Origin of the sequence: Eubacterium ramulus (assembly GCF_045002895.1) — a bacterium.
GTDB lineage: Bacteria > Bacillota > Clostridia > Lachnospirales > Lachnospiraceae > Eubacterium_I > Eubacterium_I ramulus.
In genome coordinates this window covers 2,857,501-2,915,171 of the sequence record NZ_CP173382.1, presented here as the reverse complement: position 1 = coordinate 2,915,171, position 57,671 = coordinate 2,857,501, and the positions used below count along the sequence as shown (strand labels likewise).

The 57,671-nt window shown below is 43.2% G+C and carries 50 protein-coding genes, 1 tRNA gene and 1 riboswitch (2 of these 52 only partly in view); of the genes, 44 read left to right on the top strand and 7 right to left on the bottom strand.

Features of this window, described 5'->3' with window-relative positions:
• The 7 genes from ACIRUQ_RS13540 to ACIRUQ_RS13510 form a co-directional block, all read left to right on the top strand.
• Positions 1–158 carry the 3' end of a transposase gene (locus tag ACIRUQ_RS13540; protein ID WP_055290736.1) on the top strand. It extends 928 nt beyond the left edge of the window, so 158 of the gene's 1,086 nt are visible here — the last part of the coding sequence; its start codon lies beyond the left edge, outside the window; the stop codon is at positions 156–158.
• A 183-nt stretch (positions 159–341) separates the two neighbouring features.
• Positions 342–1,226: a LysR family transcriptional regulator gene (locus tag ACIRUQ_RS13535; protein ID WP_022035290.1), complete on the top strand. Its 885-nt coding sequence runs from the start codon at positions 342–344 to the stop codon at positions 1,224–1,226.
• A complete protein-coding gene (locus ACIRUQ_RS13530; RefSeq protein WP_021737783.1) occupies positions 1,223–2,803 on the top strand; it encodes a CdaR family transcriptional regulator in 1,581 nt (526 codons plus the stop codon). Before ACIRUQ_RS13535 ends, ACIRUQ_RS13530 begins: the two co-directional genes overlap by 4 nt.
• Before the next feature lie 223 nt (positions 2,804–3,026).
• Positions 3,027–4,556 (top strand): FAD-dependent oxidoreductase, encoded by a 1,530-nt coding sequence (locus ACIRUQ_RS13525; protein WP_022035292.1) that lies wholly within the window; start codon positions 3,027–3,029, stop codon positions 4,554–4,556.
• Between the two features lie 133 nt (positions 4,557–4,689).
• Positions 4,690–4,881, top strand: a complete 192-nt coding sequence (locus ACIRUQ_RS13520; protein ID WP_021737781.1) for a ferredoxin — start codon at positions 4,690–4,692, stop codon at positions 4,879–4,881.
• A 306-nt stretch (positions 4,882–5,187) separates the two neighbouring features.
• Positions 5,188–5,370: a hypothetical protein gene (locus ACIRUQ_RS13515; protein WP_055290738.1), complete on the top strand. Its 183-nt coding sequence runs from the start codon at positions 5,188–5,190 to the stop codon at positions 5,368–5,370.
• Positions 5,367–5,654, top strand: coding sequence for a helix-turn-helix domain-containing protein (locus ACIRUQ_RS13510; RefSeq protein ID WP_021737778.1), 288 nt, complete (start codon positions 5,367–5,369; stop codon positions 5,652–5,654). Before ACIRUQ_RS13515 ends, ACIRUQ_RS13510 begins: the two co-directional genes overlap by 4 nt.
• A gap of 223 nt (positions 5,655–5,877) precedes the next feature.
• Here the strand turns inward: ACIRUQ_RS13510 and ACIRUQ_RS13505 are convergent, their stop codons facing one another.
• Positions 5,878–7,233 (bottom strand): SLC13 family permease, encoded by a 1,356-nt coding sequence (locus ACIRUQ_RS13505; RefSeq protein WP_055290740.1) that lies wholly within the window; start codon positions 7,231–7,233, stop codon positions 5,878–5,880.
• A gap of 602 nt (positions 7,234–7,835) precedes the next feature.
• Between ACIRUQ_RS13505 and ACIRUQ_RS13500 the strand changes: the two genes are divergently transcribed.
• From ACIRUQ_RS13500 to ACIRUQ_RS13455, 10 genes are all read left to right on the top strand, one after another.
• The gene (locus tag ACIRUQ_RS13500) at positions 7,836–8,543 is read left to right on the top strand and encodes a F0F1 ATP synthase subunit A (RefSeq protein WP_022035295.1); all 708 of its coding nucleotides are present in this window, start codon (positions 7,836–7,838) and stop codon (positions 8,541–8,543) included.
• Positions 8,544–8,575: 32 nt separating this feature from the next.
• Positions 8,576–8,794, top strand: coding sequence for an ATP synthase F0 subunit C (gene atpE, locus ACIRUQ_RS13495; RefSeq protein ID WP_021737773.1), 219 nt, complete (start codon positions 8,576–8,578; stop codon positions 8,792–8,794).
• Positions 8,795–8,837: 43 nt separating this feature from the next.
• Positions 8,838–9,338: a F0F1 ATP synthase subunit B gene (atpF, locus tag ACIRUQ_RS13490; RefSeq protein WP_022035296.1), complete on the top strand. Its 501-nt coding sequence runs from the start codon at positions 8,838–8,840 to the stop codon at positions 9,336–9,338.
• A complete protein-coding gene (gene atpH / locus ACIRUQ_RS13485) occupies positions 9,319–9,843 on the top strand; it encodes an ATP synthase F1 subunit delta (RefSeq protein ID WP_022035297.1) in 525 nt (174 codons plus the stop codon). Before atpF ends, atpH begins: the two co-directional genes overlap by 20 nt.
• A gap of 46 nt (positions 9,844–9,889) precedes the next feature.
• A complete protein-coding gene (atpA, locus tag ACIRUQ_RS13480; RefSeq protein WP_021737770.1) occupies positions 9,890–11,389 on the top strand; it encodes a F0F1 ATP synthase subunit alpha in 1,500 nt (499 codons plus the stop codon).
• A 10-nt stretch (positions 11,390–11,399) separates the two neighbouring features.
• Positions 11,400–12,281 (top strand): ATP synthase F1 subunit gamma, encoded by an 882-nt coding sequence (gene atpG, locus ACIRUQ_RS13475; protein ID WP_055290742.1) that lies wholly within the window; start codon positions 11,400–11,402, stop codon positions 12,279–12,281.
• Positions 12,282–12,296: 15 nt separating this feature from the next.
• The gene (gene atpD / locus ACIRUQ_RS13470; RefSeq protein ID WP_021737768.1) at positions 12,297–13,688 is read left to right on the top strand and encodes a F0F1 ATP synthase subunit beta; all 1,392 of its coding nucleotides are present in this window, start codon (positions 12,297–12,299) and stop codon (positions 13,686–13,688) included.
• Positions 13,689–13,700: 12 nt separating this feature from the next.
• On the top strand, positions 13,701–14,114 hold the full coding sequence (atpC, locus tag ACIRUQ_RS13465; protein WP_055290744.1) for an ATP synthase F1 subunit epsilon: 414 nt from the start codon (positions 13,701–13,703) through the stop codon (positions 14,112–14,114).
• Between the two features lie 197 nt (positions 14,115–14,311).
• The gene (locus tag ACIRUQ_RS13460) at positions 14,312–15,664 is read left to right on the top strand and encodes an MATE family efflux transporter (RefSeq protein WP_055290746.1); all 1,353 of its coding nucleotides are present in this window, start codon (positions 14,312–14,314) and stop codon (positions 15,662–15,664) included.
• A 250-nt stretch (positions 15,665–15,914) separates the two neighbouring features.
• On the top strand, positions 15,915–17,504 hold the full coding sequence (locus ACIRUQ_RS13455) for a DEAD/DEAH box helicase (RefSeq protein WP_055290749.1): 1,590 nt from the start codon (positions 15,915–15,917) through the stop codon (positions 17,502–17,504).
• A gap of 250 nt (positions 17,505–17,754) precedes the next feature.
• Here ACIRUQ_RS13455 and ACIRUQ_RS13450 read toward each other — a convergent pair whose 3' ends face one another.
• A complete protein-coding gene (locus ACIRUQ_RS13450) occupies positions 17,755–19,131 on the bottom strand; it encodes an alanine/glycine:cation symporter family protein (protein WP_341438291.1) in 1,377 nt (458 codons plus the stop codon).
• A gap of 281 nt (positions 19,132–19,412) precedes the next feature.
• Positions 19,413–20,441, bottom strand: a complete 1,029-nt coding sequence (locus ACIRUQ_RS13445; protein WP_055290751.1) for an aldo/keto reductase — start codon at positions 20,439–20,441, stop codon at positions 19,413–19,415.
• A 268-nt stretch (positions 20,442–20,709) separates the two neighbouring features.
• A riboswitch (glycine riboswitch) is annotated at positions 20,710–20,853 on the top strand.
• Positions 20,854–20,928: 75 nt separating this feature from the next.
• Here ACIRUQ_RS13445 and ACIRUQ_RS13440 point away from each other — a divergent pair.
• Positions 20,929–22,341, top strand: coding sequence for a sodium:alanine symporter family protein (locus tag ACIRUQ_RS13440; protein WP_055290754.1), 1,413 nt, complete (start codon positions 20,929–20,931; stop codon positions 22,339–22,341).
• Between the two features lie 114 nt (positions 22,342–22,455).
• On the opposite strand, the gene ACIRUQ_RS13435 is transcribed toward ACIRUQ_RS13440, so the two are convergent.
• The gene (locus tag ACIRUQ_RS13435) at positions 22,456–23,955 is read right to left on the bottom strand and encodes a sigma-54-dependent Fis family transcriptional regulator (protein ID WP_055290756.1); all 1,500 of its coding nucleotides are present in this window, start codon (positions 23,953–23,955) and stop codon (positions 22,456–22,458) included.
• Positions 23,956–24,368: 413 nt separating this feature from the next.
• On the opposite strand from ACIRUQ_RS13435, the gene ACIRUQ_RS13430 reads away from it, so the two are divergent.
• The 3 genes from ACIRUQ_RS13430 to ACIRUQ_RS13420 are packed head-to-tail and all read left to right on the top strand — an operon-like array spanning position 24,369 to position 27,421.
• Positions 24,369–25,535, top strand: a complete 1,167-nt coding sequence (locus tag ACIRUQ_RS13430) for an acyl-CoA dehydrogenase (RefSeq protein WP_055290758.1) — start codon at positions 24,369–24,371, stop codon at positions 25,533–25,535.
• A gap of 14 nt (positions 25,536–25,549) precedes the next feature.
• A complete protein-coding gene (locus tag ACIRUQ_RS13425; RefSeq protein WP_021739573.1) occupies positions 25,550–26,341 on the top strand; it encodes an electron transfer flavoprotein subunit beta/FixA family protein in 792 nt (263 codons plus the stop codon).
• Between the two features lie 18 nt (positions 26,342–26,359).
• Complete coding sequence (locus ACIRUQ_RS13420; protein ID WP_022036463.1) at positions 26,360–27,421, top strand: electron transfer flavoprotein subunit alpha/FixB family protein; 1,062 nt, start codon at positions 26,360–26,362, stop codon at positions 27,419–27,421.
• A 108-nt stretch (positions 27,422–27,529) separates the two neighbouring features.
• Here ACIRUQ_RS13420 and ACIRUQ_RS13415 read toward each other — a convergent pair whose 3' ends face one another.
• Positions 27,530–28,141 (bottom strand): LysE/ArgO family amino acid transporter, encoded by a 612-nt coding sequence (locus ACIRUQ_RS13415; RefSeq protein ID WP_055290760.1) that lies wholly within the window; start codon positions 28,139–28,141, stop codon positions 27,530–27,532.
• Between the two features lie 105 nt (positions 28,142–28,246).
• Here ACIRUQ_RS13415 and ACIRUQ_RS13410 point away from each other — a divergent pair, with 105 nt between their 5' ends.
• Entirely contained in the window at positions 28,247–29,716 is a 1,470-nt protein-coding gene (locus ACIRUQ_RS13410) for a PLP-dependent aminotransferase family protein (protein WP_055290763.1), read from the top strand.
• Between the two features lie 333 nt (positions 29,717–30,049).
• Here ACIRUQ_RS13410 and ACIRUQ_RS13405 read toward each other — a convergent pair whose 3' ends face one another.
• Complete coding sequence (locus ACIRUQ_RS13405) at positions 30,050–30,616, bottom strand: TetR/AcrR family transcriptional regulator (protein ID WP_055290765.1); 567 nt, start codon at positions 30,614–30,616, stop codon at positions 30,050–30,052.
• Between the two features lie 204 nt (positions 30,617–30,820).
• On the opposite strand from ACIRUQ_RS13405, the gene ACIRUQ_RS13400 reads away from it, so the two are divergent.
• The 15 genes from ACIRUQ_RS13400 to ACIRUQ_RS13330 all read left to right on the top strand — a co-directional run bounded on the left by ACIRUQ_RS13400 (position 30,821) and on the right by ACIRUQ_RS13330 (position 49,397).
• Complete coding sequence (locus tag ACIRUQ_RS13400) at positions 30,821–32,041, top strand: hypothetical protein (RefSeq protein ID WP_055290767.1); 1,221 nt, start codon at positions 30,821–30,823, stop codon at positions 32,039–32,041.
• A gap of 1 nt (position 32,042) precedes the next feature.
• On the top strand, positions 32,043–33,452 hold the full coding sequence (locus ACIRUQ_RS13395) for an acetate--CoA ligase family protein (protein WP_055173244.1): 1,410 nt from the start codon (positions 32,043–32,045) through the stop codon (positions 33,450–33,452).
• Positions 33,453–33,613: 161 nt separating this feature from the next.
• Positions 33,614–35,167 (top strand): transposase, encoded by a 1,554-nt coding sequence (locus ACIRUQ_RS13390; protein WP_156330999.1) that lies wholly within the window; start codon positions 33,614–33,616, stop codon positions 35,165–35,167.
• A 379-nt stretch (positions 35,168–35,546) separates the two neighbouring features.
• Entirely contained in the window at positions 35,547–37,133 is a 1,587-nt protein-coding gene (locus tag ACIRUQ_RS13385) for an ABC transporter substrate-binding protein (RefSeq protein WP_082432877.1), read from the top strand.
• Positions 37,134–37,144: 11 nt separating this feature from the next.
• Positions 37,145–39,022 (top strand): ABC transporter ATP-binding protein, encoded by a 1,878-nt coding sequence (locus tag ACIRUQ_RS13380; protein WP_172679907.1) that lies wholly within the window; start codon positions 37,145–37,147, stop codon positions 39,020–39,022.
• A complete protein-coding gene (locus tag ACIRUQ_RS13375) occupies positions 39,022–40,077 on the top strand; it encodes an ABC transporter permease (protein WP_341438308.1) in 1,056 nt (351 codons plus the stop codon). The genes ACIRUQ_RS13380 and ACIRUQ_RS13375 overlap by 1 nt, the downstream gene beginning before the upstream one ends.
• A 2-nt stretch (positions 40,078–40,079) precedes the next feature.
• Positions 40,080–40,925, top strand: coding sequence for an ABC transporter permease (locus ACIRUQ_RS13370; protein ID WP_082432879.1), 846 nt, complete (start codon positions 40,080–40,082; stop codon positions 40,923–40,925).
• A 446-nt stretch (positions 40,926–41,371) separates the two neighbouring features.
• A complete protein-coding gene (gene larB, locus ACIRUQ_RS13365; RefSeq protein WP_055290770.1) occupies positions 41,372–42,121 on the top strand; it encodes a nickel pincer cofactor biosynthesis protein LarB in 750 nt (249 codons plus the stop codon).
• 139 nt (positions 42,122–42,260) lie between these two features.
• Entirely contained in the window at positions 42,261–42,566 is a 306-nt protein-coding gene (locus tag ACIRUQ_RS13360) for a metal-sensing transcriptional repressor (RefSeq protein WP_242831174.1), read from the top strand.
• Between the two features lie 22 nt (positions 42,567–42,588).
• A complete protein-coding gene (locus tag ACIRUQ_RS13355; RefSeq protein WP_055290772.1) occupies positions 42,589–43,518 on the top strand; it encodes a LarC family nickel insertion protein in 930 nt (309 codons plus the stop codon).
• A 340-nt stretch (positions 43,519–43,858) separates the two neighbouring features.
• Entirely contained in the window at positions 43,859–45,235 is a 1,377-nt protein-coding gene (rpoN, locus tag ACIRUQ_RS13350; protein ID WP_022035947.1) for an RNA polymerase factor sigma-54, read from the top strand.
• 352 nt (positions 45,236–45,587) lie between these two features.
• Positions 45,588–46,331 (top strand): ATP-dependent sacrificial sulfur transferase LarE, encoded by a 744-nt coding sequence (larE, locus tag ACIRUQ_RS13345; protein ID WP_021737847.1) that lies wholly within the window; start codon positions 45,588–45,590, stop codon positions 46,329–46,331.
• 432 nt (positions 46,332–46,763) lie between these two features.
• A complete protein-coding gene (locus tag ACIRUQ_RS13340; protein WP_055290775.1) occupies positions 46,764–47,768 on the top strand; it encodes a helix-turn-helix domain-containing protein in 1,005 nt (334 codons plus the stop codon).
• A gap of 320 nt (positions 47,769–48,088) precedes the next feature.
• Positions 48,089–48,787, top strand: coding sequence for a DUF3990 domain-containing protein (locus ACIRUQ_RS13335; RefSeq protein WP_044962571.1), 699 nt, complete (start codon positions 48,089–48,091; stop codon positions 48,785–48,787).
• Positions 48,753–49,397 carry a helix-turn-helix domain-containing protein gene (locus ACIRUQ_RS13330; protein ID WP_055290779.1) on the top strand — a complete coding sequence of 215 codons (645 nt, stop codon included), beginning with the start codon at positions 48,753–48,755 and terminating at the stop codon, positions 49,395–49,397. The genes ACIRUQ_RS13335 and ACIRUQ_RS13330 overlap by 35 nt, the downstream gene beginning before the upstream one ends.
• A gap of 51 nt (positions 49,398–49,448) precedes the next feature.
• On the opposite strand, the gene ACIRUQ_RS13325 is transcribed toward ACIRUQ_RS13330, so the two are convergent.
• A tRNA-Ser gene (locus ACIRUQ_RS13325) sits at positions 49,449–49,536 on the bottom strand.
• Between the two features lie 242 nt (positions 49,537–49,778).
• Between ACIRUQ_RS13325 and ACIRUQ_RS13320 the strand changes: the two genes are divergently transcribed.
• From ACIRUQ_RS13320 to ACIRUQ_RS13290, 7 genes are all read left to right on the top strand, one after another.
• Positions 49,779–50,852, top strand: coding sequence for a 6-phosphofructokinase (locus ACIRUQ_RS13320; RefSeq protein ID WP_021737843.1), 1,074 nt, complete (start codon positions 49,779–49,781; stop codon positions 50,850–50,852).
• A gap of 169 nt (positions 50,853–51,021) precedes the next feature.
• Positions 51,022–52,599, top strand: coding sequence for a DNA polymerase III subunit gamma/tau (dnaX, locus tag ACIRUQ_RS13315; RefSeq protein WP_055290781.1), 1,578 nt, complete (start codon positions 51,022–51,024; stop codon positions 52,597–52,599).
• Between the two features lie 35 nt (positions 52,600–52,634).
• Entirely contained in the window at positions 52,635–52,985 is a 351-nt protein-coding gene (locus ACIRUQ_RS13310; protein ID WP_021737841.1) for a YbaB/EbfC family nucleoid-associated protein, read from the top strand.
• Entirely contained in the window at positions 52,985–53,581 is a 597-nt protein-coding gene (gene recR, locus ACIRUQ_RS13305; RefSeq protein ID WP_021737840.1) for a recombination mediator RecR, read from the top strand. The genes ACIRUQ_RS13310 and recR overlap by 1 nt, the downstream gene beginning before the upstream one ends.
• 95 nt (positions 53,582–53,676) lie before the next feature.
• Positions 53,677–54,513: a transketolase gene (locus ACIRUQ_RS13300; protein WP_021737839.1), complete on the top strand. Its 837-nt coding sequence runs from the start codon at positions 53,677–53,679 to the stop codon at positions 54,511–54,513.
• Entirely contained in the window at positions 54,501–55,442 is a 942-nt protein-coding gene (locus ACIRUQ_RS13295) for a transketolase family protein (protein ID WP_055290783.1), read from the top strand. Before ACIRUQ_RS13300 ends, ACIRUQ_RS13295 begins: the two co-directional genes overlap by 13 nt.
• A gap of 753 nt (positions 55,443–56,195) precedes the next feature.
• Positions 56,196–57,671: the 5' portion of a LysM peptidoglycan-binding domain-containing protein gene (locus ACIRUQ_RS13290; protein WP_055290785.1), read on the top strand. The gene runs 33 nt beyond the window's last position; only the first 1,476 of its 1,509 coding nucleotides appear in the window; its start codon is at positions 56,196–56,198; its stop codon lies beyond the right edge, outside the window.

Here is a 57,671-nt window from a genome sequence, read left to right as displayed (position 1 = left end):
CACATTTCATGTGTGCAGTGGGTACTGGTAGGTTCTGTTCGTTTGAAACTGGATATCACGAAATCTGTGATACCATTCAGCTGGAAAAGTATCGTTATCTTTTTCAATGCGCAAAGGAAAGCAATGATTTTGATTCATTTATGAAATTCGCAGTGTAGTTTTGTGCAATTTTTCAAATTTGCTCATTTATAGATATATTATAATTTATAAACACCACTTTTAGGTAAAATTAATGTAAAAAGCTTGTTTGGGTTATTGCTTTATACAATTTTACAGAGACTTCCTAAATGTTCCCCAAGTATGGTATATATAGTAGTAACAGGGAACAAAAGGAGAAGAATATGACCACAAAATCATTAGAATACTTTCTGGTAGTTGTAAAACATTTAAATATTTCAAAGGCAGCAAAGGAGCTTTTTATCAGTCAGCCGGCCTTGAGTAAACAGATCAGTCAGTTGGAAGCAGAACTTGGTGTTAGCCTGTTTGATCGTACAAAACATTCTTTGAAATTGACACATGCGGGGGAAGTGCTGTTGTCCGAGACAAATGAACTGTTTAAAAAGCAGGATGAACTGCGGCAGCGGGTGCGGGCAGCAGGTAACGTATCGGAAGATGCGCTGCGCTTGTGTCATATGCCGGGAGCGTTGAATTATCATGTGGCTGATATCTTGGCACAGTTTCAGGAGAAGTATCCGGAAATCAGGCTAAATCTGATCGGAAGCCTTCCAAGTCAGATTTTTTCAAATTTACTGAATGGAAAAATCGATGCAGGATTTATTCTGGCAACGACGACTACATGTCCGGAGCCTTTGAAAATGCAGACATTACATGAAGCTCAGCTGTCCTTGGCAGTTCCAAAGGGCCATAAATATGAGGATTACCGTGAGATTTCATTCCATGATATATCGGATGAGACACTTTTGTATCTCAGTGAGCAGGAAGCACCGGTGCAGCATGCCTTACTACCGTTTTTCCTGCATGGAAATCACAGGGATTATAATAACAGGATTGAGTATCTGCCAAATATGGAGACGGTAGTTTCTCTGGTGCGGGCGAACCGGGGAGTGGCTTTTATCGCGCGGGATTATTGTGCAGCATCGCTGGAAAATATCACACTGATTCCAATCACGGATGCAATGCCGATTTCGTTAAATCTGGTATATAACCCAAAACATATATCTGAGCAGTTGAAAAAATTGCAGAAAATGATGGGGGAATTGTCATGACGATTACAAAAGATCTTTTATTATATTTTATCAGAGACAGGAAATTGGATGAGCAGTCGGAAATCACGCAGAAACAGGAGTTTTCCGGAATTCAGCACTGGATAGCAGATGTCCGGAAATTAAAAAGAGAGTATCTGTATCTCTGTGATGGCAACCGTGTGCCGGATATAGAAGAAAAATTAGATAAAGATATCTGTCTGCTTGTTATTTTTCCAAATGATCAGGATACGGAAATCCGTCAGAACATGATTCGGAAATGGAAAGCTTTTCACGAAAATCTGATTTTTATGCAGACAGAAAAAACGGTACCGGAAGTGATGAATGACCTGGTGGAAATTTTTTGTCGTCTGGTGGAATGGGATAAAAACATGCATATCGCGGCATTGGAGGGAAAAGATGTGCAGGATCTGATCGATATCAGCGAAGAAATTCTGGAACATCCAATGATTGCCTTTGATGCAAGTTTTGATGTGTTGGCTTACACAAGGCACAGTTCTTCTCATTACAAGATTTTTCAGGAAACAGTGGCGCAGGGATATACGGATGCGCATACCATGGAACAACTGAAAAAGAAGCAGATTTTTTCCCAGATCAAAGAAGGAGAACTTCTGATTGCACCGGCAGCAGATGAAAAATCCGGAACAAATATTTACCTGCAGTTTTTCAGTGGACAGACGTTACTTGGATATACGTCCATTTTCTGTGGAGAAGAAACACCGGAAAGCGGATATTTGGATCTGATTCATATGTTTATGAAAAATATGTCTTTCTGTCTGCAGCGCAATTATGAAAATCGAAGGCACGGGCGTATGATGTATGAAACATTTCTGGCAAACCTGCTTGGAAGCGCTGAAATTCCGGAAGACCGGATTACGGAGCAGGTAAATATGATTGACGGACTGGAAAAGACGGGATATCTGGTACTGGGAATTCTTGATTTTGCCAATCAGGAGCATGTGCCGCTGAAATTTCTGGCGCGTCTGTTGGAGCGGCAGTCATGGAAAATGAAACCGTTTTTATATGAAAATCATATCTGCCTGTTGAAGTATAGTAAAACAGCGATACATCAGAATTTGTCATTTGATGAAAAGGAACTGCATATTTTAGAGCAGTTGTTAGAACAATATGAGTATCGGATTGGAGTCAGCAATATTTTTACGGAGCTGAAACGAATGAAAGATGCTTATGCACAGGCAGTGTTTACGTTACAGTGGAATCAGAAAACGGAGCAGAATACAGAGGTATTGTGTCAGTACAAAGATGTGGTGATGTATCATTTGTTTTCCAGAATGGAGTCAGAGATGGAACCGGTTTCGATGCAGTCGGAATTTTACAGGGAACTGGCCGTATATGACAGAGAGCATCACACTTCGTATGGCAGGACAGTACTTTGTTACCTGAAAAATGACTGCAGTGCAACGCGCACAGCAGCAGAGCTTGGAATTCATCGAAATACCGTGCGAAATATAATTTCGATGGTGGAAGAACGGTATGCGGTTTCGCTGGATGATTCCGAAGAAAAAATGCGTTATATTTTATCGGAACAGATTCAGGAGTATATAAGGTGTATAGAATAATGTTGATTCCAAAGTTAATGTAGAAAAACGAATCAGAGAAGTCTGCGGTGTTTTGAAATTTTGATAAATACAATCGTAAGTCAAAGTGCATTCTGCACAATTATATGCAGTAAAATACATGCGATTTAGGCCAGATGAAAGGTTAAAGTACATAGAAATATTGATAAAATCTCCTCAACAGGTGTTTGAAAAAGAGCAACAGGTGAAGGAGGTTTTATTTTTTATGAAGTTAAAAACAGATCTGGTAATTATGGGAAGTGGCATGGCAGGTATTTCGGCGGCAGATGCAGCACTTGCCCGTGGAAAGAAAGTCATCGTATTTGAAAAGAAACCATATCAGGGCGGAGCAGTTTCCAACTGCCCGATCGCATATGTCAGCATTCGAAAAGACAGGGCATTTCAGAACGCAGCATTTCATTTGTTATATGAGTATTCGAATTACAATGCAAATCCGTCTGTAATTCGTCAGTATGTAAACAATTCCTGGAGAACAAAAGAATATATTGAGCGTCTTGGCATTAAAATGATTCCGACACAGCAGTTGGAGCTGGAGGATATCGGAGATCCGAAATATGCGGATGGATTTCCCCCTGCAGTAATGGCACATGGAGATTTTTATCTGGTTCCGGGACGAGGCAAAGGCCATGGCGGTGCACTGATCTGTCTGAATGCCATGAAGGATATTATCAAACGTGGTGGACAGTATATGCTGAATACACCGATCACAGATATTCTGGTGGACGAAAATGGAAAAGTAACCGGTGTAAAAGCTGTCAACAATGAAACAAAAGAAGAAATCGAAGTGGAATGTGAAGCAGTGATCATTGCCAGCGGCGGTATTATGGAAGATCGTGAAATGATGAAAAAATATACCGGCTTTACTTTTACGGATTATAATTGTTCCGGAGACGGAAACGTACTGTTTAACTGTTATCCGAATTCCGATCAGACCGGAGATGGACAGAAACTGGCATGGAAGCTTGGCGGTGCCCAGAGTGCCATTGCAGTATCTGGTCACAATCTGGTTCCGGGACCGGGAATCGTGGCAAGTTCTCCGTGGATTGTATACAACGAGACACGTACCATTCAGGAGCAGCCATATCTGTGGGTAAACAAAAATGGTGAGCGTTTTATTGACGAGAGCATTTCCAATAACCATATGGCAATCAGCACAGGTATCGCAAATCAGCCAAATGGGGAAAGTTATATCGTATTCGATGAAGATACTAGACGCCATTTGGAAGAAGAGGGTGTGGATTACATGTACTTTATCTTCCCGGTGGAGAAACTGACAGATATTCCGGGACAGTTCAGGACACTGATTGAGGAAAAAGGAAACAAACATGTATTTATGAAAGATACCATTGAAGAGCTGTGCGCACAGTCCGGAATTGATCAGGCAGGTTTGGAGGAAACACTGGATCGTTACAATGGATATTGCGATAATGGTGAGGACGAAGAGTTTGGAAAAAATGCAAAATATCTCCGTCCTGTGCGAAAAGGACCATTTTATGCAATGCGTGTATTCTGTGCCGGTTATGATACTATCGGTGGTATCAAAGTTAATGGAAAAATGCAGGTCGTGAAAGAAGATGGAAAAGCAATTCCGGGACTTTATGCAGCCGGGGATAATATGATGAGCGAGTTTTATGGAAATCCTCCGACAGGCGGCAGCGCCGGTGCTTATTTTGCGATGCCGTTTGGGTTTGCAGCAGGAGACAGTGCGTGTGATTATATGGAGAAACATGCATAACTGATGTTTGCGAAATAAAAATGAAGGTAAGATATACCCATATACCGTAAATCTGGTTTACAGATGGTGAAATTGTTAAAAAACACACATCTGATTTGGATGAGGTTTATTCGAAAACAGGAGGAAAAGTAAAATGAAAGCAGAAATCAAAGAGTATTGTATTCGTTGTGGCATTTGTGTGGGATTATATCCGCAGTTATTTGCCCACAATTTTGAAAAAGACTGTATTGATGTCAAATATGATGAGATTCCGGCGGAACTGGAAGAGACTGCAAAAAATGCAGCCCGAGACTGTGCGGTGACGGCGATTTATTTGAAGAAATAGGGTAGAATTGATATATGGCAAAATAAACAAAAATGATATTATTTCAGGAGTTGAAAAATGAGTTTTTCAACTCTTGATTTTTTGTATGATCAGAAAATACGGGATCGACAGAGAACTTGACTGGTATTGTGCAATTTGCTTAGGTAAAATTTGGAGATAAAAAAGGGCATTGACGAGTGGAAAAGGGCGTTATATACTGGCTGCACTTTATAAATATTATGACGAATGCATTCTCAAAAATGAACGGAAAGAAAATAACAAAATTGATAATATGGTATATATACCATATAATAAGGGAGAATACATATGACAAAATTTGAAGTCATTGCATATGAAACAGAAAATGGCGATAATCCTGTAGAAAAATTTTTAGATAAACTTAATCCTAAAATGAGAGCCAAGATATTTGGAATGTTGGTCATTTTACAGGAAAAACAATTAGCAAAAGCACGACGAGCTGACTATATGGAAAGGATGAAGAAGCTATGAAGACATTAAATGAAATGTTAGAAAATCAGATGCAGGATGAAAAGTTCCGCAAAGAATATGAAGAAATGCAACCAGAGTTTGATGTGATTAGAGCAATTGTAGATGCGCGTACTTCTCAGAATTTGACTCAGAAGGAATTGTCAGAACGTACAGGAATTAATCAGGCAGATATCAGCAAACTGGAAAATGGAACAAGGAATCCATCTGTTAGCTTACTAAAAAGATTAGCAGAAGGAATGGGGATGGTGTTAAAGATTGAATTTATACCAAAACAGAAAGTTTGATGGTTTTGGACAAAGAAAATTACCAAATAAAAACGCCTCTCCCGAAAGAATGAGAAAAGTCGGGAGAGGCAGCAGGAGTAAAAGATGCCTTTTGTATAAGGGATGGGATTGTCCTATTTGATTGTGCAAAAGGCATCTTTTTTATTTTAGCAGAAATCCAGATAAGTATATGTCTGCAATGCAGACCCGGATTTCGCATCAGAAATCAATTCTGAGTTCTGAATTATATATATCTGAAAATGATATATAGCATTGATACTGCAATTACGATCAGTGTTGCCGGAATCGCGTAGGTACAATACTGTTTCCAGGAAATATGATGACCGTTTTTGGATGCAACGGCGATACCAACCACGTTGGCGGATGCGCCGATCGGGGTAGCACTTCCACCGATATCGGTGCCCAGTGCCAGTGTCCATGCCAGAACGGATAAATCTGCTCCAGATGCCGCTGCAAGGTTTTTGATGATTGGAATCATTGTAGCGGAAAATGGAATATTATCTATAATGGCGCTGGCCACTGCAGATACCCATATAATAATGATTACAATAAAGGTTACATTTCCTCCGCTGATCCTGTGGATAAAGTTCGCAATCAGTTCCAAAATTCCTGTCTCTTCCAGACCGCCGACTACGATGAATAATCCGATGAAGAAAATAAGGGTCAGATAATCAATACGACGTAAAATGTGTTTTGCCTTTTTCCCTGCGGTTGCGCAGGTTGCGATAGCGGCAATTATGCCAATGGTGGAAACTGTCAATCCAGTCTGTCCATGTGTCACAAGCAGTACAACTGCACAGAGAAAAATAATGCAGCTGATGATAAAAGAATGTTTGCTGGTAATCGCACTGTCCGGTGATGGCATTTTTGCAATATCTTCTTCTGAAAGATTATTTGTGTTCAGTTTTTTGCGGAAACATAGATAGAAGAAAAAGATCATCAGCACCAGACTCAGGATGGCGATCACGCCGGTATTGAACAGAAAATCGGTAAATGTGTAGTGCAATGCGGTTCCGATAATGATATTTGGCGGATCACCACACATTGTGGAAGAACCTCCAAGGTTCGAACAGAATATTTCTGCAATGATTATCGGAATCGGATCAAATTTCAACAGTTTGCCTTGTGTGATGGTGATTGCGGCCAGAAACAGAATAACGGTGATACTGTCGATAAACATAGACAGTACGAATGCCAGAACCATAAACATCACAAAAATTTTTGTGGTATTATATCTGACTGCTTTTGCAATGGTCAGGCAAAGCCAGGAGAAAAATCCGGAAATTGCCATTCCTTCGACCATGATCATCATGCCAAAGATGAAAATAATTGTCTGCCAGTTGATTCCTTTTGTACTTTCTGTGGCTTCGGCGCCTGCACGCCAAAAATCAACAGATGTAAAAGACTGAAAGTTCAGTGTCTCGAATAACGCAGTGGAACTGTGCATACAGACACCAAACACGAGAATGAGCGTTGCAACACTGCAGAGTGTTGTCGCAATGTGCCGTGGAATTTTTTCCGTGATAATGAATGCAAACATAACCAGGAAAATAATGACGGCCGTGATTTGTGCTGCCATAAAAAACCTCCTCCAATATAAAAAGCCCCTGCATTTATTATGTAGTAAAAAGACTGACAAGTCAAATAGAAGTCAGACATATTTCTGATTTTTCCGGTTACAGACATCAAGGGGAAAAATCTAGATGGCACTGTTCTTATAAATGTTCCAGACCAGCTCATTTGTAAGATTCGTTTTTCGTAGAGTAGGCAAAATTGCCGAAAATAGAAATAAAAAAGTACATAATCAGGAAATAATCTGTTAAACGAAAATTGTCAATCGTGATTTTGCTGAAAAAATATTTTTATAAAAAAACAATTTAGGAAAATTTGCCGATTGCAAAATATGGAAATTGTATTAATATGAATACACGAAAAGACCAACGGGGGTAAGGAGTTTTGGGACAACCACCGGTCTTTTATTTTTCCTTGACAATGGTAGTACCAATCGTGAGAAAACAGTATCAATTACGAGATGTAACAACGATGCTGAAACTGTGATGATTGGGAAACATGTTTCAGGAGAAATAAAGCGGACATTCGCAATCCGCTTCGCTCCTTGCTCATGAACGCAGTCGCTTCGTGATCTGCGTTCAAAAAACAGAAGAAAGAGAAAAGAAGGAGGTGACCGCTACGAACGGACTGGTAGATGAGTTGATCGACCAACTGAGTGTCAAGACGGTGTTCACGATACCCATTTTTGGTGGAATCAAAATCGCGGAATCAGTTGTCGTTATGTGGATCATTATGGCAATTGTCATAGTGGCATCGATTTTCCTGACGCGGAAATTGAGCGTGGAGAATCCGGGAAAGAGGCAGTTGTTTCTGGAAGTATGTATCGGAAAATTTTATGGATTTTTCGAAGGGCTGCTCGGAGAGGAAGGAAAATGTTATATCCCTTATCTGATGAGCGTCGGTCTGTTTATCGGTATTGCAAATGTAATTGGCTTATTTGGATTTAAGCCTCCGACAAAGGACCTGAATTGTACGATCGCTCTTGCGTTGATGAGTATCATACTGGTGGAAGCCGCCGGTATCCGTGCAAAAGGTGTAAAGAAGTGGGCGAAAGGATTTACACAGCCTGTCGCGATTATTACACCGATCAACATTCTGGAGATTTTTATCCGACCGTTTTCGTTATGTTTACGACTGTTCGGAAATGTACTCGGCGCGTTTGTTATCATGGAGTTGATCAAGGCGGTTGTGCCGATGGTGGTACCGCTGGTATTTAGTTTCTATTTTGATATTTTTGATGGATTGATCCAGGCATATGTATTTGTGTTCCTGACATCGTTATACATCAAGGAAGCTATTGAATTACAGGCAGAATAAAAAATTTGAAGTGAGAAAAGGAGATAATTATTATGATGATCGCACTCGGAGCTGGTATCGCAGCATTAGCAGGAATTGGAGCAGGTGTAGGTATTGGAATCGCAACAGGTAAAGCAGTAGATGCCGTAGCAAGACAGCCGGAAGCTGACAGCAAGATCAGCAAGAACTTATTACTTGGTTGTGCACTGGCAGAGGCAACTGCTATTTATGGTATGGTTGTCGCTATTCTGATCATTTTCCTTTGCAAATAAAAACAAAGACGTGAGATTTTGTCTTTAGAAGGAGGATTTCAGGATGCTGAGAATTGATTCAAACCTTATATGGATCATTGTGAACCTGTTGATCTTCTATTTCCTGATCAGAAAGTTTCTGTTCAAACCGGTTTTAAATATCATCGAAAAGAGAAAACAGATGGTAGCGGAACAGTTTGAAAAAGCAGATACGGTAAATGCAGAGGCTTTAGAGTTGAAAACTCAGTATGAGGCATCTTTGCAGGGCGCAAAAGAGGAGGCAGTCCAGATTGTGGCAGATGCCAGAGAACGGGCAGATGTGCAGTACAAGCAGATTGTTTCCGATGCGGAAAAACGATCCGAAGCTTTGCTTGAGAAAACAAATCAGGATATGGAAAAAGAACGTGACAGAGCACTGCAGAGTGTACAGAAAGAGATCAGTACGCTGGCTATGGCTGCAGCGATCAAGATTATCGGAGAGAATAGCAGTAAAGTCACGGATGAACAGCTTTACAATGAGTTTTTAAGTAAAACGGGTGACAAACATGACAGCAACAACGGCTAAATATGTAAGAGTTTTGTGGGAGCTGAAGGCTCCGGTAGAAGATCTTGAAACTGCAGTACAGATTTATCGGGAGAGTCCCGAATTACAGCGTGTGCTGACAGACCCAAGTGTTTACAAAGAGGAAAAACATGCGGTGGTTGACCGTATTTTCCCGGGAAAAAAGTTACAGAATTTTATGAAGATTCTCTGTGATTATTCTGACGTGGAATATCTGGAAGAGATCGTGGAGGAATACAAAATGTATGCAAATGAACATCAGTCAATCGTAAACGCAACATTACGTTATGTGACAGCACCGGATGATAATCAGCTGGAAGGAATTAAAAAATTCCTGATGGAAGAGTTTGATGCGCATCAGGTTGAGCTTGAGATGATCCGGGATGAGCGTCTGGTGGGAGGTTTTGTCCTCGCTGCCAATGGCCGTGAATGGGACTGGAGCATCAGCGGACGGATCCGCGGCATGCAGGAGCAGCTCGGTATGATTCAGAATCAGGCTGAATTATAACAGGCAGAGTAAGAAGTAAAAGGTAAAAGAAAGAGGTGATAGGACAATGAGCGCTATCAGTTCACAGGATATTATTTCCATCCTGAAAGAAGAAATCGAAAATTACGATTTTGAGGCGAAGGATCGGGAAATTGGTCATGTCATCTGGGTTGGTGACGGAATTGCCACTGTCTATGGAATTGACCAGGCGATGTATGGTGAGATCGTTGTCTTTGAGAACGGCGTAAAAGGTATGGTACAGGATGTCAGAAGAAATGAGATCGGTGTCATTCTGTTTGGCCGTGATACAGGGATCAAGGAAGGAACCAAAGTAACAAGAACCAAAAAGAAAGCCGGAATTCCGGTTGGAGATAAATTTGTCGGAAGAATCATCAATGCCCTGGGTGCTCCAATTGATGGAGAGGGCGATATCGAAGAAGATGATTACCGGCCGATTGAAAATGAAGCACCGGGCATCGTGGATCGTAAATCGGTCAGTGTACCAATGGAGACAGGAATTCTTTCCATTGATTCTATGTTCCCGATCGGACGTGGACAGAGAGAGCTGATCATCGGTGACCGTCAGACAGGTAAGACATCCATTGCAACGGATGCCATGATCAACCAGAAGGGAAAAGATGTCATCTGTATTTATGTCGCAATTGGACAGAAAGCATCTACAATTGCAAAAATTGTATCCACATTGAAAAAGCACGGCGCAATGGATTATTCCATCATTGTAGCAGCAACAGCCAGTGATCCGGCTCCGCTACAATATATTGCACCGTATGCGGGAACTGCCATGGCAGAGTATTTTATGTATCAGGGAAAAGACGTGCTTATCGTTTATGATGATTTGTCAAAACATGCGGTAGCTTACCGTGCATTGTCCCTGTTGCTGGAGCGTTCTCCGGGACGTGAGGCTTATCCGGGTGATGTTTTCTACCTGCATTCCAGACTGCTGGAGCGTTCCAGTCGTCTGAGTGACAAACTGGGCGGCGGTTCCATCACAGCCCTGCCAATTATCGAGACACAGGCCGGCGATGTATCTGCATATATTCCGACCAACGTAATTTCCATCACAGACGGTCAGATCTTCCTGGAGAGTAATTTATTCTTCTCCGGTATGAGACCGGCGGTAAACGTAGGTCTGTCTGTGTCCCGTGTCGGTGGTGCCGCACAGACAAAAGCGATGAAAAAAGCAGCCGGAAGTATTCGTATCGATCTGGCGCAGTATCGTGAGATGGAAGTATTTACCCAGTTCAGTTCTGACTTGGATGATGATACCAAAGAGCAGTTACAGTACGGAAAAGGTCTGATGGAACTGTTAAAACAGCCGCTTTGCCAGCCGTTGGATATGGCAGAGCAGGTTATTACACTGTGGACCGCTACACACAAGATTTTCCTGAATGTGGAAGTTAAAAAAATCAAAGAGACCCAGAAGGGTATGCTGGAATATTTCAAAAATGCACATCCTGAGATCATCGCTGAGCTGAATGAGACAAAAGCTCTGTCCGATGAACTTGGAGAAAAGATCCTCGCTGCCGCCAGGGAGTATGTAAAATAGGAGGTCTGTCATGGCAAGTGCTAGAGAGATACAGAGCAGAATGCAGAGTATCAAGGACACGATGAAAATCACCAGTGCCATGTATATGATTTCTTCGTCAAAGATGCAGAAGGCAAAGAAAAGCTTGGCAGATACGGAACCGTTTTTCTTTGCGCAGCAGAATGCAGTCGCGCGTTTTATGAAGTCCGTTCCGGACACAAACAATATCTTTTTCGGAAGAGATATCCCGGATGACCAGAAAAAACGCGGCTACCTTGTGATCACTGCCGACAAGGGTCTGGCAGGAGCTTACAACCACAATGTTCTGAAGCTTGCATCGGAACAGCTGGAAAAGGGCGGACAGAACAAACTGTTTGTGGTCGGTGAGTTAGGCCGGCAGTATTTCATGAAAAAAGATGTAAATATTGACGGAGAATTCAGTTATACCGTGCAGAATCCGACCCTTTACAGGGCGCGTCACATCGGTCTGCAGCTGATTGATGAATATGTACGTGAGGAACTGGATGAGGTTTATATCATCTATACCAAAATGATCAATGCATTCAAAATGGAAGCGGATATGTTTCAATTGCTTCCGTTGCAGAGAGAAGAATATACACACAAAAATCTGAAAGGATACAGTGACAGAATGACCTTTCATCCTTCTGTGGAATCGGTGCTGAACAGCCTGATTCCAAACGTTGTGTGTGGTTTTGTATATGGTGCGCTGGTAGAATCTTATGCCAGTGAACACAATTCCAGAATGATGGCAATGCAGACTGCTACAGACAGTGCAAAACAGATGCTGCATGATCTGGAAATTGAATATAATCGTGTGCGTCAGGCAGCGATCACTCAGGAAATTACTGAAGTTATCGCCGGTGCCAAGGCGCAAAAGAGCAAGAAAAAGTAAGAGAGGTGAAGCGATATGAATAAAGGAAAAATCGTTCAGGTCATGGGACCTGTTGTAGACGTAGAGTTTTCCGACCATAACCTTCCATGCATCAAAGATGCACTCGAAGTTGATAATAATGGAAAAACATGTGTCATGGAAGTGGCACAGCATATTGGAAATGATACCGTAAGATGTATCATGCTTGCTTCCAGTGAAGGGCTTCATCGTGATATGGAAGTAACAGCAACCGGCGCAGGTATCACAGTTCCGGTAGGAAAAGCAACGCTGGGACGACTGTTCAATGTTCTGGGTGAGGCGATCGATGATGGAAAACCGGTAGAGTCAAAAGAAAACTGGTGTATCCACAGAGAACCGCCATCCTTTGAAGAGCAGAGTCCGGTTGTCGAAGTTCTGGAGACGGGTATCAAAGTTATTGACCTTCTGGCTCCATACTCCAAAGGTGGTAAGATCGGTCTGTTCGGTGGTGCAGGTGTCGGTAAAACCGTTCTGATCCAGGAGCTGATCCGTAATATTGCAACAGAGCACGGTGGATATTCTATTTTCACCGGTGTCGGAGAGCGTTCCCGTGAGGGTAATGATCTGTGGACAGAGATGAAAGAATCCGGCGTTCTGGAAAAAACAGCCTTAGTGTTCGGACAGATGAATGAGCCACCAGGAGCTCGTATGCGTGTAGCTGAGACCGGTCTGACTATGGCAGAGTATTTCCGTGACAAAGAACACCAGGATGTACTGTTATTTATCGATAACATTTTCCGTTATGTACAGGCTGGTTCAGAGGTTTCCGCATTGCTTGGACGTATGCCTTCTGCGGTAGGTTATCAGCCGACTCTGGCAAATGAAGTCGGTGAATTGCAGGAGCGTATTGCTTCCACAAAAGAAGGTTCCGTTACCTCGGTACAGGCAATTTATGTACCGGCGGATGACTTAACTGACCCGGCTCCGGCAACCACATTCGCACATCTGGATGCAACAACGGTACTTTCCAGAAAGATCGTTGAACAGGGTATTTATCCGGCCGTTGATCCGCTGGAGTCGAATTCACGTATTCTGGAGCCGGATATCGTCGGTGAAGAGCATTATGAGGTTGCACGTCGTGTACAGGAAATCCTGCAAAGTTACAAAGAACTGCAGGATATCATTGCTATCCTTGGTATGGAAGAACTTTCCGAAGAGGATAAGACAACGGTATACCGTGCAAGAAAAATCCAACGTTTCCTGTCACAGCCGTTCCATGTGGCTGAGACATTTACCGGAATTCCCGGTAAATATGTACCGTTGGAAGAGACCGTCAAAGGTTTCAAAAAAATTATTGACGGTGAGATGGATGAGTATCCGGAATGGGCATTTTTCAATGTGGGAACCATTGACGATGTCATTGAAAAAGCAAAGAACGGCAATCATTAGTGAGGTGTGACTATGAGTACATTTCATTTAAAAATTATTGCATATGATAAGATCTTTTATGATGACGAGGCAGCATCTGTTGTATTACCTGCAATTGACGGGGAAGTTCAGATCCTGACAAATCATGAGGAATGTGTCGTTGCATTGAAGACGGGTGAGGTCCGTATCGGAACACCGAAAGGTGAAGTGATTCCGGCAGTTTGCGGAAGTGGCTTTGCAGAAGTTACTTCTGATAATCAGGTGGAAATTCTGGTGGATACGATCGAACGCCCGGAGGAAATCGATATACGTCGTGCGAAAGAGGCAAAAGAGCGTGCAGAAGAACGGTTACTGCAGCATAAGAGCCGGATGGAATATTATCGTAATACCGCATCGCTGGCAAGAGCGATGGCACGTCTGAAAGAAGCAAATAAATATCGTCATTAGATGTAGATAAGGAAGCCAAGACACAGATTAATAATACGGTCAAAACAGGTGATGTGGCATCTGTCTGGTTCTTCTGTATGTTTAAAAATCTCGAAGTTTTATGTAAATCGCATGAAACTTCGAGGTTTTTTTTCGGAAGTAAATACGCTATAATAAGCACAGGAAAGAAAAGGACAGAGAAATGGGGATTTTACATTATGAAAAAAGAAGTAATGGTGGATATGACTTCCGGACGTATCGCACCGCAGATTTTGAGATTTGCGATGCCTGTGTTGCTGGGGCTGGTTTTTCAGAGAATCTATAATTTTGCCGATTCGTATATTGTGGGGCATTTTTTAGGGGATAATGCGCTGGCAGCGGTCAGTGTGGCAGGCGTCGGTATGTATCTGGTATTTTCGTTGATCATCGGTCTGACGACGGGTGTAACGGTTGTTATGTCACAGTACTATGGTGCAAAGGAAGAGGATAAAGTAGTAAAGACATTTTTTTCATCTATATTTATTGCACTTGGCATGACGATACTTGTAACAGTGATCGGACTGCTTATGACAAGACCGTTACTGATCGTGCTGCAGACTCCAGCAGAGGTGCTGGACGCGGCTGTTTTGTATTTGCGGATCATTTGCGCCGGTTCTGTCGGAACGATGTTGTACAACTGGATTTCTGCCGTTTTACGCTCACTGGGTAATTCCGTGGTTCCGCTGATTTTTCTTGGTATCTCCAGTTTGTTGAATATTGTATTTGATATTTTATTTGTGGCTGTGATCCCTATGGGAGTTGGCGGTGCTGCATTTGCAACTGTACTGGCGCAGATCATATCCGGCGTGGCCTGCCTGCTTTATGCATGGAAGATTTTGCCGATGCTGCGGATTCGCAGAGATAAACTGAAACTGGATACTTATATCGGAAAACAAATGCTGGTGTATGGTCTGCCGGCAGCGTTGCAGATGAGTATTATTTCTATTTCAGATATGACATTACAGGCAGTGGTAAATACATATGGAACGACATTGGTTGTAGCGTATGGTGTATGCATCAAAGTGGAAGGGCTTGGAATGCAGGTGGGCGATGCTCTCGGAACGGCACTGGGAACCTTTACCGGACAAAATACGGGAGCGAAGAACATCGAGCGGATCAAAGCCGGATTTCGCACTACGTTTTTGTTGAATGCCATTGGATATGCGGTTGTATCACCGTTGATCTTCCTGCTGGCACCAGCGATCATGCGGATGTTTACTGACAGTCAGGAAGCGATTGGCTATGGTGTAGAGTATATGCATATCTTTGCACCGTTTTTGATCGGTGTCGGAACATTAAATCTGTTTCATAACATGCTTCGTGCAGTAGGAGACGTAAAAATCACCATCTGGATGGGCATCAGTGAGGTCATTACTCGTATTGGTTTTGCATTTTTGTTTTCCTGTCTGTGGGGATATTGGGGGCTCTGGTGGGTATCTCCAATCACCTGGTGGTGCGCAGCAGGTCTGGGCGGTTTGCGATATCTGAGCGGTGTATGGAAAAAGAAGATTGAAACGACGATTCCCTCATAAAAGTGTAATTGCATAGGAATAATTCCCTCATAAAAATGTAAATACATGTTTTTTAGAAATCTCCGCATTGACTTTTAAAGTGTGCTTTGTTATCATTGAATTCAGTGTGCAAAGCACACTTTTTTTCTGCAAATCTATTCAGAGGGTATTCTTGATTGGAAAGTATTTTAAAAGTGTAGATGCTCAATGATTCTGAGATGAATAATATAGAAAACTCTGAATAACAACTTTTTATTTGGAAAGGAACTATATGAGTACAGTTTTATTTGAAGACTTAAATTTAAATCCGCAGATTCTGCGGGCTATCAAAGAAATGGGATTTGAGGAGGCGACTCCGATTCAGGCACAGTCTATTCCAGCTGTTATGAGCGGCAGAGATGTCATCGGACAGGCACAGACAGGAACCGGAAAAACTGCATCCTTCGGTATTCCGTTGCTTCACAAAGTGGATCCGAAACTGAAGAAGACACAGGCACTGATCTTATGCCCGACCCGCGAGCTTGCAATCCAGGTATCTAATGAGTTACACAACCTGGCAAAATACATGCATGGTATTAAGATTCTTCCAATCTACGGCGGACAGGAGATTGGAAAACAGATCCGTTCTTTAAAAGGCGGTGTACAGATTATTGTTGGTACTCCGGGCCGTGTGATGGATCATTTAAGAAGAAAGACCATCCGCTGTGATTTTATCCATACGATCATTCTGGATGAAGCAGATGAAATGCTGAATATGGGATTCCGTGAGGATATCGAAGAAGTATTAAAATATCTTCCGGAAGATCGTCAGACCGTTCTTTTTTCCGCAACGATGCCGAAAGAGATTATGGAGATCACAAAACAGTATCAGAAAGATGCGCTGACCATCAAAGTTGTAAAAAAAGAGCTGACGGTGAAAAATATTGAGCAGTATTATTATGATGTCAGAAGAAAAGACAAACTGGATATTTTAACAAGACTTCTGGATGTTTATGATCCGAAGCTTTCCCTTGTATTCTGTAATACAAAACACATGGTAGATGAACTGGCAAACGAACTGCAGAACCGCGGTTATTTTGCAGAAGGTCTGCATGGTGATATGAAACAGCAGCAGCGTGACCGCGTAATGCGTAACTTCCGTAATGGCAAGACAGAGATTCTGGTGGCAACAGATGTGGCTGCCCGCGGTATCGATGTCGATGACGTGGAGGCAGTATTTAACTACGATCTGCCGCAGGATGATGAGTACTATGTTCATCGTATCGGTCGTACCGGCCGCGCAGGCAGAACGGGTAGAGCATTTTCTTTTGTAAAAGGAAAAGAAGTTTACAAGTTAAAAGAGATCATGCGTTATTGCAAGACCAAGATCTATGCACAGCCGATTCCGTCCATGCGTGACGTAGAGGAAGCCAAATGCGAAAAAATCATGGATCAGTTAGACCAGATCATCGAAAATGAAGATCTGACTAAGATGGTAAATATGATTGAATCTCAGATCAATAACGGTGATTATACGGCAATGGATTTGGCAGCAGCCTTTTTATATCAGGCACTTGGAAAAGCAGAGCGCGAAGGTGTGAAACAGGATAATTTCGATTTCTCTGATACCGGTGCAGAAGATGGCATGGTTCGTCTCTTTATCAACATTGGTAAAAAACAGCGCGTGCGTCCGGGAGATATCCTCGGAGCAGTTGCCGGAGAGTCCGGAATGCCGGGTGATCTGGTAGGAGCTATTGATATGTTTGACAGCTATACATTTGTGGAAGTTCCGAGAGAGTATGGAGCGGCTGTATTGAAAGCAATGAAAAATGCCAAGATCAAAGGAAAGAGCATTAATGTAGAGCCGGCCAATGCGAAATAGGGTTTTGGACTTTTTGAGCGGCGGAAATTTAAGTTGTGAAGCGGCAGGGATTTAGGCCGTGAAAGAAAAAGAGGTTTCAATTGTATCACGCGAACTAAGACATTCGCTTTGATAAAATTGAAACCTCTTTTTCTATATCAGAATACGGACTGCCGCAGTGTCAGTTAATGAGCCGTCGCAGCGAAGATAGAAAATTGTTCGTGTTTGCATTCGATTCTTTCCGACAGTTCCTTTATATAAAAAATTCCCATTATTTTCCTGCTTTTTTCAGGGCGTTCAGTGCCTGACCTCCCATCGGGTAGAGTGCGATCAGATTGAAGATGGTCATAAGGCCAACACCTACGTCACCGAGATCCCATACTGTGGTGTAGGCTGCAAGTCCTCCGATGAAGAGCATTACAAGAGCCACGATTTTGTAGGCAGTCTGGTAACACCATTTATTTCCGAACAGGTAGGCTACGTTGGAGCGGGCATAGAACAGAATTCCGATGAAGGTGGAAAAACTGAACATTGCCAGAGTAGCTGCAATAAAGATTGTTCCAAATGTTCCAAGGTGGTACTGCATAGCAGTCTGCAGTAGATCCATGCCGACAAGTCCGTTGGTGAGTTCCTGTGGTACGAGAAGCAGGATCATTGCAGTACAGGTACAAATCACAATGGTATCAATAAATACGCCCAGTGACTGTACCAGACCAATTTTAACAGCGTCATCGCTTTTTGCAGCAGCTGCCGCACATGGTGCAGAACCGGAACCGGCTTCATTGGAAAACAGTCCTCGTTTTACACCATTCATTAATACAGCACCGAAACCGCCGGCTGCAATCTGGCGGAAACCGAATGCTTCCTGAAAAATACGTGCAAAAACGTCCGGCATCTGTCCGAGATGTGTAAGAATGATAATGACAGTAAAAATAAAGTATGCACATGCCATGATTGGAACCATGATGTCCAAAACTTTTACAGTTGCATTTTTCCGAAGTACAATAATTGCAGCAAGAACAACAAGGATGATGGTCGTTGCCAGTGGCGGGATGGAAAATGCATTTTCAAAGGCAGAGGTAACAGAATTGCTGATTACCTGACTGATGCCGCACCAGCAGATAAGGCCGGAAATCGCAAAAAGTACAGCAAGTACGGAGTATTTGCGATAAGTACCGTCTTTTCTTTTTGCAAAAAAATGATGCATATAATAAGCAGGTCCGCCATGGTATCCACCATAGAGCGGATCTTTTTCTTTGTGGAGCTGTGCCAGGGTACCTTCAATAAAAGCAGTAGAAGAACCAAGCAGTGCGGTGATCCACATCCAGAATACAGCACCGGCACCTCCGGCTGAGATAGCTGCCACAACACCTACCAGATTACCCATGCCAACGCGGGTAGCCGTGGAGACGATCAGTGTCTGAAACGAAGAAAGACCACCGCGTTTGTCTTTTTTTTCATTTAAGGCGCGAACCATATCAGGAAAAAGGCGGATCGGCAGAAATTTTGTCCGAATGGTAAAATAGATTCCGGTTGGAATCAGTAAAATAACGAGAAGCGGAAGACCTAATGTTCCGCCTCCGGGCAATGGAAGCGTGACCAGATCACCCCATAAAAAGTTGTACACAAGTTCAATAATTGTTGTCATAATGTCCCCCTTAGTTTTACAGATAAATAATGAATCGGTTTTGTATTTCATCGGAAAATCAGCTGTTCAGATTTTGTTTCATATCTGTAATTAGTAAATGATAAAGGCAAGTATAGCATATATCTCTGAAAACATCAACACTTTAAAGCGCGAAACTTTAAAGCAAAAAACTATATGCTATAGTTCACTCGTGCCATTCGCAAATTCAAGAATGTCTCTGCAATCCTGCCGGAGATAAAAAACGAGATTCCGAATGCGGTTTACATTCGGAATCTCATTTCCTAATTTACAGATACTTCTCCGGCAAGGACTTTTTTGTAATCCTCATAATTTTTCTTCAGAAGTTCCGGGGTATTCAGTTCATATGGACATTTTTTTATGCACTGGCCGCATTCCAGACAGTTCTCAATTTTTTTCATTTCTTCCTGCATCTGCGGAGTCAGCCAGCCGGCGCTCGGTGCGCGGCGCAGCATGAGGGACATGCGGGCACACTGATTGATCATAATGCCAGCAGGACATGGCATACAGTAACCGCAGCCACGGCAGAAATCTCCGGTCAGTTCCAGTTTTTCTTTTTCGATATAAGCAGAAATTTCTTCATCTATGGAAGGGGTATTTTCCATATAAGAGAGCCATTCTTCCAGTTCGGATATTTTCTGGATTCCCCAGATTGGCAGAACATTATCAAACTGTGTCATGTAAGCCATGGCAGCTTTGGAGTTGTGGATCAGCCCTCCAGCAAGTCCTTTCATGGCAATAAATCCCATGTTCTGTCTGGAACAGGCTTCTACCAGATGAAGTTCCTGTACAGAGGAAAGATAGCTGAACGGGAACTGCATGGTTTCGTACAGACCGGAAGCGACACATTCTTCTGCGATACCGATCTTGTGTGCAGTGACACCGATGTGGCGGATCATCCCTTGTTCTTTTGCTTTCAGCATACATTCATACATTCCTGTTCCGTCTTCCGGGCGGTAACACTGGTTGACACAGTGGAACTGGTACAGATCCAGATAGTCTGTCCGAAGTAAGTGCAGGGATGTTTCTAACTGACGCCAGAATTCATCCGGAGTCGTTGCGGCTGTTTTGGTGGCAATATAAATTTTATTGCGCATGTGTCCGAACGCTTCTCCCATTTTTTCTTCGCTGTCGCTGTAGGCACGGGCAGTGTCAAAAAATGTCATGCCGCCTTCGTAAGCACGATGCAGGATTTTGACTGCTTCTTCCGTGGATACACGCTGGATTGGTAATGCACCAAAGGCATTTTGTGGTGTCTGGATGCCGGTGGATCCTAATGTAATTTGTTTCATAATGTTTCACCTCATAAATAACTATTTTTTATTATTTTATCCAGAAGATATTATCAGTTACAGATATTGTATACTGACAGGAAGCATGATGCAAGTTCAAGTCGAACCTGTTTATAAGATCTGAAAAGCATAAGATGTATCGAATGCTCATCAAGCAAAGACAAATGTACGTTGTATAAAGAAAAAAGCTTGCATATTGCAAAAACCTGTGATATGCTCTTATACGGATTTGTTGTTGAAATCAGATGCATATTTTTGGCATCGCAGACAAGTTCACTCTGGAGAGTCTTCGCATATGCGAAGCGCCGAAGGTGTCGCGGTTAAGTGATCGGATGATCTGTGCGTATCGTATGGATCGCTCCTTTCAGGTTATAACCGCTTATCTCTCAGGCAAAAGGACAGAGCATACCACAATATATGCATGTTCTACTCTTTAGAGGCTGATAGTTTATCAGCCTTATTTTTTATATAAAAGGGAGAGAAGAAAATGGCAAAATTATTTAATCAAATTCTTACATCAATCGACGGTTTTGTATGGGGCGTTCCCCTGATCGTCCTCATTCTGGCAGTCGGTGTATTTTTGACCATAAGAGTCAAAGGTCTGCAGATCCGGCTTCTGCCACGTGCAATCAAGGAACTTTTTGTAAATGAAAAAAGTGGTGACAGCGGAGAAGTATCCAGTTTCGCAGCATTATGTACTGCATTGTCCGCAACCATCGGTACCGGTAATATCGTCGGTGTTGCAACCGCGCTGGTAGCCGGAGGTCCGGGTGCGTTATTTTGGATGTGGGTAGCTGCATTTGTAGGTATGGCTACCAAATATGCGGAGTGTCTGCTGGCAGTGAAATATCGTACCGTTGCAGAGGATGGTCATATTGTGGGTGGCCCGTTCTACTACATTGAAAAAGGTATGGGAACAAAATGGAGATGGCTGGCAAAGATTTTTGCGTTTTTCGGTGTTTGTGTAGGTTTGTTTGGTATCGGAACATTTACACAGATCAATGGTATCACAAATGCTGTACAGACATTTTTTGATCCGGATAAAACATGGACTGTGCATATGTTTGGAATGGATTATTCCTGGACAGTTGTAATCGCAGGCGTATTGTTATCTATCTGTGTCGCACTGGTAGTTATCGGTGGTATCAAACGTATTTCCAGTGTTTCACAGGTTGTCGTACCGTTTATGGCAGTTGCATATGTAGTAGTTGTATTAATCATTCTGTTAACACATCTCGGAGAGATTCCGGGAGCGTTCAGGACAATTATTGAGAGTGCGTTTGGTCTGCGGGCAGCAGCAGGTGGAGCGCTGGGAGCTGTATTGATAGCAATGCAGAAAGGTATTGCTCGTGGTATTTTCTCCAATGAGGCAGGCCTTGGTAGTGCACCGATCGCAGCAGCCGCTGCACTGACCGATTCTCCGGGACAGCAGGGTCTGATTTCTATGCTGGGAACATTCATCGATACAATCGTAATCTGTACAATGACTGGTCTTTCTATCGTAATTGCAGGTACATGGAATATCGGTCTGGAAGGTGTGGCAGTTACTACAAAAGCATTCCAGATGACATTACCGTTCCCGGAACAGTTTTCATCCTTTATTTTGATGATCTGTCTGGTGTTCTTTGCATTTACGACGATTCTCGGATGGGATTATTACAGTGAAAAATGTCTGGAGTATTTATCCAATGGAAATCAGAAAGTAGTCAAAGGTTATCGTTGGTTATACATTCTGGCAGTATTTATCGGACCGTACATGACAGTTTCTGCTGTATGGACCATTGCGGATATCTTTAATGGACTGATGGCGATCCCGAACCTGATCGCACTGGTGGCACTGAGTGGTGTGGTTGTCAGTGAGACAAAGATTTATCTGAAACGTATTGGAAAAGTGTCATAAAAATTACTTTAATAACTTTAATATATGAAACGAAAATGTGGTATTTTACCTTCGCAGCTAACAATCGCCTGCTTAGGAAAAATACCACATTTTCTTTACTTGCGTTTTCTGACTTTATTCCGTAATATTATATTTTTTTAATTTATAATACAGTGATGACCGGTCGATATTCAGTAGCCGGGCCGCCTTTGCCTTGTTTCCGTTAGTCTGTAACAGTGCCTGAATAATAGCTTCCTTTTCTGTATTCTGTATCTTACGGGACAGATCATTCCAGGACAGTTCACTGGTCTGAGAGGAAGTGCTGATCGGTACTTTGGACTGTGCGGCAGAAATATTCGGTGCTGTCGACAATGGTGTCTGTAAACCGGATGGGGTCAAAGCAGAAGCGGAACCATCCGGATTTGCATGAACAGACTGCTGAACCAGCTCCTGCAGGAAACCACAGCTTTTCATCGTAATGGTACGGTTGTTGTTGATGGTGCACAGGCGTTCTACAATGTGCTCCAGTTCCCGGACATTTCCCGGCCAGTCGTAAGTCTGGAAGAGTTGCAGAACATCCGTGTCAATGGAAATGACGTGTGTATCATGTTCGGCATTATATTTTTGAATAAAATAATCGGTCAGTTCAGCAATATCTTTTTTTCGGTTTCGGAGTGGCGGAATTTTTAATTCTACGGTGTTGATACGATAATAAAGGTCGCTGCGAAAATGTTTTGTCTGTATCAGCTGTTGCAGATCCTGGTTTGTACAGCAGATGATTCTTACATTGACCTTGATCGTATTGATACCGCCGATTCGTTCAAATTCCTGTTCCTGAAGGACGCGCAGCAATTTGCTCTGGAGTGTCTGTGGCATTTCACCGATTTCATCCAACAGGATCGTACCGTGGTTGGCTAACTCGAATTTACCGGGTTTTCCGTTTTTGGACGCACCGGAAAAAGCACCCGGTTCGTATCCGAATAATTCTGATTCCAGCAGTTCGGTAGGAATAGCGGCACAGTTGATTTTTATATAAGGATGGAATTTGCGCGGACTCATTTCATGGATTGCTTTTGCAAATAATTCCTTGCCGACACCGGTCTCTCCTGTGATCAGGATTGGCAGATCTGATGCAGCATAATCCGAAATGATCTGTTTGATCTCAAGCAAGGCAGAAGAATGACCGATGATGCGGTTCAGGCTGTCAAAATGATTCTGCAACATATTTAATTCATGCCGGTAGAATTCGTTTTCTTTGCGGACAGCAGAAAGTTCACGATTCAGTTGTGTGACTGTGGGAAGGACATCCTGCATGATTGTTACGGCAGCAGCGCCAATGACCTGGCCATTTTGAAAAATCGGCATGCGATTGCAGGCAACTGTCACATTTTTCTTCTGGGAATGATCATAAAGAGTCATCAGGTGTCCGATGTCCGGTTTGCCGGATTTCAATACTTCAACCATACGGGTCTTGGGAATCACATCGGTGACAGGCTGTCCGATAGCTTGTTCCCGCGGAATACCAAGGAGACTGGCATAGGATTTATTCAGATAAACAATGGTTGCATTTTTATCTATAATGATAAAATTTGGAAAAGTTTCCAATGCGTCTAATAATAATCTTGAAAGTTTCATTTAAAATCCTCTTTTGGGTAGTGAGAAAGGTTAAATTCAAGAATGCATTGGCATTCTTGCTGTGAGATGCAAGTCATGCAATGTATGACATATTTTTCAGAATCAGTATGACACATATGTGTGGAAAAAGCAAATAAAATGTAGAAAAGTGTAGGAAAATTAAACATGTATAAACGCTGATTGTGTTAAAAAATAAACAGTGTTTTTGCGTAAACCGCATAAATCAAGGCTTTTAAAAGTTGGCACGATTATTGCAATGTATTAGGTAACCTCTTGGAAACCTAAGCGATTCATCGGGCTTTTTTTAAGCTCAAATGGGGGTTTGGGTACTATGATAAAGCTCCGCATGAATGCAGGACGTAATTCTAAGAGACGATCACGAAACTATAATAACTATGGAGGAAAAGTAAAAAATGGATTTCGGATTAAGTAAGAAACACGAAATGGCAAGAAGCCTTTTCAAAGAATTCGCTGAGAACGAAGTAAAACCACTTGCTCAGGAAGTTGATGAAACTGAAAAATTCCCAACTGGAACCGTTGAGAAAATGGCTAAATATGGCTTCCTTGGTATTCCTGTACCGAAGGAACTCGGTGGACAGGGTTGTGACATCCTTACATACGCTATGTGCGTAGAGGAGTTATCAAAAGTTTGTGGTACTACAGGTGTTATCGTATCTGCACATACATCCCTTTGTGTAGATCCGATCCTTACATTTGGTACACCAGAGCAGAAAGAGAAATATGTTCCGAACCTTGCTTCCGGTAAAAAACTGGGCGCTTTTGGTCTGACAGAGCCGATGGCAGGTACAGATGCCCAGGGTCAGCAGACAAAAGCTGTTTTAGATGGCGATGAGTGGGTTCTGAACGGATCCAAATGCTTCATCACAAACGGTAAAGAAGCTGACGTATATATCGTAATCGCTGTTACAGGCAAAATTGAAAAACGTGGCAGAACAATGAAAGAGATCTCTGCTTTCATCGTTGAAAAAGGAACACCAGGATTTACATTTGGTGTAAAAGAGAAAAAAATGGGTATCCGTGGTTCATCCACATATGAGTTAATCTTCACAGATTGCCGTATCCCGAAAGAGAACCTTCTTGGAAAACAGGGTAAAGGTTTCAACATCGCTATGCATACACTGGATGGCGGACGTATCGGTATCGCTGCACAGGCACTTGGTCTTGCAGAGGGTGCATTAGAGACAACAATCGCATATGTAAAAGAAAGAAAACAGTTCGGCAGAAGCATCGCTCAGTTCCAGAACACACAGTTCCAGTTAGCAGACATGGCTACAAAAGTAAAAGCTGCTCAGTTAATGGTATACAGAGCTGCATTAAAGAAAGATGAGTACCAGGCCGGTGCAAAAGTTTCTTATTCTGTAGAAGCTGCTATGGCAAAGCTTTACGCAGCAGAAGTTGCAATGGAAGTTACAACAAAATGCGTACAGTTACATGGTGGTTATGGTTACATCAGAGAGTACGATGTTGAGCGTATGATGCGTGATGCTAAGATCACAGAGATCTACGAAGGAACAAGTGAAGTTCAGCGTATGGTTATTTCTGGTGCATTACTTAAGTAAGGAGGAAAACAATCGTGAAGATTATTGTTTGTATTAAACAGGTACCTGATACAGCAGGTGGAGTAAAGTTCAATCCGGACGGAACTCTTGACAGAGCAGCAATGCTCACAATCATGAACCCGGATGATAAAGCAGGTCTTGAGGCTGCTTTAAGATTAAAAGACCAGTATGGCGCAGAAGTTACTGTTTTAACAATGGGACTTCCGAAAGCTGGCGATACATTACGCGAAGCATTAGCAATGGGTGCTGACAATGCAGTTCTGGTAACAGACAGATGCCTTGGTGGTGCTGATACATGGGCTACATCTTCCACAATCGCAGCAGCAATCCGTGAGATGGGCGATTACGACCTGATCATCACAGGCCGTCAGGCGATCGATGGTGATACTGCACAGGTTGGACCACAGATCTCTGAGCATCTTGATATCCCGGTAATCTCTTACGCACGTAAGATCGAGATCGAGGGAGATGCTGTAAAAGTACAGCGTCAGTATGATGACAGATATCATGTGGTAAAAGCTCAGATGCCTTGTCTGATCACATGCCTTGCAGAGATCAATGACCCGAGATACATGACACCGGGCGGAATCTTTGATGCATGCGAAGCAGAGATCACAACAATGGGAAGAGCAGAACTGAAGACACTGGAAGATGGAAACATGGGTCTTGCAGGTTCTCCGACAAAGATCGCAAAAGCATCCGACAAAGTAAGAAAAGGTGCTGGAGAGAAAATCACACTGGATACAGAAGAAGCTGTTTCTTATCTGCTTGGTAAGATGACAGAGAAACATGTATGCGGACTGTAAGAGAAAGGAGAAATAACAATGGCAGCAATGGAACAATCCTTAATTGAGCAGTACAAAGACGTATATGTATTCGCTCAGCAGGTTGATAATGAGATCAGCCCGATCGCTTTCGAGTTACTCGGAAAAGCAAAAGATCTTGCAAATGATTTAAATGAGAAAGTAGTAGCAGTATTACTGGGACATAACGTAAAAGACCTTGCAGCTCAGCTTGGTGCTTACGGTGCAGATAAAGTTATCGTTGTAGATGACAAAGAACTTGAGGTATACAGAACAGAGCCGTATACACATGCACTTGCATCTGTGATCAATGAGTTCAAACCGGAGATCATGTTAGTAGGAGCAACAGCAATCGGCCGTGACCTTGGCCCGCGTGTATCCGCACGTGTCCAGACAGGTCTGACAGCTGACTGTACATTACTTGAGATCGGTGATTTCCCACTGAACCCAATGCCGGGTAAAGAGCAGAAACACAATCAGTTACTGATGACACGTCCTGCTTTCGGTGGAAATACAATCGCAACAATCGCTTGCCCGGATAACCGTCCGCAGATGGCAACTGTTCGTCCGGGTGTTATGCAGAAGATCGATCCGATCGCTGATGCAAAACCGGAAGTAATTGAGTACAACCCAGGCTTTACACCGGATAATAAATACGTTGAGATTCTTGACATTGTTAAGAACGTAGCTGACGTAGTAGACATCCAGGATGCCAAGATCCTTGTATCCGGCGGCCGTGGAGTTGGAACACCGGAGAACTTCAAAATGCTCGAGGAGCTGGCTGAGGTTGTTGGCGGTACTGTATCCTGCTCCCGTGCAGTTGTAGATGCAGGCTGGAAACCGCAGGATCTGCAGGTAGGACAGACAGGTAAGACAGTTCGTCCGCAGGTTTACTTTGCAATCGGTATTTCCGGAGCCATCCAGCACGTAGCCGGTATGGAAGAGTCTGACCTGATCATCGCAGTAAACAAAGACGAAGATGCTCCGATCTTTGACGTAGCTGATTACGGTATCGTTGGAGATCTGAACAAGATCGTTCCGCTTCTTACTGAGGAGATCAAAAAAGCTCTGGCAGCTAAGTAAAGTTTGCCTTGTGGCTTGAAATTTAATATTTAAGACGAAAAAGTGGTATTTTACCTCTGCAGCTAACAATCGCTTGCCGAGGAAAAATACCACTTTTTCTTTATTTAATTAAAGCAGCATCTGCACAAAGGACACAAATAATTTTAATCCGTATCCGATAATGATCACGCCACACACGATATTGATCCATCGCATAACTTTTGCATTAAATTTACTGCTAATCAGTGAAATCAAAAATGTAAGACCGATGAACCAGGAAAAGGATGCACATGCAACACCTGTGATAAATGGTGTCTCCTGTCCGGCTGCTAATGTTACATGGAAAGCGCCAAGCATCATAGTGCCGTCGATGATCGCCTGTGGATTAAACCAGGTTACGACACAGGCGGATGAGATGGTTTTTTTGATGGACATGGTAGGCTGATCCTTTTCCAGATCCTGTGTCTTTGCACGCAGCAGGCTGATACCGATATAAATAACGATCAGGCTCCCCACACACAAGATCACCATTTGCAGCCATTTGAATCGCTGCATGATTGTTCCGATTCCGAAAAAACATGCAAGTGACAGTGTGATATCAAAAAAGATGACGATCAGTGCTGTCAGCAGTGCCCGCTTTCGCTTGTTTGTCAATGCAGAATTAATGACAAATAAGTTCTGCATTCCTATGGGAGCCACATAGGCCAGTCCCATAGTTAACCCCTGTAAAAAAATATTCATATACCTTTCCTCCATTTGATATGATACTATCATGATAGAAGATTTTATGATGTATGTAACCAACCAAACTAAGCTGAATGATACCAACCAAGGGGGATTTTTACAATGAAAAAGGCAACACCTGTTCAGATAAATTGGAAGCCGGATAAAAATAATCCGGTTCCTTTGTATCAGCAGATCGTAGATTATATTTATCAGAAAATATCCAGCGGTGACTGGCCGGTGGGGACACGCTTGCCGTCTCAGCGCGCACTGGCAGAGCAGTTTGATGTAAACAGGAGTACGATAACAAGCGCTTTGGACGAGCTGACAGCGTTTGGAATTATCCGGAGCGGACATGGTGCCGGAACGCTGGTAATTAATAATACCTGGGGACTGATGCTTCCGGAATTTCAGAAATGGGAAAAATATGTTACTTCCGGCAGTTTTATGGAGAACAACCAAACCATCCAAACAATCAACCGGATGGAATTTGAGGAAAATATTATCCGACTGGGAACCGGGGAATTAGATCCGCGTATTTTTCCAAAGGATAAGTGGAATCAGGTACTGAAAAATCTGACACCACAGATCCAGTCGCTTGGATATCTCGGACCGTTGGGCCTGCCGGAACTGCAGGAAGCTTTAGCGCGGCACCTGGCGTGCTGTGGCATACATACGTCACCCTCCAATATTTTAGTAACATCAGGGGCGCTGCAGGCATTACAGTTAATATCAGTAGCGCTGCTAAAACCAGGATCTACGGTATATACAGAAGCACCAAGTTATATGAAGTCTCTGCAGGTATTTCAGTCGGCAGGTATGCGCCTTTCCGGGGTTCCGATGGATGAATACGGGATTCAGTATTGGAAATTACAAAATAAAACGTCCCTGCAGAGCGGACATCACTCCAGTATTTTGTATACGATACCAACAAATCAGAATCCAACCGGTATTACGATGGAGGAGGGAAGGCGGCAGGAATTGATCGATTACTGTGTTTCCTGTCAGCTTCCAATCATAGAAGATGGAGCATATCTGGAACTTTGTTATGCGCAGGAGCAGCCAAAGACGTTAAAGGAACTGGATCAGTCGGGAATGGTCATCTACCTTGGTACAGCTTCCAAAACACTGGCTCCCGGGCTTCGGATTGGCTGGATCGTTGCACCTGAACCAATTGTGCAACGGCTGGGGGATGTGAAAATGCAGATGGATTATGGTGCAAGTTCAATTTCACAATGGATTTTTGCAGAATTTTTAAACAGTGGGCTTTACGGGGAATATTTACAGGAACTGAAAGCAATTTTACTGCACCGGAGAAACTGTGCATTGAAAGCATTGCAGGAGCATTTTTCAGATCTTGCCACCTGGCGTATACCAAAAGGAGGATTTTATATCTGGCTGACTTTTAAGAAAGAACTTTCTGTGGAAATGATTTTTCAGGAAGCTTTAAAGCATCGGATCTTATTGAATCCCGGAGACATTTATGGATTTGAGAAAACAAATTCACTCCGGCTTTCTTTTTCTTATGTTACTCCGGAGGAATTTGCGCTGGCAGCTGAAACATTAGCGCAAGTTGTACGACATGGAGTGTAGATGTGCAGTGATTCTGAGAAGAATATGTCAGCTTTCGCTGATGAGAATCACGCACCAAGTTTCACGTGTGTTCGACTTGGAGTAACGAATATCTGCTTAAAAAAATGCAAATATTGTAAAAAAAATGTATATACTATACTGCCAACAGGCAAAATGATGAAATGTGTTCACCGTAACGCAGCAAAAAGGGGATGTGAAAAAACTCGATTGAGTTTTTTCGCATCTCCCTTTTTGTGTGTAAAGTTTTCATCGCAAGTTAATTTTACCACAAAAATAGGACCTTTCGCATGAACGAATGGTCCTATTTCTTTTAGGGACTTATTTCACAGCCCCTTATTTTTGAATAATCCCCTGATAACCTGCTTTAAGGAAGAAATCAAAGCAACTCTGGAATCTGCACCATTCCTCATCAGACTTTCCCAGATGCTTTCTGCACATCCCCAAACATCCCATAATTTGAACTGTCAATAAATCTGTTAATGAAGCTTCATCCAATTCCGTCTTGCCACTCATTAAATCAAGAAAATCTTGCCTTAGTGCCGCAACAGTATGCTTTACAGCTTGAAGAAACAACGCTTCTGAGAAAAAAAGCGGCTGATATTTTGGATTCTTTCGAAGAACCCAACAAAGCCCCTTCTTTGAATTTGAATTCGATGCATTTTCTGATAGCAACGCCATATTTTTAATATCACATAATGCATCTGAAAACAATTCATCAACCACCTGCCCTATGTTACCAAAATGAGCATAAAATGTTCCTCTGCTAACACCTGCATATTTGCAAAGATCCGTTATAGTGATTTGCATATAATCCTTTTTCATAAGGAGTTGCAGGAATGCATCTTTAATAGAATTATGTATAAAATTGTCTTGAAATAAAATTGTTTTTTCTTCTTTCATATATTTTTAAAAGCTCCGCAATATATATAATTATAGTATAAATTGACATAAAAATAAAGTATTTTTTCCGGATTTTAGGCTATTTTAAACAATCTGATTAGCTTTGTTCAAACACATCTGAAAGAGATTGGTTTATCGATTTGTTTATGTTATGTTGGGTATATAAGAAGCGTGTATATAAAAATAGAAGGAGGTAGGTATTCTATGGGAGAAACATTATACACAATAGGAACGGATCAGCAACAGGCGTGGATGAAAAAAAATTGTTTCCCACCTAGAGGATATGGTTACTCTGAACCGGGAACATATTCTCTCGATGCTACAGAAGTTGCAGCATACAATGTCGCGAAGTCATTTTATCAAGTCTATCCGGAAGTCTGGAATATCGATTATATTGAAAAAGAAACCGGAATCAAACCAGATGATATCAAGGATCGATTAAAACGAATGTATGATGAACATCTTATCATGTTCGTTATGAATCCAAATGTTGGTGTTTATGGTTGGGGACTTTATTATTGGGTTGTCAAATTAAAAGACGGTACAGATCCAAAGGTAAAAGCTGAATTTGCCAAGTGGTATCAGAATAAAGATGATATTTGTACAGGATATCTCGCAGAGGGCGATTTCGATTTCTTTAACGGAAATCACATGAGAGTTCTGGACAATCTTCTTGCAGATGTTATCCAGCCATGGAAAGACAGACCGGAGGTTGAATATGTACATCTTTGCCCGATCAGAGCAGATGTCAGGGAATCATTGGTAAATCAATGGGATGTTCCGAAAGACAGATACAGAAAATTTATTTTTGGGGAAGAACAGAAAAAGAAATTCCTTAAAGTTCAGAACAAAATAGATAAAAAAGATTTTGCCATTATTGAAGCTCTTAACAGCACAAAATCCATCGCAGATATGTTTGATTTTGATATGCTGGAGAAGTTATCCGGCCTGGATGGCAAGCAGATGAAAAAAGACATTGTAATGTGTGTTGATGAACGAAAATTTATGTTGCCAATGATTTATATTAATTACCGTGCACTCGGAATATCAATGCATATGTATCTGGTCCGTATGTTCCAGAATGTTCCAAGTTACAGAAAAGCAAAAATTGTAGATGAATTCTCACTTATGCCAGAATTTGTAGACATTCTTCAGTTCGGTGACTCTTTCTACGATTGTATGCTGACTGTTTATACTGAGGTAAATGACGTCGAAGCAATCAGAAGAATGTTGGAAGGATACGCTGAGATTGAAGAAGTAAAGGTAGCAAATTCAAAGAGACAGTTCAGACGTTGGGTAGCCCGTCTTGATGATGATAACGGATATTGGGAAGAATGCGTTATGACGGATGACTTTTTACAGAACAGACTGGAATCCGGTTCCGTAAAATGTCGTTTCTCAACTGACTCAGAGGAGGTGCAGTAATATGATCGTAAAACATCCAAGAGAATATGTTGTTGATAAACTTCAATATGCATTAAATCCAAAAACGATTGCCGTAGTCGGAGCCAGCCGTTATTCCACAAAGGTCGGCTATAAAGTTGTTGATGGCCTTTTAACATGGGGATATAAAGGAAAGATTTATCCTGTAAATCCAAGAGCAGATAAAGTTGCCGGATTTACAGCTTATAAGACTGTAAAAGATATTCCTGATGAAATCGATCTTGCTTTTCTTGCTGTACCTGCACACATTGTTAAATCTGTTTTGGAAGATTGTGTTGAAAAGAAAGTTAAGATTGTTGTTATTGCCACAAGTGCATTTAAAGAAATCGGACGTGGAACACTGCAGGATGAACTCACTCAATATTGTCGTGATCATGAGCTGCCTCTGATCGGACCAAACCTTGTAGGAATGGGAAGTCCATACCTTAATTTCAACTGCGGATTTATCCCTTATCTTCCAATTAAAGGTCCTGTAGCAATGATTTCTCAGTCAGGTGCTAACTTGCTTGCAGCACTTGGAACCTCACAGAAAGATCATTTTGGAATGAGCTTCTTCGTAGGACTTGGAAATAAAGCTGACGTTGATTTCTGTGAGTTTATATCCTACGCTGGAAGAGATGAAAACAGTAAATGTCTTGCAATTTATATTGAAGGACTGGATAGTCCTGATGCATTTATTGAAGCTTGCCGCAGTGTTGATAAACCAATCGTAACAATAAAAGTCGGTGGTTCAAAGATTGGTGAAAAAGCAGCATTTGCACATACTGCTTCTGAAAACAAAGGAACAAATGATGCATTTTATGATGATATTTTTGAAAAGGCTGGAGCTATCCGTGCGACCACATGGCAGGAATTCCTTGATATTTCCATGGCATTAGGAATGCAACCGGCACCAAAGGGTGACAATATCGTTATGATTACCAACGGTGGTGGTTCAGGTCTTCTCAGCTGTGATCACTTTGAACGTCGGGGAATGCCAATGCATGAACTGGCAGAGATTTCTCCTAATCTAGCTGGAAGAATCCGTGCATATATGCCAATGTTTGGTTCTCCGCTTAATCCTGTTGATATTTCCGGAACAGCTTCACCTGTTCAGTATAAAGGTGCATTCACACAGGTAATGCGTGACCCGAATGTGCATGGAATACTTGGATCCATCTGTCCGACAGCAGTAACAGATGTTCCGGCTGTAACAAATCTGGTTATCGATATTTACGAGACATATAAGCATCTTGGAAAACCGTTCATTATGGAATGCCAGGGTGGTGAAGAATGTCAGGAAGCTATCATGAAGTTGAGAGATCATGGAATCCCAGCTTATCCGACTGCTGAACAAGCCGTAAATGCTATGGTCGCTCTCTACAAATATGGCCAGATTAAAAATAAGAAATAAATTATGAGCAGACATTTAGATTATAACAGCAGTTGTGCAGACAACTACTTCTCTTCTATAAAAAGCTCTTATAAGAAAGGGGCTGTGAAATAAGTCCCTAAAAGAAATAGGACCATTCGTTCATGCGAAAGGTCCTATTTTTGTGGTAAAATTAACTTGCGATGAAAACTTTACACAATAATTATTGTAATTCAAAACAAGGATATTTACCACTGTTTCTTTCAGATTGTTTGGATCTGCTGGATCCTGTTTTAACATTTGACAGATTGATGGGAGGAATCGATTTAAACAAGTATCTGACGGATATTCCGGAGTACACAACCGGACGACTCAGATATAATCCAGTCAACATGTTAAAAACAGTACTTTTCGGATTTATGACTAGCGGCTACTGCTCTCTGAGAGAACTGGAAGACAACTGCAAAGTTAATATCAGGTTCATGTATCTCATGGATCATCAGACTCCGTCATACAGAACCTTTGGATATTTCATCAATGAAATACTTCAAGATAAGATTGAAAACATTTTCAACGACATCAATCATGCTATCTTTAACGATGAGCATGTAGATCTGCAACATCTCTACATCGACGGCTCCAAGTTTGAAGCAAACGCAAACAAGTATACCTGGGTATGGAAGAAGGCTACCGAAAAGTTCCGTTACAAGCTTTACGAAAAAATCACTGCGGAGATTGAGGAGATTAATGCAGAAATCGCATGGAGCGGGGTGCAGATCACAACAAATCCGGAGTATGTACCGGATTATCTGAATGAAATCATTGAGCAGCTAGTACTTTTATGGGAACTGGATACAAGTACATTTGTTTACGGAAGTGGAAAGCGAAAATCCAAAGAACAGCGTCATTATGAACACTTGACTACTTTCTGTCAGAAACTTCAAGAATACATACAAAAAATTGAAATCTGTGGTCCTAATCGAAACAGTTACTCTAAAACAGATAACTCAGCTACCTTTATGCGTATCAAAACGGATTACATGGGCAATGATCAACTTCTGCCAGCATATAATGTACAGATTGGTGTAGCAGATGAATATATTGCAGTTGTTGACGTGAACCATTATCGTTCGGATATGGATTGTTTCGTTCCTTTGATGGAGCACTTCAAACAAACTTATGGATTCTATCCCAAATATCCTGTGGCAGATGCTGGATATGGCTCATACAACAATTATATTTTCTGTGAACAGAACGGAATTGAAAAGTATATGAAATTTCCAATGTTTAAAAAGGAAACTAAGGATCAGAAATATCATGAAGATCCATTTCGTGCAGTTAACTTCAGAATTGATGAGCAAGGTGTCATGAGATGTCCTAACGATAAAGCATTCCATTTTTTATACAGAAAAAATGTGAGGGGAAATCAATACGGACGTAAGGAAGAATTGTATGAATGCGAAGACTGTAGTGGATGTTCATATGCAGAGAAATGTAAGAAGACAGATAAGAATCGAACCGTTCGGATCAATCAGGAATTAACTTCCATGCATCAGGAAGTGATCGAAAACCTAGAAAGTATCCACGGTGTGTTATTACGAATGAACCGTTCGATACAAACAGAAGGCACTTTCGGAATTATGAAAAACGACCGTTGGTACAAGAGAATTGTCCGAAGAGGTATTCATTCAGTCAAACTGGAAGTTTTACTCGTGGCGATAGGCCATAATCTATATAAATATCAGAAAAAAAGATGAGAAACAGAACTGCCGCATAGATTAAAAAAAAGAATTTCTATGGGGTAGGGAAAGTGCGCTTTCTTTGCGCATGATTTCAGTCATTTATACACAACAGGTACAAAAAGGGAGATGCGAAAAAACTCAATCGAGTTTTTTCACATCCCCTTTTTGTTCGTATCTGTTTAACGGAACTGCCAAAGTGTATGCAAGCAAAAACCTCCGGTTTTTAACCCCCTGGGTGGCTTGTGACCGCCTGTCTGTTTTGCTAAAATCATTTTGGTAAAATGGCACGGAGAGAAGCCGTGCGTGTTGTGAGTGAAAATAGAGAAAATGTACCTTGGAATCTTGCGATAACGATGAATTCCGGGCATACATGAGACATATCAGGAGGAAAGCTATGAAAAAGAAACTATTAAGTTTTCTGCTGGCGACAGCCATGATCATGGGACTGGCAGCTTGTGGAACAGCAGGAAACACGGATAACAGCGTGTCTGGGAATGCGGAAGCGGCACAGACAGAATGGAATACGGACAACACGATTGTGTATGGATCGAATGATTATGTCCGCATCAATCCGGCCATGGATGAGCATGGAGAAATCAATGCACTGATCTTTGACGGACTGACCGATCATGACGGGAATAATCAGGTGATTCCGCGTCTGGCAAAAAGCTGGGACTGTGATGAAGAGACTTATACCTATACGTTTCATCTGGAAGAAAATGTAAAGTGGCATGACGGCGAACCGTTTACCGCAGAAGATGTAAAGTTCACGATTGAAACCATTATGGATCCGGAGAATGAATCAGAAAATGCACCAGATTATGAAGATGTGGAAGAAATTACAGTAATTGACGATTACACCATTGCGTTTCGGCTGAAAGCACCGAATGTGGCATTTCTGGATTATATGACCATGCCGATTCTTCCGAAACATCTTCTGAAAGGCGAAGATATGCAGGAGTCGGATTTTTTCCGTGCACCGGTCGGCACAGGACCATATAAACTGGATCACTGGGATGATGGTCAGGCGATTGTTTTAACAAGAAATGACGACTATTTTGCAGGTCCTGCAAAAATCGAAAACATTGTATTCAAGATTGTGTCGGATGATAATGCAAAAGCATTGCAGCTCCAGTCCGGAGAACTGAATCTGTCACAGGTGACGCCGAAAGACGCACAGAATTTTGCAAACAGTGATACTTATACGGTATATGATATGAAGACATCGGATTATCGCGGTATTCTGTATAATTTTGCAAATGAATACTGGCAGAAAAATGCGGATCTGATTCCGGGTATTAATTATGCGATCGACCGGCAGGCGATTGTAGACGCAGTACTGCTGGGGCATGGGGAAGTAGCATACGGTCCGCTGCAGCGCAATATTTACAATTATGAAGATGTGGAAGATTATGAGTATGATCCGGAGAAAGCAGCCCGGGTGTTTGAGGCGGCAGGCTGCACGAAAGATGCGGACGGTTACTGGTGCAGAGATGGAGAACGCATTGGTTTTACCATCAATGCTTCCTCGACTGATCAGGTGCGTATCGATATGGCACAGATCGCGGCACAGCAGCTACAGGCAGTGGGACTGGATGTAAAAGCAAATGTTCCGGCAGAAGGCATTGACTGGGGCGGTCAGGAATGCTGCATCATTGGTTGGGGATCACCGTTTGATGCGGATGACCATACATATAAGGTATTTGGAACAGACAAAGGAGCCAATTATTCCGGTTATTCCAATCCGCTGGTGGATGAATATCTGACAAAAGCGCGGGAGACAGATGACCCGTCAGAGCGGGCGGAATATTATGCACAGTTTCAGAATGAACTGGCGAAGACACCGGCATATACGTTTTTCTGCTATATTGATGCCATGTATGTGGTGAATGATCATATCAAAGGAATCAGCAGTGATACGGTACTTGGACACCACGGTGTGGGCATTTTCTGGAATGTCTGTGACTGGACGATAGAGTAGGAGAGATGGCAATGTCAGAACTTTTGAATATAGAACATCTGTCAGTGAGTTTTGCGGCAGAAGAAGGAAAAATGGAAGCAGTCAGGGACGTCAGTTTTTCCCTGAAAAGCGGAGAAGTTCTGGCAATTGTCGGAGAATCCGGTTGTGGGAAAAGTGTACTGTGCAAAAGTATCATGAAACTGCTTCCGAAAAATGGATGGATTGAGAAGGGGAGTATTGCCGTTAACGGGGAAGACATTGCGGCATATCCGGAGAAGAAAATGCAGAAACTGCGGGGAAGCATGTTTTCTATGGTATTTCAGGATCCGATGAGTGCACTGGATCCGACGGTCCGTATCGGCAGGCAGATCGCTGAGGCTATCCGCATGCATAACCGGACACTGAGCCGGGAAGAAATCGGGCGCAGAGTGACAGAACTGCTGGAACTGGTGGGAATCGATCATGTACAGGAGCGATGTGAGTGGTTTCCACACCAGTTTTCCGGTGGAATGAGACAGCGGAGTGTGCTGGCGGTTGCACTGGCTGCGGATCCGAATATTTTGATCGCAGATGAACCGACGACAGCACTGGATGTGACAATTCAGGCACAGATTTTGCAACTGCTGAAAGAGATTCAGAAACAGTTGCATACGGCTATGATTTTTGTGTCGCATAATCTGGGTGTGGTGGCAGATATTGCAGACCGGGTTGCGATCATGTATGCAGGTAAAATTGTGGAAATTGGAACAAAAGATGAGATTTTTTCAGATCCGAGGCATCCGTATACCAGAGGATTGCTGCAGGCGCATCCGTCCATGGCCCGGGGGAAATGCAGCCTGAAGACGATACCAGGCATGCCACCGGTTCTGATCAATCCACCCCGGGGGGATGCCTTTGCGGCACGGAATCCGTATGCATTGCCGATTGATTTTGAAGAGCAGCCACCAATGTTTCCGGTCAGTGATACACATTTTGCTGCGACATGGTTACTGGATCCGAGGTTTCGCGGGCAGGAGACAATCATACGAAATCAGGAGAACGGGGAAACAAAATGGCAGGTTTCCCCTGATTTTTGCGTATCGGAGGAAACGCTGGTGGAGGTCAGACATCTGACGCATGTGTTTGCTCATGGCAGCAATCATCCCGCCAAAGCAGTGGATGATGTGTCATTTACTATGAAAAAAGGTGAGATCTTCGGTCTGGTGGGAGAATCCGGTTCCGGAAAATCTACGGTAGCAAGGTGTCTGATGAATATTTATCAGCCATCGGGAGGGGAAATCCTTTTTGACGGGATCAATATCTGTAATAAGAAAGAATTCCGGTCACATCGAAAAATGCTGCAGACGCAGCGGCAGATTATTTTTCAGGATTCTGCATCGAGTTTAAATCCGCGTATGAAAGTGGCTGACATCATTGCAGAACCGCTGCGGATCAGCCACAGGAAAACGGAGCGGGAGAGCACACGTAAGGAAGCAGAATTTCAGCTTCGTTATGTGGGGATGGAATCCATGTATCTGGATAAGTATCCGGCGCAGCTGTCGGGAGGTCAGCGGCAGCGTGTGGCGATTGCAAGAGCGCTGTCCATGGAGCCCAAACTGCTGGTGGCGGATGAACCGGTCGCGGCTCTGGATGTGTCCATTCAGGCGCAGATCGTGAATCTGTTCCGCCATTTGCGGGAGGAACACGGATTTACGATTTTATTTATCGCACATGATCTGGCAATGGTAGAATTCCTGTGCGACCGGGTGGGGGTCATGAATCATGGACAACTGGTGGAAGTCGGGACTACAGAAGACATTTTTTATCATCCGACGCATCCTTATACGAAAAAACTGCTGAAGGCTGTGCCGATGCTGCCCGGCAGCAGAAAACGCTATGGCGGGGCGGAGGAGCAGAGAGAGAACGGATAATGAAATATGCAAGTGAACGCCGGTCTGCCGGCGGACAAATAAGCAGATACGGGTCGCGTGACTATGGAGGAATTATGAAGTACAGAGAGCAGTTTTTTTATATTGGGAAAAAAATAGTGGTATTTTTATGCAGTCTGCTGGTGCTTTCTGTGCTTGTTTTTACGATTTCGCGTCTGACTCCGACCGATCCGCTGCAATCTTATTATGGAGAGCGTGTGGAGAAGATGAGTGTGGAGGAAAAAGAAGCGACCCGGGAAAAACTGGGATTGAATGATCCGGTTCCGACGCAGTATTTTCGGTGGGTGCAGAATGCGTTGCAGGGTGATTTTGGTGTTTCCTACAAATACCGGCAGCCGGTCACGCAGGTGATCCGGGGGAGAATCGGAAATACGGTGATCCTTGGCGGAATTGGATTTGTCATTACATTTGCAGGGGCATTGCTTCTTGGACTTCTCTGCGCAGCAAAAGAAAACAGTGTATTTGATCGTGTGATGTGCAAGGTTGGTACTTTGTCCAGCTGCATCCCGGAATTCTGGCTGTCGCTGGTTTTTATCTTGCTTTTCAGTGTGATCTGGAGAATCCTTCCAAGCAGTGGTGCTTACAGCATCGGGCAGGAAGCGAATCTGGCAGACCGTATCCGCCATCTGATCATGCCGATGGCGGTGGTGATACTGGAGCATCTTTGGTACTACGCCTACATGATCCGAAACCGGCTTCTGGAGGAAACCAGACGGGATTATGTGCTGCTTTGTAAGGCAAAGGGCATGTCCCGGGGACAGATTATGCGCCGCCACTGCCTGCGCAATATTATGCCGACTTATATCAGTCTGATGGCGATCTCTGTTCCGCATATTCTGGGAGGCACCTATATCGTAGAGACGGTATTTTCCTATCCGGGCATCGGAACGCTGTCTTACGAAAGCGCCCGTTACGGCGATTACAATATGCTGATGGTTCTGTGCCTGCTGACAGGTGCAGTGGTGATCTTTTGCAACATGGTCGGACAGATCATGAATGAGCGGATTGATCCGAGAGTACGAAGTGAACGGGGATAATTATGATGAAGAGAAAGAGAGATACAGCCTGTGGAAAGAAAAAGATGCCGGTTGCTTCGTGCGTTATATTGCTGGTCATCGTGCTGGGCTGCGTTTTTGCAGATGTTATCTGCAAAAAAGATCCATCCTATCTGGACCTGATGAATTATACCAAGGCACCGAACGCAGAATTCTGGTTTGGAACAGATACGCTGGGAAGAGATATTTTTTCCTGCATTTGGCACGGCGGACGGGTCTCTCTGCTGATCGGTGTGGCATCAACGGCGCTTTCTACCGTGATTGCCATTGTTTATGGTGCGATCAGTGGAATTGCCGGAGAAAAAGTGGATACGTTGCTAATGCGTTTTACGGAGATTATTTTAAGCATCCCGAATCTGCTGCTGATTATTTTCCTGCAGGCCATTATGGGAAAGGCAACAATCGGCTCGATATCCATTGTCATCGGACTGACAAGCTGGTTTGGAATTGCAAAAATTATCCGTACTGAAGTCCGGCAGCTGCGCAGCAGTGAATATGTGATTGCAGCAAAATGCATGGGAGGAAGTTTCTGGCATATTTTATGGAAACATCTGGCACCGAATTTTGTGTCATCAATTATGTTTATGGTGGTAATGAATGTCCGCTCCGCGATCGTGGCGGAGTCGACGCTGAGTTTCCTGGGCATTGGATTGCCGCTGGATGTGATTTCCTGGGGCAGTATGCTGTCTCTGGCAGAAAAAGCACTGATGTCGAGAGCCTGGTGGATCGTTCTGATTCCGGGAATTTTTCTGGTGGTCGTATTGATGTGTATTACCAGTCTGGGGCACTGGCTTCAGGTGAGAGTCAGCCATCAGGAAGCAAAATTATAACACCTTCCATCTGCGATGGGAAAAGAATGATAGAAATCTTGCAATGAATAAGGAGCAAAACGTTACAATGTGGAACGGCTGTGCCAGATGGTCAGACATATCAAAGAGGATTGCTATTTGTGCATTTTGTATAAGAACAGATGCCAAAATAGCGGTCCTCTTTTTGTCACATTCTAAATATTGTAAAAATGCATGAGTGGATGCTCTTTATTTGCAGCAAAAAATGTATTTATCTAAAAAGTGAAACAAATATAGATGAAAAATCACATAAATCCTGTTAAAATAAGAAAAATATGATCGGCATAAAAATGTTTTGCAGGATTTATGGAGTTGCAAAATTTAGACTTGCAGAGATGCGCTGGAGAATATGTCATGCATTGCATGAGGCGTATCTGGGAGCAAGAATGCCGGAACATTCCTGATCATACAGATGTTGGAGGAAAAAAATGGACGTAACATATTTATCAGATATATTAAAAAAGGTCTCGGACAACAGCATAGATGTGGATACAGCATTAGAATCTTTGAAGCATTTGCCGTATGAAGACATTGGATATGCCAATATTGATCAGCACAGGAACCTGCGGACCGGTGAAGCGGAAGTTATTTTTGGTCAGAGTAAGACACCGGAGCAGATTGCAGGTATCGTTACACATATGATGCATGAGAATGCAAGGATCCTTGTGACCCGGGCATCAGAGGAAGCTTATGAAGCGGTAAAAGAAGTTGCACCGGAAGCAGTATATGAAAAACTTTCCAAAATCATTATGGTAGGAAAGATACCGGTGCCAAAGGAGGAAAAAGGGACGATCGCAGTTGTGACAGCTGGAACCTCCGACATTCCGGTGGCAGAGGAAGCTGCATTGACAGCTGAGTTTTTCGGGGATAAAGTAGACCGTGTATACGATGTGGGTGTGGCAGGAATTCATCGCCTGTTTGGTAAGATCGATCAGATCCGGAGTGCAGATGTGATCATTGTAATTGCCGGTATGGAAGGTGCGCTGGCAAGTGTTGTTGGCGGTCTGGTGGAAGTGCCGGTGATTGCAGTGCCGACCAGTGTTGGTTATGGTGCAAGTTTTGGTGGCCTGGCAGCATTACTTTCCATGCTGAACAGCTGTGCGAACGGAATCGGCGTAGTGAATATTGATAATGGATATGGCGCAGCATGTCTGGCAAACAAAATTATGAAGAGGTAGGAACATGGCAAAGGCAAAAAAGTCAATGGTGGAAAAACAGCAGAGTGCCGATGTGGCAGAACAGGCGCACAGACTGGCACATGAATTGGGGCTGGCACATGGACATTCACATACAGAGGAAAATGATCATGCACAAATTTTGGAAAATGGAGGCACGCATGACCACACAGAGGGACATGGACATCACCATCCGAATTCTAAAGCAGTTTCCAATCGTCTGGCAAGAGCTATTGGCCATCTCGAAGCAGTAAAGCGAATGGTAGACCGGGAAGAAGACTGTGCAGAAATTTTGATACAGCTGGCAGCGGTTCGCTCTGCCATTAATAATGCAGGAAAAGTGATTCTGATGGATCATCTGAATCACTGTATCGTAGAAGCTGTTGAGGACGATGATTTAGACAAGATCAAAGAGTTTGGAGATGCAATACAGAAGTTTATAAAGTAAAATAAGTGCGGAGGAGATTAGTGTGAAGAAAATATTATATCTGGAATGTAAGACAGGCGCTGCCGGAGATATGCTGATGGGTGCATTATACAGTTTGCTCACAGAAGAACAGAAAGTACTATTTCTGGAAAAATTAAATGCGATCAGCGAAGAAGTGTGTGTGATTCCACAGGAAATATGCAAACAGGGAATCGGTGGGATTCATATGAAGGTGGAGATCAATGGTACCGAAGAAGGGACAGAAGCACATCACCACCATGAGCATAATCATCATGAAGAAGAACACGGTCATACTCACGACCACGAACATCATCATGAGCATGAACATGAATATGCTGAAGAACATGTACATACTCATGAAGAAATGCATATTCATTCTCATGAGGAAGGACATACACACGATCATGACCATGCGCATAGCCATGCACATGGTCATCATTCCCATACAAGTGTTGCTGCTATTTTGGAGCAGATTTCAAAGCTGGATATGAGCGATACCGTAAAGAAAGATGCTGAGGAAATTTACCGTGAAATTGCAGCAGCAGAGAATAAAGTTCATCAAACTGATATGGAGCAGATCCATTTTCATGAAGTGGGTTCCGTGGATGCTCTGATCGACGTGGTTGGAAGCTGCCTTGCCCTTGAACTGCTTGGCGTAGATGAAGTGCAGGCTTCTCCGGTCTGTGTCGGAAACGGCACTGTTCGCTGTGCGCATGGCATCCTTCCTGTTCCGGCACCGGCCACAGCCGAGATTATTAAGGGGATGCCGGTATACTGCAGCAGTTTTGACGGAGAATTATTGACACCGACGGGGGCAGCTATCCTAAAATATTTTGTAGAGACTTATACAAAAGAAATGCATATGGAAATAGAAGAGATCGGTTACGGCTTCGGAACAAAAGATTTTGCACAGTTAAGCTGTGTAAGAGCATTTCTTGGATATCAGAAATAATTGTTTTTACCTCAGTCTGAGTTGAGACTCCCACTTTTGCAAGTGGTGAGTAATAACAAATCTTTCTAAGTGGGAGTTCAATCTCCGACTGAGATAAACGCTCCGCGAGAATGTGCAGTGATTCTGAGAAGAATATGTCAGCTTTCGCTGACCAGAATCACGCACCAAGTCTCACGTGCGTTCGACTTGAACCGATTTTTTAGAATGAGTAAGAATGCGTGTTTTTCGAAATCAGTAACATTGCGGTTGTTTATAAAATATTGTAAAATAAGGTCATTAAAAATACCCTGCGGGGAAGGATACAAATATTATTACGACATAAGAGAAGAGAGGATTTGCAATGGAACTTAAGATGGAGCTCAGCCAGAAACAGGTTTTATCACAGCATATGGTTCAGTCCATGGAGATTCTTCAAATGAGCGCGCAGGAACTGGAAGGCTATATCGAAAAGCTGGCACTGGAGAATCCGGTGATCGAGCTGGCAGATTCCAGTCAGTCAAAAGCGGATATGCAGCAGGAAGATCTTCAGCGGAAGCTGGACTGGCTGGAGTCTACAGACTTGCAGAATCGTGTATATTATCAGCAGGAGCGCGATGCGGAAAATATGGAAGCAAACTGGCATGACAGCAGACAGTCCGAGGAAAATCTGGAGGAATATCTGCACGCACAGATTCTGCTGGCAGATTATACCGAACTGGAGCGTGTGATCATGGAATATCTGATCTGTTCGCTGGATTCCCGTGGTTATTTTTCCGGGGAACTTGCGCAGGTTGCAGATCATTTTAATGTTTCGGAAGAGAAGGTTGAAGAATTGCTGCAGGATATTCAGGAACTGGATCCGGCGGGCGTAGGTGCCAGAAATCTTCAGGAATGTTTGTTGCTTCAGATTCAGAGGAAGAAGAATTATTCTGACGTGACCGTAGAGATCATTGAACATTACATGGAAGAAGTTGCGAAAAACCATTTACCAAACATTGCAAAGAAACTGCAGGTTTCCCTGGAAGAAGTGCAGCAGGCCTGTGAGGAGATTCGTAGCCTGAATCCGAAGCCGGGAAGTTCTTTCAGTGACAGGGAGCAGCTACGATACATTAGTCCGGATGCGGTGGTTGTAAAATTGGAAAATCAGTTCGAGATTCTGATTAATGAGTATCAATATCCGGGATTTTCCATCAGCAATTATTATCAGGAAATGATGCAGAGTACTACGGATGCGGAGGCGAAAAAGTACTTGCAGGAAAAAGTGCAGCAGGCGCAGTGGGTGTCTAATTGTATTTCACAGCGTTCCTCTACATTATCCAGAGTTATGCATCTTCTGGTGGAAAGACAGCATGAATTTTTCCTGGAAGGACCGGGACATAAGCGTCCAATGCGGCTGGTGGATCTGGCGGAAGAGCTGGATCTTCATGAATCTACGATCAGTCGTGCCATGCGCGGAAAATATCTGCAATGTTCCTGGGGAGTCTTTCCTTTGAACTACTTTCTGACTTCTGTTGCAGTAAAAAGCAGCAATACCGATGGAATGGAGGATAAGACACCGGAGCAGATGAAAACAATGATCCGGGAGATTGTAGACAGTGAAAATAAGAAAAAACCATATAGCGATCAGGCGATCAGTGATCTGCTGATCGCAAAGGGCATCAAATTGTCCCGCCGTACAGTCAATAAATATCGTATCGAGATGGGAATTCCGGATAAGAGCGGCCGAAAAGAGTTTTAATCAGCTTTGGCAGAAAGCTTTCAGTGTGAGTTGCCAGTTTCATCTCAGTCTGAGTTGAGACTCCCACTTCTGCAAGTGGTGAGTAATAACAAATCTATCTCAGTGGGAGTTCAATCTCCGACTGAGATAAACGCTCCGCGAGGGCGCACATTGTCTGGGAGACAATGGTTTTGCGCCGACCGAAACGAAGTGTAGAGTGCAGTGATTCTGAGAAGAATATGTCAGCTTTCGCTGACCAGAATCACGCACCAAGTCTCACGTGCGTTCGACTTGAACAAAAATATCCAGTACAGTTATTTACGAAACGATGTACTAGTATTCGCGTTGCGTTGCTTGTGAAAGAGGGATTTATATGACATTAAAAGATTTTTTTATCAAGTATCCTAAGATTGCTATTGCATTTTCCGGAGGAACCGATTCGGCCTATTTATGCTATATGGCAAAAAAATATGCGAAAGAAATGACGGCTATTTATGTGTCTACCGCATTTCAGCCGACATTTGAAAAAGAAGATGCAATTCGTTTTTGCAAAGAATATGCGATTCCGCTGACTATTCTGGAGCGGGATGTGCTAAGTCAGGAGGCTGTCGTACAGAATCCGGCAAATCGCTGCTATTATTGCAAAAAAGTGATTTTTTCTGAGATTCAAAAGAAAGCACTGGAGCTTGGATTTACCTGTCTAGCAGATGGAACAAATGCTTCTGATGATGCAGATGACAGACCTGGTATGAAGGCATTGCAGGAGATGAAGGTATTATCTCCGCTCCGGATCTGCGGAATTACAAAGCCGGCGCTGCGTGATGTATCGGAACAGCTGGGATTATTTACTGCACGGAAACCGGCATATGCCTGTCTGGCTACCCGCATTCCGACAGGGACGCGGATCACAGCAGAGCAGTTGGAGAAGGTGGAACAGGCAGAAAGTGCTTTGATGGATATGGGATTTTCTGATTTCAGAGTCCGGCATCCGGAAGGTTATGCAAAGCTTCAGGTAAAACCGGAGCAGCTGCCATTAGTTTTTGAAAAAAGAGAAGAAATTCTGGCTGTTTTAGAACCACTTTTTGGAACGGTCTGTCTGGATATGAAGACAAGATAGCACATTTTTTGAGATGTGTATTTAAAAAAATGAAACTGTCCAATTTATAGGGTACATTTTAATAGAGTTGGATTTGAAAAAACTATGAAGTGGCACAAACCCGCAGAAACACTGGACTTGACCAATGGTCGAGTCCTTTTTTTGCATGAAAAGATTGACGGGGATGGGCTTTGCTGTTATAACTGGGAGCACAGACAGAAATGTCGTAGTTGTTCCTGCAGGACAGAACTGAAATAAAAATCAGCAAAGAATGTTTTAAAGGCAGATTCAAGTTGAACGCACGTGAGATTTGGTGCGTGATTCTGGTCAGCGAAAGCTGACATATTCTTCTCAGAATCACTGCACATCCCCTCGTTTCCGGTGCATAGAGCGCTAAGAGGTGGGTAATGGGAAAAGCATCTTTGCGGGATATCGAAAGGAGTCAAATCTGAAATGGAAAAAAGAGAAAATTTCGGAAGATATATAAAAGAAAAACGAAAAGCCGCCGGACTCTCTCAGAAAGAGCTGGCAACACAGTTATTTGTATCAGAATCAGCCGTCAGCAAATGGGAGCGCGGTCTGTCCTATCCGGATATGACACTGGTTACCAGTTTGTGTGAAATCTTACATGTGTCAGAGCATGAGCTGCTGACCGCCAGTGATGATATGCATCAGCGTGAGATTGAGGAGCAGTCCCGTGGATATCTGCGGATATTAAAAGGCTATACATGGGTGACGTATCTCTGTTATCTGGCAGTTTTAATCCCGTGCTTTATCGGGAATCTTGTGACGGAGCACCGCCTCTCTTGGTTCTTTATCGTAGTCGGTGGGCTTGCTATGGTATTTTCTTTTATCAATGTACCGGTGATGACCAAAACAAGACGCGCAGAAAAGTGTTTCTGGTGTTTTTATGGATCGATCATTTATATGCTGTGTGTTTGCCGGATTGTGTTGGGCGGTAACTGGCTGATCATGTCACTGCTTGGCGTCAGCTTTGGTCTGCTGGGTATATTTTTGCCGATTATTTTATGCAGCTGGCATTATGACTGGCCGATATTGCACCACAAAGGTCTGATCTGTATGGCACTTGATACAGTGTTAAGCTATTTGATGGTATTTTTCGGCTGCTTGTTTTATGTGAAAGGCGTGACAGGTGTCATTATTGCTCAGAACTTGTGGGTTCTGACCGTTTTTTCAATACTTGCATGGGGAATTTTTGTGGTGCTCCGATACATCAGATGTAGTCGCTTGATGAAAACCAGTATCACAGTTGCACTTTGTGGTGTATGGATGTTTTTTGCCAACACGCTGATCAGTGTTGCTTACAATAGAGTTGTTAGACCAAGTGTAAACTTTCATAACTGGATGGATTTCGGTGGACAAAATATCGGACTGGTGGTTCTGATCGTCGGTGCGGTGATGGTCGCAGCGAGTATGATCCGGGATGTGAGAAAATAACATCTATTGACAGAGGTATCGCTGTAACGATATAATTATTATGAAAAATGTTATTTATCTCAGTCGAGAAGACTCCCACTTCTGCAAGTGGTGAGTAATAACAAGTCTTTCTCAGTGGGAGTACAATCTCCGACTGAGATAAACGCTCCGCGAGGGCGCACATTGTCTGGGAGACAATGGTTTTGCGCCGACCGAAACGAAGTGTAGAGTGCAGTGATTCTGAAAAGAATATGTCAGCTTTCGCTGACCAGAATCACGCACCAAGTCTCACGTGCGTTCGACTTGAATATGGTTTTTGGACAGAAAAAAGGAGTGCGTGTATGGGCGGAAAACTTACGATTTATCATGGATCACAAAAATTAATACAGCAGCCTGTTTATGGAGCGGGAAATGTGCGGAATGATTATGGTCTGGGTTTTTACTGTACAGAAAATGTGGATCTTGCAAAAGAATGGGCATGCACAGAAGAAAACAGTGGATATGCCAATTGTTATCAATTAGATCTTGGCGGACTTACTATATTGGATCTGTCAGATCACAGGTATCATATTTTAAATTGGTTATCATTGTTGTTGCAAAACCGTGTTTTTAAAATATCGAATGATCTGGCAGCAGAAGGAAAAGAATACATGTTAGATACTTTTTTGCCGGAATACGAAGACAAAGATATTATCATTGGTTATCGAGCAGATGATTCCTATTTTGCATTTGCCAATGCTTTTTTGAATAATACATTATCACTTGCCCAGCTGGAAAAGGCAATGTATCTTGGAAAATTAGGGGAACAGATTGTATTAAAAAGTAAAAAGGCATTTCACCATCTTACTTTTCAGGAAGCTATTTATGCGGAAAAAGAGACTTATTATCCGAAGAAGATGAACCGCGATCAGGGCGCAAGGGAAGCGTTTTGTTCAGAACGGAGCAAAAAGAGAGCTACAGATGCGATTTATCTGATTGATATTCTACGAGAGGAGTGGAAAAACGATGATGCACGCTTATCCGGAAACTTATCTGAATGATGCTATGAATAACCTTGGAAACATGTTTGATTATGGACTTGTAGATCTTCATTATGATCCGGAGCGTTTTTATGAGCAATTTTTGACTTCCGGAGTTGCAAAACAGTTTGAGCAGGGAAACCCGAAATACGTGGCAGGCTTGTCCGGTCCGGAACTTGCAATCGAAGTAATCTATCGCACGGAAGATCACCGACCGACGCAGATGCCTTCCGAAGAAATTGATAAATCACCGGAATACTGGGCAGGCTGGAGCCTTGCCTATTATCAGTGGTATCGGGCACATCGTTTTTCCTATTTGCAGCAGTATGGACTGACGATTCAACGCATATTGTCCATGTATCCGACCTTACATGAGGCAGACTTGTCAAAATTTGTTACGGTAGCAGATGGGATTATCGCGAAAGAAAAATCAGCTCAGATCAGTAACCTGCAGAGAATGAGGAAAAATTGCGGTATGACGCAGAAAGAGCTTGCCGAAAAATCAGGCACATCTCTGCGCATGGTGCAGTTGTATGAACAGAGGAAGCAGGATATTCGAAAGGCAGAAGCGCAGACGCTTGTAAATTTGTCCCGGGTTCTGGGGTGTGGCGTGGAAGATCTGTTTGACTGAAATAAAAAAGGGAATGCACAACGAAAATCGTTTTTGCATTCCCTTTTTCAGCGGAGAAGGAGGGATTTGAACCCTCGCGCCGTGTTACCGACCTACTGGTGTTCGAAGCCAGACTCTTCAGCCACTTGAGTACTTCTCCAAAATAAGACTTAATTAGTATAAACATTTTTCAAAGGTTCGTCAATCCCCGAAAAGACTTTGTAAAAGGTTCGTAAATTTTTCAGACAGGGCAATTAGTCTTGTAATCCCGTAGCTATTTTGATAAAATTCAGAACAGACAATGTGTTTTTTTCGCAGATTGCTTTATAATAGAGATGTGCAAAGAAAGATGTCATGTCTGGGAAAACAGATGATCTGTGAATTGAGAGAGGAGCGGAAAAGATGAAAAGAATCGGAATGCTGACAAGTGGCGGAGACTGCCAGGCCTTAAATGCAGCAATGCGCGGAGTAGTAAAAGGATTAAATGCCAATCTGGATGAACTGGAGATTTATGGTTTTTATGATGGATACAAAGGATTAATTTATGGGAATTATCGTCTGCTGACATCCAAAGATTTTTCCGGAATTCTGACAAAAGGCGGAACAATACTTGGAACATCCCGTCAGCCGTTTAAATATATGCGTGTACCTGATGAGAACGGGTTGGATAAAGTGGCTGCAATGAAGCATACCTATCATAAACTGAATCTTGACTGTCTGGTGATCCTTGGTGGAAATGGCACACAGAAAACAGCAAATCTGCTTCGGGAGGAAGGGCTGAATATCATTCATTTGCCGAAGACAATCGATAATGATATTTATGGTACAGATATTACCTTTGGTTTCGAGAGCGCACTGGACATTGCGACAGGAGTTATTGACTGCATCCATACTACAGCAGCTTCTCACAACCGTGTATTTATCGTTGAAATCATGGGACACAAAGTTGGCTGGCTTCCGCTTCATGCCGGTGTGGCAGGCGGTGCTGATATCATTCTGATCCCGGAGATCCCATATGATATCGATAAAGTAGTGGAGGCAATCAACAAACGAAGCAAAGATGGAAAAGGATTTACCATTCTGGCAGTTGCAGAAGGCGCGATTTCCAAAGAGGATGCACAGCTTTCCAAGAAAGAGCTGAAAGCAAAGAAAAAAGAAACAAAATATCCGTCCGTTTCCTATGAAGTGGCTGCACAGATCCAGGAGCGCACCGGAAATGAAGTGCGTGTTACTGTTCCGGGACATATGCAGCGTGGTGGAAGTCCATGTGCCTATGACCGTGTACTTTGTACACAGCTTGGCGCACATGCGGCAAAACTGATTCTGGATGAGGATTACGGTTATATGGTTGGTATGATTAATGGTCAGACCAAGAAAGTACCTCTGGGTGAGGTGGCTGGCAAGCTGAAGATGGTACAGCCGGATTGCCAGCTGATCAAAGAAGCAAAAATCGTAGGTATCTGTTTCGGAGATTAAAAAAAGAAATAATACTCTTCAGAGCCATCTCGATTACGCTTTGCTTCATCTCGATGTGGCTTCTCGCCAAATAGATTTACAATCAAAAGTATTCATTCATGCAAGCATGATTCATACTTTTGATTGAAATCTGCTTGGCTCTGAAGAGTTAGCATAGAAAGGAGCCGCTATGTCTTATACGGCTTTATATCGAAAATACCGTCCGTCCGAATTTGAGGATGTAAAAGGACAGGATCATATTGTTACAACATTGAAAAATCAGATCAAGGCAGACCGCATCGGACATGCTTATCTGTTTTGCGGCACTCGTGGAACCGGAAAAACTACGGTGGCAAAGATTTTTGCGAAAGCTGTAAACTGTGAGCATCCGGTGGACGGAAGCCCATGTGGGGAGTGTCAGTCCTGCAAGGCTATCGCAGCAGGTTCTTCCATGAATGTTATTGAGATTGATGCGGCTTCCAATAATGGTGTGGAAAATATCCGGCAGATCCGGGAAGAAGTTTCATATTCACCGACGCAGGGGAAGTATAAAGTATACATTATCGATGAGGTTCATATGCTTTCAATCGGAGCTTTTAACGCACTGCTGAAGACGTTGGAAGAACCGCCATCCTATGTTATTTTTATTTTAGCAACCACAGAATCCCATAAAATTCCGATTACTATCTTGTCCCGCTGTCAGAAATATGATTTTCGCAGGATATCGATCGAGACGATTTCAGCCCGTCTGATGGATCTTCTGGAGCAGGAAGGCGTAGAAGCAGAGGAAAAAGCAGTCCGTTATGTGGCGAAAGCCGGAGACGGTTCCATGCGAGATGCCCTGAGTCTGTTGGATCAGTGTATTGCATTTTATCTGGGCGAACCGCTGACATACGATCATGTGCTGGAAGTGCTTGGTGCAGTGGATACAGAAGTGTTCAGCCGTCTGTTGCGTTCTATTCTGGCAAATGATATAGTGGCAGCCATCGAGCTTCTGGAGGATCTGATCGTGCAGGGACGGGAATTGGGACAGTTTGTGACAGACTTTGTATGGTACCTGCGCAACCTTCTCCTGGTCAAAAGTTCGGATGAGATGGAAGATGTACTGGACATGTCCAGTGAAAATCTGGCATTATTAAAAGAAGAGGCAGACATGATCGAAGCTGATGTGATCATGCGTTATATCCGCATTTTTTCTGATCTGTCCGGACAGCTCAAATATGCACCGCAGAAGCGTGTGCTTATAGAAATCGCACTGATCAAACTGTGCCGTCCGTCCATGGAGACAACCCCGGATGCTCTGACAGACCGTGTGGCGCAGTTGGAGAAAAAGGTCGAAGAAGGTGTAACGGTTGTCGCTGCAGCACCGGATTCCGTATCCGCAGGAGGGCGTCAGCCGGCGGCACAGAAGAAAATAAAAGAACCGGTGCAGATGCCGAAGGCAATCCCGGATGACATCCGTCAGGTAGTAAAAAGCTGGAGTTCTATTGTGCGTGAACTTCCGGGTGTGACTGCTACGTATTTAAGGGGTGCTCATTTAAGTCTTGGCGGAGAAAATAAATTAATGCTGGTGTTTGACGACGATTTGGCATATACTTATGTGTCGGAGGAGCGTCGCAGGACAGAAATCACAGAGCGGATTTCGAACCGGATCGGTAAGGAGATTGAAGTAGTCATGCAGTCAAATGATTCGGGGCGCCCATTCGAAGAGAATTATATCGATCTGGAACAGATCGTCCACATGGATATTGAAGTGGAAGACGAATAACCGCGAATAAAATTGCGATAACAGGAGGATGCAACATGGCAAAAAGAGGTGGATTTCCGGGGGGAATGCCGGGAAACATGAATAATCTGATGAAGCAGGCGCAGAAGATGCAGCGTCAGATGGAAGAAGCAACCAAAGAGCTGGAAGAAAAAGAAGTATCTGCCAGCGCAGGCGGCGGAGCAGTAGAAGTGACTGTATCCGGTAAAAAAGAAGTAGTGAAAGTAAAACTGGCAGAAGAAGTAGTTGATCCAGATGATATTGAAATGCTGGAAGATCTGATCGTAGCTGCTACAAACGAAGCACTGCGCAAAATGGAGGAGATTTCTCAGCAGTCCATGTCCAAGATTACAGGCGGCATGGGAATGGGCGGAGGCTTTCCGTTCTAATGGATTATTACAGTAAACAGATCAGCAAATTGATTGAAGAACTGTCTTCTCTGCCGGGAATCGGCAGCAAATCCGCACAGCGTCTGGCGTTTCATATTTTGAATATGCCGGAAGAGCGGGTGGAACGTCTGGCGGACACGATTCTGGATGCCAGAAGAAATATCCGTTACTGTAAGACCTGCTACACGCTGACAGATGCAGAGGAGTGTCCAATCTGCAGCAACAGCGGACGGGATCATTCCACGATTATGGTGGTAGAAACTCCCCGGGATCTGGCAGCTTATGAAAAGACAGGACAGTATGATGGTGTGTATCATGTATTGCATGGCGCAATTTCCCCGATGCTTGGAATCGGACCGGAGGATATCCGCCTGAAAGAACTGATGCAGCGTCTGCAGGGCGATGTGAAAGAAGTGATCATTGCCACAAACTCCAGTCTGGAAGGAGAGACGACTGCCATGTATATCAGCAAACTGATCAAACCGACCGGAATTAAAGTATCGCGAATTGCCAGCGGTGTGCCGGTGGGCGGTGATCTGGAATATATTGATGAAGTTACATTATTAAGAGCCCTGGAAGGACGCGTAGAATTATAGTCAGCAAAAATGTGTATCTGTTTTTATAACAGGAAACAAGACTGAGAATATAAGAAAACTGATCCGTTGGGGCAAAATAAGAAAGGGAGCACATTATGACAAAGTTAGAACTTGAAAAAATTGCTGTAGAAGTGCGCAAAGGAATCATCACCGGCGTACACAGCGCAAAATCCGGTCATCCGGGTGGATCTTTATCCGCAGCAGAGATTTTTACTTATCTGTATTTTGTAGAGATGAATGTAGATCCAAAAAATCCGAAAGATCCGAACAGAGACAGATTTGTTCTTTCCAAAGGACATGTAGCACCGGGTCTGTATGCGACACTTGCACAGAAAGGATATTTTCCGGTAGAAGAGCTGGAAGGACTGCGCCACATCGGCTCCATGCTTCAGGGACATCCTGACATGAAACATATTCCTGGTATTGACATGTCCAGTGGTTCTCTTGGACAGGGATTTTCCGCAGCCGTTGGTATGGCACTGGCTGCAAAAATGGACGGTAAAGATTACCGTGTATATTCACTGGCTGGTGATGGCGAGATCCAGGAGGGACAGATCTGGGAGGCAGCTATGTTTGCCGGAGCACGCAAGCTGGATAACCTTGTGTTATTTGTAGATAACAATGGGCTTCAGATTGATGGAAATATCGCAGATGTATGCTCTCCTTATCCTATTGACAAGAAATTTGAGGCATTTAACTTCCATGTGATCAACATTAACGGAAATGATTTTGATGAGATCGCAGCAGCATTAAAAGAGGCACGTGAGACAAAAGGTATGCCGACAGCTATTATCGCAAAAACAATCAAAGGTAAAGGTGTATCTTACATGGAGAATCAGGCCGGATGGCATGGAAAAGCTCCAAACGATGAAGAATTTGCCATTGCTATGGAAGAATTAAAGAAAGCAGGTGAAGCATTATGTCAGAAGTAAAGAAAATCGCAACAAGAGACAGTTACGGCAATACATTAGTAGAGCTCGGAAAAGAGCATGAGAATCTGGTAGTTCTGGATGCTGACCTTGCAGGTGCAACAAAGACAGCCATTTTCAAGAAAGCATTCCCGGAGCGTCACATTGATTGTGGTATCGCTGAGGGCAACATGGCAGGCATCGCAGCAGGTCTTGCTACCTGTGGAAAAGTTCCGTTTATGAGTTCTTTCGCAATGTTTGCAGCAGGACGTGCATTTGAGCAGGTTCGTAACTCCATCGGATATCCACACTTAAATGTAAAAATCGGTGCAACTCACGCAGGTATTTCCGTAGGTGAGGACGGTGCAACGCATCAGTGCAACGAGGACATCGCCCTGATGCGTATGATCCCGGGTATGGTAGTGATCAACCCATGTGACGATGTAGAAGCAAAAGCAGCTGTTCGTGCCGCTTACGAGTATGAAGGCCCGGTTTACTTAAGATTTGGCCGCCTGGCTGTTCCGGTGATCAACGACGAAGCAACTTACAAATTTGAACTTGGTAAGGGTGTTGTATTAAAAGAGGGTAAGGATGTGACAATCATCGCAACCGGTCTGTGTGTAAATGAGGCAGTAGAAGCAGCGAAACTGCTGGCAGCAGACGGTATCGATGCAGAAGTGATCAATATCCATACAATCAAACCGCTGGATGAGGATCTGGTTATTGCATCCGCGCAGAAAACAGGAAAAGTCGTAACCGTAGAGGAACATTCCGTTATCGGTGGACTTGGAAGCGCTGTATGTGATGCATTGAGCGAGAAAGCACCGACAAAAGTAATGAAAATCGGTGTATATGACTGCTTTGGTGAGTCTGGTCCTGGTGCAGAGCTGATCAAAAAATACGAACTGGATGCAGAGAGCATTTACAAAAAAGTAAAAGGCTTCCTGTCTTAAATTCTTGTTTGTCTTGTTGTTGGCTGAAATTTAATTTTTAATACAAAAACGAAGCATCCTGTCAGGACGCTAGACGCTCACTACCCTCGTTTCACGTCGTTTTCCCTGACAGGATGCTTCGTTTTCTATATTTACACAGTGAAATAATCAGCCATTCACACGACGCACTGCGTGCCACACATGCATATAAGCTGATAGCATAGTTTTTGTTGTGTTGCATGTGCAGATCTACAATTAGGTATGTTATAAAGTACAACAGTGTAGCAGTTCTTTTTAGAGTATGCCGCTTCGCGCTCGACAAGATTTTTCACTCTGGCTCAGAATCTAAAATAGTTAATAGATGACTTTAACTTCAGTGTCATTCTTTACTCTATATAAATTTGCGCATGCGGCATAACGAATATTATGTCATCAGCTTGTGTGCATGCGTGGCATGAGGTGCCATCACGTAAATGAGACAAAACTGAAACGAACTCCAACAAAAGGATCGTTGTAAAATTTTCGTCGTGGCTGTTGCATTTAGCCCGACCGCGTGAGTGTGTCTGAGGCTGCTGTTTTTGCAGCCGAGTTCGCGGAAGCGGTCGGAGATAAGCGATGCAACGGACACAGAAAATTTTTCATGTCCTTGTTGGAGTTCGTTTTAGTTTGTCTCTTTACAAAAAGCGGCAAAGTTTTACAATACTTCCATGGTAAAATTCCCCGAGAAATTTAAAACATTATGACTGTATAAATGGTAGAAAGAGGGAATAGAACATGGAAAATCAGCGTGACAGAGAGTTTGTTTTGCCGAAAAATATCCGTCAGATGGGAAAACTGGGAGAAACGTATAAAATATATGTGGAAGATTTTGTATATACTTATGTGCACCGTACGTTGCGGGAAGAACAGAAAAATCCGGATTTTGTGGCGGCAGTGCTCCTGGGCAGACATTTTTCAAGAGCAGGACAGGAATACATATTTATCAACGGTGCGCAACAAGTAGAATTTTCATTGAATTATGCCATTGACAGCAATATGCATTTTGAAAAACAGATGTCTGATGAGATACAAAATGCAGCATTATATTTTGCAGAAGAGGTGGCGCAGCCGGATGGGGTTACAGATGAGGTGTCACGGGCCGGTGAAGTTGTCACAGATGCCGGGCAGGTTTGTGAATATGAGGAACAGCCTTTTGCAGCGGTTTCTACGCCGGAACGTCAGCAGTTGTTTTGGGAGAGCGTATATCAGGGCATCAAGGAATATTTTTCTGAGTATGAACTGCTGGGCTGGTATTTTGAACTGGATGGCTGTAATCAGGAAGTATCAGCATCCATGCAGCAGTTTTTTGATGCCACGCAGGAACACGGTTCCAGTTTCTTGTATTTGTCGGACAGGATAAATCGTACAGATACATTTTTTGTACAGGAGCAGGGCAGACTGCAGCGGCTGGACGGCTATGCGGTATATTATGAAAAAAATCCCGCAATGCAGGAATACCTGGTGGCACAGAATCGACACAGCGACCCAGTGCGCAATAAAATGGAATGTGAAGTGTCATCTCGTGAAGATGTGGTACGAAATTATCGGGCGATCCTGAACAAGTTAAACGAAAAACCTTCCCGAAAAAAATATCAACCGTTTGTATATGTGGCGGGTATTGCAGTTCTTGCAGTGGTGGCGGCAACCGGTATTTCACAGATTGGAAATTATCAGAATCTGAAGACACTGGAACAAACGCTGCAGACTTTTTCCGGAAATGTACAAAAGGGAGGTATTGCCAATGACAGTTCAGAATTGATAGCGGAAGAACAGGGCACAGCATCCGGTACTGTGGAAAATGGACAGGCATCGGGCACTGAAGGAATGCAGGAGGAAACAGAACAGGCATCAGTTGCAGGTACAGAGGCAGGGAATGGCAGTGATGAAAAGGGACAGGGTGCTCAGAGCACGGGTGATAGTGCGACAGAGACAGGAAATGCGACAGAAAATGCGGGTGAGAATATGTCCGCAAATCTTTCTCAGAGTGCAGGAGCCGATGCATCGGTATCAGATATTTCTCAGAATACAGGAGGTCATAATTTGACATCCGAAAATGCCGCTGATATATCAGGCGGAACAGCAGACAGTTCTGCCCGGTATTATACGGTGAAAAAAGGGGACAGCCTGATGTCTATCAGCAAAGCTGTTTATCATACCACTGCGATGATTCCGGAAATCTGTAATGCGAATCAGATTGAAAATATGGATATG

Coding starts and splice junctions, on each gene's coding strand:
- ACIRUQ_RS13535 (WP_022035290.1), top strand. CDS start 342: ATGACCACAAAATCATTAGAATACTTTCTGGTAGTTGTAAAACATTTA.
- ACIRUQ_RS13530 (WP_021737783.1), top strand. CDS start 1,223: ATGACGATTACAAAAGATCTTTTATTATATTTTATCAGAGACAGGAAA.
- ACIRUQ_RS13525 (WP_022035292.1), top strand. CDS start 3,027: ATGAAGTTAAAAACAGATCTGGTAATTATGGGAAGTGGCATGGCAGGT.
- ACIRUQ_RS13520 (WP_021737781.1), top strand. CDS start 4,690: ATGAAAGCAGAAATCAAAGAGTATTGTATTCGTTGTGGCATTTGTGTG.
- ACIRUQ_RS13515 (WP_055290738.1), top strand. CDS start 5,188: ATGACAAAATTTGAAGTCATTGCATATGAAACAGAAAATGGCGATAAT.
- ACIRUQ_RS13510 (WP_021737778.1), top strand. CDS start 5,367: ATGAAGACATTAAATGAAATGTTAGAAAATCAGATGCAGGATGAAAAG.
- ACIRUQ_RS13505 (WP_055290740.1), bottom strand. CDS start 7,233: ATGGCAGCACAAATCACGGCCGTCATTATTTTCCTGGTTATGTTTGCA.
- atpE (WP_021737773.1), top strand. CDS start 8,576: ATGATGATCGCACTCGGAGCTGGTATCGCAGCATTAGCAGGAATTGGA.
- atpF (WP_022035296.1), top strand. CDS start 8,838: ATGCTGAGAATTGATTCAAACCTTATATGGATCATTGTGAACCTGTTG.
- atpH (WP_022035297.1), top strand. CDS start 9,319: ATGACAGCAACAACGGCTAAATATGTAAGAGTTTTGTGGGAGCTGAAG.
- atpA (WP_021737770.1), top strand. CDS start 9,890: ATGAGCGCTATCAGTTCACAGGATATTATTTCCATCCTGAAAGAAGAA.
- atpG (WP_055290742.1), top strand. CDS start 11,400: ATGGCAAGTGCTAGAGAGATACAGAGCAGAATGCAGAGTATCAAGGAC.
- atpD (WP_021737768.1), top strand. CDS start 12,297: ATGAATAAAGGAAAAATCGTTCAGGTCATGGGACCTGTTGTAGACGTA.
- atpC (WP_055290744.1), top strand. CDS start 13,701: ATGAGTACATTTCATTTAAAAATTATTGCATATGATAAGATCTTTTAT.
- ACIRUQ_RS13460 (WP_055290746.1), top strand. CDS start 14,312: ATGAAAAAAGAAGTAATGGTGGATATGACTTCCGGACGTATCGCACCG.
- ACIRUQ_RS13455 (WP_055290749.1), top strand. CDS start 15,915: ATGAGTACAGTTTTATTTGAAGACTTAAATTTAAATCCGCAGATTCTG.
- ACIRUQ_RS13450 (WP_341438291.1), bottom strand. CDS start 19,131: ATGACAACAATTATTGAACTTGTGTACAACTTTTTATGGGGTGATCTG.
- ACIRUQ_RS13445 (WP_055290751.1), bottom strand. CDS start 20,441: ATGAAACAAATTACATTAGGATCCACCGGCATCCAGACACCACAAAAT.
- ACIRUQ_RS13440 (WP_055290754.1), top strand. CDS start 20,929: ATGGCAAAATTATTTAATCAAATTCTTACATCAATCGACGGTTTTGTA.
- ACIRUQ_RS13435 (WP_055290756.1), bottom strand. CDS start 23,955: ATGAAACTTTCAAGATTATTATTAGACGCATTGGAAACTTTTCCAAAT.
- ACIRUQ_RS13430 (WP_055290758.1), top strand. CDS start 24,369: ATGGATTTCGGATTAAGTAAGAAACACGAAATGGCAAGAAGCCTTTTC.
- ACIRUQ_RS13420 (WP_022036463.1), top strand. CDS start 26,360: ATGGCAGCAATGGAACAATCCTTAATTGAGCAGTACAAAGACGTATAT.
- ACIRUQ_RS13415 (WP_055290760.1), bottom strand. CDS start 28,141: ATGAATATTTTTTTACAGGGGTTAACTATGGGACTGGCCTATGTGGCT.
- ACIRUQ_RS13410 (WP_055290763.1), top strand. CDS start 28,247: ATGAAAAAGGCAACACCTGTTCAGATAAATTGGAAGCCGGATAAAAAT.
- ACIRUQ_RS13405 (WP_055290765.1), bottom strand. CDS start 30,616: ATGAAAGAAGAAAAAACAATTTTATTTCAAGACAATTTTATACATAAT.
- ACIRUQ_RS13400 (WP_055290767.1), top strand. CDS start 30,821: ATGGGAGAAACATTATACACAATAGGAACGGATCAGCAACAGGCGTGG.
- ACIRUQ_RS13395 (WP_055173244.1), top strand. CDS start 32,043: ATGATCGTAAAACATCCAAGAGAATATGTTGTTGATAAACTTCAATAT.
- ACIRUQ_RS13390 (WP_156330999.1), top strand. CDS start 33,614: ATGAAAACTTTACACAATAATTATTGTAATTCAAAACAAGGATATTTA.
- ACIRUQ_RS13385 (WP_082432877.1), top strand. CDS start 35,547: ATGAAAAAGAAACTATTAAGTTTTCTGCTGGCGACAGCCATGATCATG.
- ACIRUQ_RS13380 (WP_172679907.1), top strand. CDS start 37,145: ATGTCAGAACTTTTGAATATAGAACATCTGTCAGTGAGTTTTGCGGCA.
- ACIRUQ_RS13375 (WP_341438308.1), top strand. CDS start 39,022: ATGAAATATGCAAGTGAACGCCGGTCTGCCGGCGGACAAATAAGCAGA.
- ACIRUQ_RS13370 (WP_082432879.1), top strand. CDS start 40,080: ATGATGAAGAGAAAGAGAGATACAGCCTGTGGAAAGAAAAAGATGCCG.
- larB (WP_055290770.1), top strand. CDS start 41,372: ATGGACGTAACATATTTATCAGATATATTAAAAAAGGTCTCGGACAAC.
- rpoN (WP_022035947.1), top strand. CDS start 43,859: ATGGAACTTAAGATGGAGCTCAGCCAGAAACAGGTTTTATCACAGCAT.
- larE (WP_021737847.1), top strand. CDS start 45,588: ATGACATTAAAAGATTTTTTTATCAAGTATCCTAAGATTGCTATTGCA.
- ACIRUQ_RS13340 (WP_055290775.1), top strand. CDS start 46,764: ATGGAAAAAAGAGAAAATTTCGGAAGATATATAAAAGAAAAACGAAAA.
- ACIRUQ_RS13335 (WP_044962571.1), top strand. CDS start 48,089: ATGGGCGGAAAACTTACGATTTATCATGGATCACAAAAATTAATACAG.
- ACIRUQ_RS13330 (WP_055290779.1), top strand. CDS start 48,753: ATGATGCACGCTTATCCGGAAACTTATCTGAATGATGCTATGAATAAC.
- ACIRUQ_RS13320 (WP_021737843.1), top strand. CDS start 49,779: ATGAAAAGAATCGGAATGCTGACAAGTGGCGGAGACTGCCAGGCCTTA.
- dnaX (WP_055290781.1), top strand. CDS start 51,022: ATGTCTTATACGGCTTTATATCGAAAATACCGTCCGTCCGAATTTGAG.
- ACIRUQ_RS13310 (WP_021737841.1), top strand. CDS start 52,635: ATGGCAAAAAGAGGTGGATTTCCGGGGGGAATGCCGGGAAACATGAAT.
- recR (WP_021737840.1), top strand. CDS start 52,985: ATGGATTATTACAGTAAACAGATCAGCAAATTGATTGAAGAACTGTCT.
- ACIRUQ_RS13300 (WP_021737839.1), top strand. CDS start 53,677: ATGACAAAGTTAGAACTTGAAAAAATTGCTGTAGAAGTGCGCAAAGGA.
- ACIRUQ_RS13295 (WP_055290783.1), top strand. CDS start 54,501: ATGTCAGAAGTAAAGAAAATCGCAACAAGAGACAGTTACGGCAATACA.